51 protein-coding genes (2 of these 51 running past the window's edge) are annotated in these 57,671 nt (G+C 56.0%); 48 read left to right on the forward strand and 3 right to left on the reverse strand.

Annotated features, from left to right (window positions below; all coding sequences use genetic code 11):
• The 14 genes from QZ177_RS00535 to rsmI form a co-directional block, all read left to right on the forward strand.
• On the forward strand, window positions 1–434 hold the final stretch of the coding sequence (locus QZ177_RS00535) for a translocation/assembly module TamB domain-containing protein (RefSeq protein WP_294175064.1). The gene continues 3,901 nt to the left of window position 1, outside the view; the window shows 434 of its 4,335 coding nt (coding positions 3,902–4,335); its start codon lies beyond the left edge, outside the window; its stop codon occupies window positions 432–434.
• Window positions 435–451: 17 nt separating this feature from the next.
• Window positions 452–1,078: a sigma-70 family RNA polymerase sigma factor gene (locus tag QZ177_RS00540; RefSeq protein WP_294175065.1), complete on the forward strand. Its 627-nt coding sequence runs from the start codon at window positions 452–454 to the stop codon at window positions 1,076–1,078.
• An 18-nt stretch (window positions 1,079–1,096) separates the two neighbouring features.
• Entirely contained in the window at window positions 1,097–1,675 is a 579-nt protein-coding gene (locus QZ177_RS00545; RefSeq protein ID WP_294175067.1) for a hypothetical protein, read from the forward strand.
• Between the two features lie 113 nt (window positions 1,676–1,788).
• On the forward strand, window positions 1,789–3,711 hold the full coding sequence (locus tag QZ177_RS00550; protein ID WP_294175068.1) for a BamA/TamA family outer membrane protein: 1,923 nt from the start codon (window positions 1,789–1,791) through the stop codon (window positions 3,709–3,711).
• Window positions 3,711–5,012 carry a hypothetical protein gene (locus QZ177_RS00555; protein ID WP_294175069.1) on the forward strand — a complete coding sequence of 434 codons (1,302 nt, stop codon included), beginning with the start codon at window positions 3,711–3,713 and terminating at the stop codon, window positions 5,010–5,012. Before QZ177_RS00550 ends, QZ177_RS00555 begins: the two co-directional genes overlap by 1 nt.
• Window positions 5,013–5,132: 120 nt before the next feature.
• Window positions 5,133–5,594, forward strand: coding sequence for an OmpH family outer membrane protein (locus QZ177_RS00560; RefSeq protein ID WP_006191103.1), 462 nt, complete (start codon window positions 5,133–5,135; stop codon window positions 5,592–5,594).
• A gap of 95 nt (window positions 5,595–5,689) precedes the next feature.
• A complete protein-coding gene (locus QZ177_RS00565; protein WP_294175073.1) occupies window positions 5,690–6,742 on the forward strand; it encodes a hypothetical protein in 1,053 nt (350 codons plus the stop codon).
• A 16-nt stretch (window positions 6,743–6,758) separates the two neighbouring features.
• Complete coding sequence (locus QZ177_RS00570) at window positions 6,759–7,202, forward strand: OmpH family outer membrane protein (protein WP_294175076.1); 444 nt, start codon at window positions 6,759–6,761, stop codon at window positions 7,200–7,202.
• A 20-nt stretch (window positions 7,203–7,222) separates the two neighbouring features.
• A complete protein-coding gene (gene lpxD, locus QZ177_RS00575; protein WP_294175077.1) occupies window positions 7,223–8,245 on the forward strand; it encodes a UDP-3-O-(3-hydroxymyristoyl)glucosamine N-acyltransferase in 1,023 nt (340 codons plus the stop codon).
• Window positions 8,242–9,108 (forward strand): lysophospholipid acyltransferase family protein, encoded by an 867-nt coding sequence (locus QZ177_RS00580; RefSeq protein ID WP_294175078.1) that lies wholly within the window; start codon window positions 8,242–8,244, stop codon window positions 9,106–9,108. Before lpxD ends, QZ177_RS00580 begins: the two co-directional genes overlap by 4 nt.
• Window positions 9,109–9,191: 83 nt before the next feature.
• Window positions 9,192–9,644: a YaaR family protein gene (locus QZ177_RS00585; protein WP_294175080.1), complete on the forward strand. Its 453-nt coding sequence runs from the start codon at window positions 9,192–9,194 to the stop codon at window positions 9,642–9,644.
• Window positions 9,644–10,654: a DNA polymerase III subunit delta' gene (holB, locus tag QZ177_RS00590; protein WP_294175201.1), complete on the forward strand. Its 1,011-nt coding sequence runs from the start codon at window positions 9,644–9,646 to the stop codon at window positions 10,652–10,654. Before QZ177_RS00585 ends, holB begins: the two co-directional genes overlap by 1 nt.
• A 48-nt stretch (window positions 10,655–10,702) precedes the next feature.
• Window positions 10,703–11,527 carry a stage 0 sporulation family protein gene (locus QZ177_RS00595; RefSeq protein WP_265070990.1) on the forward strand — a complete coding sequence of 275 codons (825 nt, stop codon included), beginning with the start codon at window positions 10,703–10,705 and terminating at the stop codon, window positions 11,525–11,527.
• Window position 11,528: 1 nt separating this feature from the next.
• The gene (gene rsmI, locus QZ177_RS00600; protein WP_265070991.1) at window positions 11,529–12,413 is read left to right on the forward strand and encodes a 16S rRNA (cytidine(1402)-2'-O)-methyltransferase; all 885 of its coding nucleotides are present in this window, start codon (window positions 11,529–11,531) and stop codon (window positions 12,411–12,413) included.
• 58 nt (window positions 12,414–12,471) lie between these two features.
• Here rsmI and QZ177_RS00605 read toward each other — a convergent pair whose 3' ends face one another.
• Window positions 12,472–12,726: an AbrB/MazE/SpoVT family DNA-binding domain-containing protein gene (locus QZ177_RS00605; protein WP_009645428.1), complete on the reverse strand. Its 255-nt coding sequence runs from the start codon at window positions 12,724–12,726 to the stop codon at window positions 12,472–12,474.
• Window positions 12,727–13,303: 577 nt separating this feature from the next.
• On the opposite strand from QZ177_RS00605, the gene metG reads away from it, so the two are divergent.
• From metG to QZ177_RS00620, 3 genes are all read left to right on the forward strand, one after another.
• The gene (gene metG, locus QZ177_RS00610) at window positions 13,304–15,268 is read left to right on the forward strand and encodes a methionine--tRNA ligase (protein ID WP_294175081.1); all 1,965 of its coding nucleotides are present in this window, start codon (window positions 13,304–13,306) and stop codon (window positions 15,266–15,268) included.
• Entirely contained in the window at window positions 15,268–16,038 is a 771-nt protein-coding gene (locus QZ177_RS00615; protein WP_294175203.1) for a TatD family hydrolase, read from the forward strand. The genes metG and QZ177_RS00615 overlap by 1 nt, the downstream gene beginning before the upstream one ends.
• Before the next feature lie 182 nt (window positions 16,039–16,220).
• Window positions 16,221–16,982 carry a 3D domain-containing protein gene (locus QZ177_RS00620; protein WP_294175083.1) on the forward strand — a complete coding sequence of 254 codons (762 nt, stop codon included), beginning with the start codon at window positions 16,221–16,223 and terminating at the stop codon, window positions 16,980–16,982.
• 91 nt (window positions 16,983–17,073) lie between these two features.
• Here QZ177_RS00620 and QZ177_RS00625 read toward each other — a convergent pair whose 3' ends face one another.
• Window positions 17,074–17,490, reverse strand: coding sequence for a hypothetical protein (locus QZ177_RS00625; RefSeq protein ID WP_294175084.1), 417 nt, complete (start codon window positions 17,488–17,490; stop codon window positions 17,074–17,076).
• Window positions 17,491–17,714: 224 nt separating this feature from the next.
• Between QZ177_RS00625 and QZ177_RS00630 the strand changes: the two genes are divergently transcribed.
• From QZ177_RS00630 to QZ177_RS00725, 20 genes are all read left to right on the forward strand, one after another.
• Complete coding sequence (locus QZ177_RS00630) at window positions 17,715–19,061, forward strand: amino acid permease (RefSeq protein ID WP_294175085.1); 1,347 nt, start codon at window positions 17,715–17,717, stop codon at window positions 19,059–19,061.
• A gap of 61 nt (window positions 19,062–19,122) precedes the next feature.
• On the forward strand, window positions 19,123–20,979 hold the full coding sequence (locus QZ177_RS00635) for a glycosyltransferase (protein WP_294175086.1): 1,857 nt from the start codon (window positions 19,123–19,125) through the stop codon (window positions 20,977–20,979).
• Between the two features lie 91 nt (window positions 20,980–21,070).
• Complete coding sequence (locus QZ177_RS00640; RefSeq protein ID WP_294175087.1) at window positions 21,071–22,951, forward strand: glycosyltransferase; 1,881 nt, start codon at window positions 21,071–21,073, stop codon at window positions 22,949–22,951.
• A gap of 210 nt (window positions 22,952–23,161) precedes the next feature.
• Window positions 23,162–26,125 (forward strand): glycosyltransferase, encoded by a 2,964-nt coding sequence (locus tag QZ177_RS00645; protein ID WP_294175088.1) that lies wholly within the window; start codon window positions 23,162–23,164, stop codon window positions 26,123–26,125.
• Window positions 26,126–26,250: 125 nt separating this feature from the next.
• Entirely contained in the window at window positions 26,251–27,024 is a 774-nt protein-coding gene (rfbF, locus tag QZ177_RS00650) for a glucose-1-phosphate cytidylyltransferase (protein WP_294175090.1), read from the forward strand.
• Between the two features lie 35 nt (window positions 27,025–27,059).
• Window positions 27,060–29,204, forward strand: a complete 2,145-nt coding sequence (locus QZ177_RS00655) for a glycosyltransferase (protein ID WP_294175092.1) — start codon at window positions 27,060–27,062, stop codon at window positions 29,202–29,204.
• Between the two features lie 17 nt (window positions 29,205–29,221).
• Window positions 29,222–31,354 (forward strand): glycosyltransferase, encoded by a 2,133-nt coding sequence (locus QZ177_RS00660; RefSeq protein ID WP_294175094.1) that lies wholly within the window; start codon window positions 29,222–29,224, stop codon window positions 31,352–31,354.
• Window positions 31,355–31,538: 184 nt separating this feature from the next.
• Window positions 31,539–34,517 (forward strand): glycosyltransferase, encoded by a 2,979-nt coding sequence (locus tag QZ177_RS00665; protein ID WP_294175097.1) that lies wholly within the window; start codon window positions 31,539–31,541, stop codon window positions 34,515–34,517.
• Window positions 34,518–34,774: 257 nt separating this feature from the next.
• A complete protein-coding gene (locus tag QZ177_RS00670; RefSeq protein WP_294175100.1) occupies window positions 34,775–35,734 on the forward strand; it encodes an FkbM family methyltransferase in 960 nt (319 codons plus the stop codon).
• 98 nt (window positions 35,735–35,832) lie between these two features.
• Entirely contained in the window at window positions 35,833–36,852 is a 1,020-nt protein-coding gene (locus QZ177_RS00675) for an FkbM family methyltransferase (RefSeq protein ID WP_294175102.1), read from the forward strand.
• A gap of 113 nt (window positions 36,853–36,965) precedes the next feature.
• Entirely contained in the window at window positions 36,966–38,582 is a 1,617-nt protein-coding gene (locus QZ177_RS00680; RefSeq protein WP_294175105.1) for an aldolase catalytic domain-containing protein, read from the forward strand.
• On the forward strand, window positions 38,558–39,322 hold the full coding sequence (locus QZ177_RS00685) for a glucose 1-dehydrogenase (RefSeq protein ID WP_294175107.1): 765 nt from the start codon (window positions 38,558–38,560) through the stop codon (window positions 39,320–39,322). The genes QZ177_RS00680 and QZ177_RS00685 overlap by 25 nt, the downstream gene beginning before the upstream one ends.
• 12 nt (window positions 39,323–39,334) lie before the next feature.
• Complete coding sequence (locus tag QZ177_RS00690; protein ID WP_294175109.1) at window positions 39,335–41,149, forward strand: thiamine pyrophosphate-binding protein; 1,815 nt, start codon at window positions 39,335–39,337, stop codon at window positions 41,147–41,149.
• Window positions 41,146–41,622 carry a VOC family protein gene (locus QZ177_RS00695; RefSeq protein WP_294175111.1) on the forward strand — a complete coding sequence of 159 codons (477 nt, stop codon included), beginning with the start codon at window positions 41,146–41,148 and terminating at the stop codon, window positions 41,620–41,622. The genes QZ177_RS00690 and QZ177_RS00695 overlap by 4 nt, the downstream gene beginning before the upstream one ends.
• Window positions 41,623–41,665: 43 nt before the next feature.
• Window positions 41,666–42,739, forward strand: coding sequence for an AroB-related putative sugar phosphate phospholyase (cyclizing) (locus tag QZ177_RS00700; RefSeq protein WP_294175113.1), 1,074 nt, complete (start codon window positions 41,666–41,668; stop codon window positions 42,737–42,739).
• Window positions 42,729–43,814, forward strand: coding sequence for a radical SAM/SPASM domain-containing protein (locus tag QZ177_RS00705; RefSeq protein WP_294175115.1), 1,086 nt, complete (start codon window positions 42,729–42,731; stop codon window positions 43,812–43,814). The genes QZ177_RS00700 and QZ177_RS00705 overlap by 11 nt, the downstream gene beginning before the upstream one ends.
• Window positions 43,789–44,901 carry an NAD-dependent epimerase/dehydratase family protein gene (locus tag QZ177_RS00710; protein WP_294175117.1) on the forward strand — a complete coding sequence of 371 codons (1,113 nt, stop codon included), beginning with the start codon at window positions 43,789–43,791 and terminating at the stop codon, window positions 44,899–44,901. Before QZ177_RS00705 ends, QZ177_RS00710 begins: the two co-directional genes overlap by 26 nt.
• Before the next feature lie 29 nt (window positions 44,902–44,930).
• Window positions 44,931–45,080 carry a six-cysteine ranthipeptide SCIFF gene (gene scfA, locus QZ177_RS00715; protein ID WP_006193459.1) on the forward strand — a complete coding sequence of 50 codons (150 nt, stop codon included), beginning with the start codon at window positions 44,931–44,933 and terminating at the stop codon, window positions 45,078–45,080.
• A 65-nt stretch (window positions 45,081–45,145) separates the two neighbouring features.
• Window positions 45,146–46,549, forward strand: a complete 1,404-nt coding sequence (gene scfB, locus QZ177_RS00720; RefSeq protein WP_294175122.1) for a thioether cross-link-forming SCIFF peptide maturase — start codon at window positions 45,146–45,148, stop codon at window positions 46,547–46,549.
• Window positions 46,550–46,646: 97 nt separating this feature from the next.
• Window positions 46,647–48,491: a glycosyltransferase family 2 protein gene (locus QZ177_RS00725; protein ID WP_294175123.1), complete on the forward strand. Its 1,845-nt coding sequence runs from the start codon at window positions 46,647–46,649 to the stop codon at window positions 48,489–48,491.
• A 234-nt stretch (window positions 48,492–48,725) separates the two neighbouring features.
• Here the strand turns inward: QZ177_RS00725 and QZ177_RS00730 are convergent, their stop codons facing one another.
• Window positions 48,726–49,274: an NADH peroxidase gene (locus QZ177_RS00730; RefSeq protein WP_006193450.1), complete on the reverse strand. Its 549-nt coding sequence runs from the start codon at window positions 49,272–49,274 to the stop codon at window positions 48,726–48,728.
• Window positions 49,275–49,579: 305 nt separating this feature from the next.
• On the opposite strand from QZ177_RS00730, the gene tsaE reads away from it, so the two are divergent.
• The 11 genes from tsaE to QZ177_RS00785 form a co-directional block, all read left to right on the forward strand.
• A complete protein-coding gene (gene tsaE, locus QZ177_RS00735) occupies window positions 49,580–50,179 on the forward strand; it encodes a tRNA (adenosine(37)-N6)-threonylcarbamoyltransferase complex ATPase subunit type 1 TsaE (protein ID WP_294175124.1) in 600 nt (199 codons plus the stop codon).
• Window positions 50,160–50,885: a tRNA (adenosine(37)-N6)-threonylcarbamoyltransferase complex dimerization subunit type 1 TsaB gene (tsaB, locus tag QZ177_RS00740; RefSeq protein WP_294175125.1), complete on the forward strand. Its 726-nt coding sequence runs from the start codon at window positions 50,160–50,162 to the stop codon at window positions 50,883–50,885. The genes tsaE and tsaB overlap by 20 nt, the downstream gene beginning before the upstream one ends.
• Window positions 50,879–51,376 (forward strand): ribosomal protein S18-alanine N-acetyltransferase, encoded by a 498-nt coding sequence (gene rimI / locus QZ177_RS00745; protein ID WP_294175127.1) that lies wholly within the window; start codon window positions 50,879–50,881, stop codon window positions 51,374–51,376. The genes tsaB and rimI overlap by 7 nt, the downstream gene beginning before the upstream one ends.
• Entirely contained in the window at window positions 51,369–52,400 is a 1,032-nt protein-coding gene (gene tsaD / locus QZ177_RS00750; protein WP_294175129.1) for a tRNA (adenosine(37)-N6)-threonylcarbamoyltransferase complex transferase subunit TsaD, read from the forward strand. Before rimI ends, tsaD begins: the two co-directional genes overlap by 8 nt.
• A 231-nt stretch (window positions 52,401–52,631) precedes the next feature.
• Entirely contained in the window at window positions 52,632–52,919 is a 288-nt protein-coding gene (locus tag QZ177_RS00755; protein ID WP_264918494.1) for a zinc-ribbon domain containing protein, read from the forward strand.
• Between the two features lie 158 nt (window positions 52,920–53,077).
• Window positions 53,078–53,623 (forward strand): flavodoxin family protein, encoded by a 546-nt coding sequence (locus QZ177_RS00760; protein ID WP_294175134.1) that lies wholly within the window; start codon window positions 53,078–53,080, stop codon window positions 53,621–53,623.
• Between the two features lie 99 nt (window positions 53,624–53,722).
• Window positions 53,723–54,838, forward strand: coding sequence for a 2-aminoethylphosphonate aminotransferase (locus tag QZ177_RS00765; RefSeq protein WP_294175135.1), 1,116 nt, complete (start codon window positions 53,723–53,725; stop codon window positions 54,836–54,838).
• Between the two features lie 36 nt (window positions 54,839–54,874).
• Entirely contained in the window at window positions 54,875–55,603 is a 729-nt protein-coding gene (locus QZ177_RS00770) for a class I SAM-dependent methyltransferase (protein ID WP_294175136.1), read from the forward strand.
• A gap of 23 nt (window positions 55,604–55,626) precedes the next feature.
• On the forward strand, window positions 55,627–56,745 hold the full coding sequence (gene aepY, locus QZ177_RS00775; protein ID WP_294175205.1) for a phosphonopyruvate decarboxylase: 1,119 nt from the start codon (window positions 55,627–55,629) through the stop codon (window positions 56,743–56,745).
• 148 nt (window positions 56,746–56,893) lie between these two features.
• Window positions 56,894–57,103, forward strand: a complete 210-nt coding sequence (locus tag QZ177_RS00780; RefSeq protein ID WP_037367891.1) for a 50S ribosomal protein L9 — start codon at window positions 56,894–56,896, stop codon at window positions 57,101–57,103.
• A gap of 113 nt (window positions 57,104–57,216) precedes the next feature.
• Window positions 57,217–57,671, forward strand: partial view of an HMA2 domain-containing protein gene (locus tag QZ177_RS00785; RefSeq protein WP_009645489.1) — the 5' portion only. 70 nt of this gene lie beyond the right edge of the window; 455 of the gene's 525 nt are visible here — the first part of the coding sequence; it begins with the start codon at window positions 57,217–57,219; its stop codon lies off the right edge, out of view.

Genomic DNA, 57,671 nt, shown 5'->3' on the forward strand with positions numbered 1-57,671 from the left:
ACCTCAGTTCGATGCCCGAGATGAGTGAGACGGAGATCGTAAGTCTCCTGACCTTTCAGACGCCCGATTTGAAAAGTTCCCAGGCGCTCACATCGCTTTTGACCTTCGGCCTTTCCATGACGGTTCTCGGCGAATTCGAGACGAACGTGAAGAATGCGCTCGGCCTCGATGAATTCCGCATCGCGGGCGAGGACGTGACGACGACGGATAAGGACGTCATGAAGCCGGGTGAGGTGGCGCACGGACTCGAATACATGCTGGAAGTGGGCAAGTACATCAACGACAGGGTCATGCTGCGCTACAAGCAAGGCATCGGCAACAAGGTGCGCGAATTCGGTGTGCGCTACGACTTCAATGACCGCATGAGCATCTATTGGAATCGCGACGAGGACGCGAAATCTGTCGTTGGCATCGAAGCGCGCATCAAATTCTAAGCGCGAGGAGGATTGTCATGAGACTTGAGGAATATTTGCAGGAACTCGAAAAGGTCGAACTCCTTGCGCCCGAGGAAGAAAAGTCCTTGTGGCAGGCCTTCAAGGAGCGCGGCGAGAGGGAGGCGAGGCAGCGCCTGATCGAGTCGTACCAGCCGCTCGTGTTCAAGACGGCGCTGCCGTGGCGCACGAGCGAGAGCATTATGGACATCATACAGGAAGGAACAGTTGGACTCATCGAGGCGGTGGAAAATTTCGACTGGAAGCGCGGCGTTGCCTTCAGTCTCTTCGCCGTCCATCGCATACGCGGCAGGATGCTGAATTTCCTGCAGAAAGAAGGCAGACGCGATGTCACCTGCATGGATGCGCCTCGCGCCGACGGCAAGGTGCCTTGGGAACTTCTGCCCGACACGACGCCTTCCGTCGCTGAGCAAGCGGAACTGGGTTTCATGACGCGGGAGCTTCATCGGGCGCTCGCACGGCTGCCGCAGAAGGAGCGCGTCGTCCTCGAAAGCGTGTACCTGAAGAGCGAAACGATTCCGAAGATCGCCGATGTGCTCGACGTCAGCGCTTCGCACATCTACCGCTTGCAGAAGAATGGCATACGCCGCGTGCGCGGCATGCTCTCGCGCCTCATGCGCTTCTAGGGGAGGAGGGAGAGGAAGATGGCGGAGGAAAGAGAAAGGATCTGTGCGCACGTCAAGGCGGCGAAGGACTGGCTGGGGCGTGCAGAGTCCTCATTGGAGAAGGAAGAGGATGTCCGAGGCGGACTCAATCTCATGCTGGCGGAGGCGGAACTGCAGCGTGCGAGAGAGACGCGCAAAGGGAAGCGCTTCGCACGTTTCGTAGCGCCGGCGCTCGCCGTGCTCCTCGCCTTGGGCGGCATCACCCTGCAGAGGAGTGCAGAACCGACGGCGGCACCTGCCGAGAAAAGTCCTGCGCCGACCGTCGGACAGGGGACGATGATTCACGAGGAGAAGGGAAGTGAGACTCTCGCCGAACGAATGGGATCTGCGGCGAATCTTTCGGAATCTCGTGAGATCGAGCTGCCCGTCATGCCTGTTCGGGTGCAGGAAAGCCCGATTGTACAGGCACAAGAACAGGCGCAGTCTACCGAGCCGCCGGAGCCGCAGCCTGCCTTGGAGCAGCAGATGGAGAAGCCGAAGCAGACCTCTGCCGCTTCGCCGCCGACCGAAGACATGCAGGAGCTCATGGTCGCTGCAGGGCGTGTGCTGCGCGAATGATTCTTATGTTTCCTATAATTCGATGAGTCTGTTGTTAAGTCTTTGCGTCCCCCTTGACCTCGTGGGCATTCATGGTACAATAAAGAGGATGTGAAGCATAGGAGGTTGAAAACTTGGATATGAAGAGAACGCGAATCCTCGCCGGGGCCGTCGCACTGGCTGCGGGCTTTGCCGGCTTTTCCGCAGATGCCTCTGCGGCCGTCGCCGTCGTGGGTACGATGCAAGGCGATCAGGAGATGAAGAACGCCGCTGCAGACGCCGAAGAAATCCGGCGCGTGGATGCGCAGACTGCTGCTGAAAGCGCTGCCGCTAAGACGCAGCTGAAGGATGCGCGTGTCGAGGCGTGGGAGGCTAAGCGCCCCGAGGAGCGCAAGATTGACGAGGAGGCGAAGATCGCTGATGGTAAAACCATCGTCGACATCGTTATCGACGGCGCGGGCAAGGATACGATGGCGACGGCGCGCGCTGCCCTCGTGCAGCGCGTAGGTGATGTGTATGATGCGAAGAAGGCGCAGGGCGATCGCTCCGCCATCTTCGATACGGGCTATTTTTACGACCTCTACCCGTCGTGGGAATATGTGCCTGAGGGCGTCGTTCTTACGTATCATGTCCTGGAAAACCCCGTGCTTCATTCCGTGAAGATCGAGGGAAATACGGTTGAGACGACGGCAGATCTCGAAAAGCTCGTCACGCTTGAGCCGGGCAAGGTGCTGAACAGCCGCGAACTGCAAAAGAACGTCTCTGCCGTGCAGGAAAAGTACAGGGCAGACGGCTTCATCCTCACCAAGATCGAAGACATGAATATTGATGCTGCGGGAGACCTCACGCTCAAGATCAATGAGGGAAAGCTCGAAGGATTCGCTGTCAAGGGCAATACGAAGACGAAGGATCGCGTCATCCTGCGCGAGATGCGCCTGAAGATCGGTGAGCCGTTCGACGTGAAGAAGGCTCGCCGCAGCATGCAGCGCATCTACAACCTCGGCTTCTTCGAGGACGTGAACATGAAGCTCAATCCCGGGAAGGAGTCGGGATCCGTCGTCCTTGAAGCGGACGTCGTCGAAAAGCGCACGGGTAACTTTGGCATTGGTGCCGGCTACAGTTCATCGGACGGCCTCGTCGGCATGATCAATGTTGGCGATACGAATTTCCGCGGCACGGGCGATGCCGTGAGTCTTCTCTACGAGATGAGCGGCGATGATACGGACGCGCACGGCTTCGTCTTCTCCTATCGCCGTCCTTGGCTTGATAGCAAGGAGACAGCGGCTTCTCTGCGTATCTACAACCGCACCTACGAGTATGACGATTATGATACGGACGGTAACTTGGAGGAAGAGTACATGCGCAGGTACGCGGGCGGCGAGATCACCTTGAGCCGTCCCGTCAACGAATATGCGACGAACTTCATCACGCTGCGCAATCGCAAGGACAGCTATGAAAATCATAAGAGCAGCGGAAATCAGGGCGATCGCAGCACGCCGGCATGGAAGGCGTGGCGCGATGCGAACTTCGGCACGACGCGCAGCGTCACGCTGTCGCGCGTGAACGATACACGCGACAACATCTACAATCCGACATCTGGCGGACGCATGAGCCTTGAAGCAGAGTTTGCGGGCTTCGGCGGCGATTTCAACTACCAGAAGTTCACGGCAGAGGACAAGCGCTTCTTCAAGGTCGGCCGAGCGCAGACCGTCGCTGTACGCGGACAGATCGGCTACGCGCACGGCTCGATTTCCGAATCGAACCTCTACAAAATCGGCGGACAGGACTCCCTGCGCGGTTATCGTGACGACCAGTTCCGCGGCACGCATCTACTGCTCGCGACGGTTGAGTACCGTTTCCCCATCGTGAAGAAGGTGCAGGGCGCCGTCTTCACCGACTGGGGAAATGCTTGGAGCGATGATCGCTGGCCGAATAGGATCAAGGGTAGCGTCGGCATGGGGCTGCAGCTTGAGACGCCGATCGGCCCGATTCGCCTCGACTACGGACGTGGCTCGGACGGCGGGCGCGTGCACTTCAGCGTCGGCGGTTCCTTCTGATGCTTGGGCGAAGGGCAAGGGCGCAGATGCTCCTCGCGCTCTTCGCCTTCGTGTTCCTTTGGATGGGTGGTGGACACGCCTTTGCTTCGGGCACGGTCACGGCGGTTCATGCCGAAGTTGTAGCGGACGGCGAGGCCTTGCCACCCACGGTCAAGGTGCGCATGGAAAAGAGCGTCGCCGCCATTTCCTCACAAATCATCGAGGGAAAACCGCTTTCTTCGTATGAAGGGCGCAGGGCGGCGGACGAGGCGACAATCCGTGAGGTATTCGACAAGGTACTCGTCGGCTATTCTGTAACGGACGTCGCCATTGAGCCTGGCGAGGAGACGTACGTCCGTGTGACTCTTGCTCCTTGGGCGAATCGCGTTGAGGCGGTCGAGGTCGAAGTTGTGGTCGATGGTGTCTCGCCTGTCATAGGGAAGATGGCGAAAGAAGATCTCGCAGGTGTCGAGACGGTGTTTCGACAAAGCCTCGAAGGGCTTCCAGTGGCCGCTGTCGACTGGACGAACGGCGTCCTGAAGGAGAGTCTGAACGCCTACATGGCGGAGCATCTGCCCGAGTTTCGCGCCGACTTCGATGTCGAGACGGCAGGGCACACGCACGTCACGCTGACGGTTTATCCGAAGATGCCTGTCGTGCGCACGATTGATCTCGCCATGCGTTCGGATACGATCGCGAACTTCGCTCTGCTGGAAAAGCGCAGCGTTCTGCAGGCGAAGGCGAACGAGATGCTCGGTGTTCCCGTTGCATTCGTGGCTCGTCACGAGAAGGAATTTGCGCGGGGCATGGAAGAAGTTCTCGACACATCAGGCGAGTTCCGCACGCTCGGTTTAAAGACGCATGCGACGATTGCAGCAGGTGAGCAGACCTCGGTTATGAGTCGCAGCGATACTTCGCGATACCGCCTGCGCCTCGAAGGATGGAGCGATATTGGCAGACCTTCTGCCGACGGCAATGACATAACGTTTCGCGCCCATGCCGGAGCGATGTTGTCGGCAGCGGATGAAATCTTCGTGCAGGCCGATGTATTGCCGCAGAATTTTGACTGGGGCTGGGAAGCGGCCTACGAGAGACGCGTCTTTCCTGGAATCTTCGCAAGCCTTCGCTACGATATGCGCGAACATGCGTGGACGACGGGGGTGCGCACAGACCCCCTGCCGCGCGTTGAAGTGCGCTGGGAGTACCGCCGCGCCGATCATACGGGTGAGGCTGGAATCAGCTATCGTCTGCACGATTTTCTGCGTGCCGAGCTCGTGTGGGACTCTTCAGGTAACTGGTTGCGCCTGATTGGCGATTTTTAAGGGCGTCCGCGCCCTCTTGGGCTTGAATCCCCCAAAAGAGTTTGCTATAATGTTTATCGTTGGGTATTTGAGGAAGGATCGCGATGCAGCGTTCTTCAAAAGGGAAAAGGAGACAAAGAAATGGTAAAACTTCAAAAGACGCAGGTCAAGATCTTTTGCGTGGCGCTTGCGCTCGTATTCATTGGCTCAGTCGTGGCTCTCGGCCTTTCGCAGCTCGGCACGAGCACAGCGTCTGCAGCATCTTCGTCCGTCGGCGTCGTCGATTACCGCAAGGTGATGATGAGTCATCCGGATTACGCTTCGGCTTCGAACGAGATGCAGAAGGCGATGCAGGAAGCGCAGATGCGCTTCGAGGCGGACAACGCAAACAAGAGCGATGAGGAGAAGGCAAAGGCGATGCAGCAGGCACAGATGGAGCTGCAGCAGAAGGAACAGGATCTCATCTCGGGCATCCAGAAGAAGATCGACGATGCCGTCAAGCAGGTCGCTGAAGCCAAGGGGCTTTCCGTCGTCATCGACAAGAGCGCTGTCGTCTATGGCGGTCAGGACATCACGGACGATGTCATGAAGAAGTTCAAATAAGAAAATACGGATATGCGCGCGCGAGCGCATGATGTACCGGGCGGGCTTCCTGCCCGGTACTTTTAAATGCAGGGGCTTTTCGGGAGGTGGATGAGATGCCGCAGGAAAAGGCGCAGGGCGGCGGCTTTTGGAAAAAGCGCCGGAAGGAAATTTGCGGTGCTCTTGCTGTCCTGTTCTTGGCGGCTCTTGGCGGCGCGTTCTTTTTCTTTCGAGATGCGCCGCCGCCCGCCGCTCCAACGAAGCAGGAAGAGGGCGGGATCGGCGTCGTCGATGTGGCGCGAGCTGAGAAGGCGCATGAGGCGTATGTGCAGCTGGCGGATCTTGAAGCGCAGTATGCATCGCTCGCCGCCGACATTGATCGACTGAGTCGTGCGCGCCGCGCCTTGAAGCCGCCTGCGCTTGCAGATGAGCCGTTCCAGCTTGCAGCGAAAGAGAAGAATCTGCAGCAGCAGCGTCTCGCGGCGGAAGAGCAGGCGCGTGAGCGCCGCAAGGCGCTCGCTGCCTGGGAGGAAGACACGAAGGACGCCTTTCTCAAGGAAAAGAAGGCGCTAGAAGACGCCTATCAGAATCGCATCGTCAACATCGAGATGAAGATTGACAACCGAGAGGCGATGTTCCTTTCGGAGGCTGATGTAAAAAGCCTGCTCGACGAACTCAAGGCTTTGCGCGAGGAGCGTGGCGAGCGCATACGGGCGCTCTTTGCCGCCCACGACGAGGAGAAGCGGAAGTATCTTGACGCGCTCATCGCGCGCGACGCAAAGAGTGCAAAGTCTACCGCAGCAAGCACACAGGAAGAAGCCGCACGCCAAAAGGCAGAAGCGGAAAGGCGCAACAGCGAGGCGCTCCTGCAGGCAATGCAGGGAGTCGAGATCGATGAGATCCTGCGCCGCAAGAAAGCGGCGCTCGCGGCGAAGGGCGAGGAAGTACGCATCATTCGCGAGCACATTCGCAAGGATATTGAGAGCAAGACGGCGAAGCTCGCGCTCCTTCATCATCTTTCTCTCGTCGTTGCGAAGGAAACGGATGAAGCTGCAGATCTGCGGCGAGAAGAGACAGACGCTCCCTCGCTTCGCTTTCCTGTCGTCGCTCCTGCCGCACTCGATCTGACAGAAGAATTGATTGCCGAGCTTGCGCCCGGAAATACTTAGAAAGAAGTGGAAAATCATGAAGCAGAACAAGAAGCGCATGGCGATGCTCGCAGGTGCCTTTGCCATCATGACGCTCGCCGCAGGCTGCGGCAAGACAGAGATCGGCTATGTCGATCCAAGCCGCATCGAGAAGGAAGCGCCGGCCATCATGAATATTGATGCCGAGATGAAGTCAAAAGTGGAAGAAGTGCAGAAGCAGGCGCAAGAGGATTTGAAGGAGAAGCAGGCGCAGGGTGCGCCGCCCGAGGAGATGCAGAAGGCGCAGCAGCAGGCGATGGGCAAGATTCAGCAGACGAGCAGCATTTACGACCAGCAGAAGACGATCAAACTGCAGACGGCCGTCGGCGAGATTGCACGCACGAAGAAGTTGGATGCTGTTCTCTTCAACGTGGATGAGCAGAAGCTCGTCCATCTCGGCGGCACGGACATCACGGACGATGTGATCAAAGCGCTTCAGTGAGACTGGGAGAGGACATGACGATGAAAAAGACGTTGGGGGAAATTGCTCGCTTCCTGGAAGGACGGCTTGCAGGCGATGAAAACATCGTCGTCACGGGCGCGACGAACATCGAGGCGGCGGGCAGGACGGAGATCACCTTTGCCGCCCCGCCCCATATCGAGGAGGCCAAGGCGTCGCAGGCGGCCGCCGTCCTCCTGCCCGAAGATGTGCAGGGCTTTCCTCTGCCCGCCATCCATGTGAAGGAGCCGCGTGCCGCCTTTGCGAAGCTTTTGGAGCTTTTCACGCCTCCGCTGCAGATTCCCGCGGGCGTCAGTCCGCAGGCTTTCGTGGCGAAGACCGCCGAGGTAGAAGAGGGTGCCTCGATTCTTCCCTTTGCCGTCGTCGATGAGCACGCGAAGATCGCTGCGGGTGCCGTCATTTACCCGCACGTCTACGTCGGGCAGTACGCTGAAATCGGCGAGAAGAGCGTCCTCTACGCGAGCGTCACGGTGCGCGAGCGCTGCCGCGTCGGCAAGCGCTGCGTGCTCCATGCGAACTCGGTCGTCGGCTCCGACGGCTTCGGCTTCACGACGTCGGGCGGCGTTCATACGAAGGTGCCTCAGGTCGGCAACGTCGTCCTCGAAGATGATGTCGAGATTGGCTCGCATGTCGGCATCGACCGCGCTACGACGGGATCGACCGTCATTGGACGCGGCACAAAGATCGACAATCTCGTCCATATCGGGCATAACTGTAAGATCGGCGAGGGGAATCTCATCGTCGCGCAGACAGGCATCTCCGGCTCGACGACGACAGGGCCGAATGTGACCTTCGGCGGACAGGTCGGCACGGTCGGACACATCCACATCGGCGGACATTCCGTCTATGCAGCGCGTTCGGGCATCATCGGCGACATGCCCGAAGGCGTGTTCTGTGCCGGATTCCCCGTGCAGAGCCATCAGGAATGGCTGCGCATGCAGGCGGCTATGAAGCGTCTGCCCGATCTCGTCAAGAAGGTCAAACAGCTGGAAAAGGCACTCAAAGAGAGGGAAGCAAAGGCATGACGTACTACCTCGTGCGCTTTTTGAGCCGCGTCGTCTGTCTTCTGCCCGGGCATTTCTGCGATCGTCTGGGACGCGCTCTGGCGCTCGCCCTCTGGCCTTTTTTGCCCGTGCGCAGAAAGAAGCTCGCGGCCTCGCAGGTAGCCATGTGCCTGGGGACGGATGAGCGGGAGTCAGAGCGCATCGCCAAGGAGAGTGCCGTGCGTTTCGGCCCCATGCTCTTCGAGGTTTTGCGCTTTCCCGTCATCGTGCGCCATATGGCAGACTACGTCGAGATCGAGGGAAGAGAGCATCTCGAAGGAGTCCTCGCCCAAGGCAAGGGCGCGGTCATCGCCACGGGACATGCGGGCAACTGGGAACTTATGGGCGGTGCGCTATCACAGGCGGGATTTCCGCTCATCGGCGTCGCCATGCGCCAGAGGGATGCGGCGATGGATCGCTTCATCAACGAGTATCGGCGGCTCGTCGGTATGCACATCATCTATAAAAACGACGTGCGCGAGATGTTTCGAATGATGAAGGAAGGCTGGGTTGTCGGACTTCTTGCCGATCAGGATACGAATCGGCATGACGGCATCGTGCTCGATTTCTTTGGCAAGCCGACGAACTGCGTACCTGGACCCGCCGCGATGGCTCGTTCGGCAGGGATCGGTGTCATCCCCGGATACATCACGCGCAAGGAGGACGGCACGCATAAGATCATCCTTTATGCGCCCGTCGAGGTACCTCACACGAAGGATAAGCGCGCTGACATCCGCACGGCAGAGCAGGCGGTCAACCGCGTCTTGGAGCAGCATATCCGCGAGCATCCCGAGGAATGGTTTTGGCTGCACGATCGCTGGAAGTCGATGCGTGAGGAGTTTTAGGGCTTCTGCTTGCGCGAAAATGAAAAAACCTTTATAATTCAAGGAGAGTCAAAAATTGCAGGCGGAAGGTGGCTTGTGAATTTATGAAGATAGATGCCTTAAGCTCGCAGCGATCTGCGCTGCAGACACTTGAGCGTGATATCGCTGTACATGAACCCTCACGCAGCGATGCGGATTTTGGAACGGAACTCGCCGATCAGCATGCGGCGTTTTCTGATCGCCAGCTGCAGGAAATCTTGAAGAAGATTGACGAGCAGGGCGCACGCCTTACGAATACGCCGACGTACGATGAGCTCAAGGCGTATCGCGATCTCGTCAAGGATTTCGTCGACGAGGCGGTCGGGCGCATGTATCAGCTTCATGTGCAGGCAGGTTGGGATCGCATGGGACGGCAGAAGGTCTACACGACGGTGCGCAAGATCGATCGGAAGCTCGAAGAGCTTGCGGAAAAAATCCGCACGGGTCAGACGGACGCCTTGGACATCGCGGCGAGTCACGATGCGATTCGTGGAATGCTCGTCGACCTCTATATGTGATGGAGGAGGCGCTTTCCTGGAAGGACGTCCTCGAGCACGAAGGGAATATCCATAGGCTGCGGACCATGCTGCGTGACGGTCGCCTGCCTCATGCGCTCCTCTTTTCGGGGATCTCCGGCGTGGGCAAGAAGAAGGTTGCGCGCCTCTTGGCCGCAGCTTTGCTGTGTGGCAGGGAGAATGCGCCTTGCGGCGAGTGTCCGTCGTGCCGTGCTTTTCTCGCAGGTACGCATTCCGATTACGTTGAGGCGGCGCCTGAAAGCCGCGGCAAGGGCGTGCGCGTCCTGCGCATCGACGCCGTGCGCGAGATTGAGAAGAAGATCGCGCGAAAGCCACTGCTCTCGGGACGCTTCGTCGTCCTTGTGGACGATGTCGACGCGATGAACGAGGCAGCGGCGAACAGCCTTTTGAAGACTTTGGAAGAGCCGCAGGGCGCGGTCTTCTTCCTGCTCGTGACAGCAAAGCGCACAGCGCTTCTGCCGACGATCCTCTCGCGCGTGCGCGACATGTACTTCGGTGCGCTCTCTCCCAAGGTAATTGAAGATGCACTCCTCGCGCGCGGCGTGGAAAACCGGAAGGCACATTCTCTCGCCATGGCGGCGGACGGCAGCCTTGGTCACGCACTGCTCCTGCTCGAAGGGGGTGGGTTGCAGCTCATGGAGGATGCGGCAGAGACGCTCTTTTCGCTTTCTGCGCTCGATATGTTCAGCCTTTGGGCGAAGGCAGAAGAACTTGGCAAATTGCCGCGCGATCGTGCCGAGGAGTGGCTGCTCGCGCTCTCTCACCTTCTTCGTGACATGCTCGCGCTCCTTTCGGGGCGTGGTACGCTCTACCATGAGGAAAAGCGCGGGGCTTTGGCTCATGCGCTCGCGGATTTTCCCGAGACGCGCATCTTCGCTTGTCTCGCTCTCGTGCGCGAGGCGCTCGGGAGGCTTCGGAGCAACGCAAGCGTGCAGCTCCTCTTTGAAGGGCTGCTGATGCGCCTGCGGGATGCACGGGAGTCGGAAAGGTGACGCTGGGCGCGAAAGAACGCGCTTTCAATAGATGAAGGAGGCAAGGGGTTGCAGACGATTGTGGGTGTCCGCTTCAAGAAAGCGGGCAAGATCTATTATTTCAGCCCGGGAAAATACGAACTCGTACTCGGCGACGATGTCATCGTTGAGACGGTGCGTGGCATGGAGTGCGGTCGCGTCGTCCTGGGGGTGCGAGAGGTGGAGGAAAACGGCTCTCAAGTCTTGAAGACCGTACAGCGCAAGGCGACGGAGCAGGATCTTCGCAAGGTCGAGGAAAACCATCGCAAGGAAAAAGAGGCGTTCAAGGTTTGTGAGAAGAAGATCAAGCTGCATGGTCTGCCGATGAAACTCGTCGATGTCGAGTGCACGTTCGACTTGAATAAGATCATCTTCTACTTCACGGCGGACGGGCGCATTGACTTTCGCGAGCTCGTCAAAGATCTGGCCTCCGTGTTCCGCACGCGCATCGAGCTCAGACAGATCGGTGTGCGCGACGAGGCGAAGCTCATGGGCGGCATGGGCTGCTGCGGCAGGCCTTTGTGCTGCTCGATGTTCCTCGGCGACTTCGAGCCGGTGTCCATCCGCATGGCGAAGGAGCAGAACCTCTCTTTGAATCCGACGAAGATCTCGGGCATCTGCGGCAGGCTCATGTGCTGCCTCAAATATGAGTGCTCGGATTACAAAAAGAGCTGCCCCAAGCGCCGTCCGAAGCCGCCGAAGCAGGGAAGCCGCGTCGCGTCGGCGGAAGGAGAGGGAAAGGTCATCTCCATCAATGCGCAGCGACGCACGGCGACGATCCTGCTCGACTCGCACAAGACACTCGTGACAGCGTGGGAGGACGTCATTGCCGTAGAAAAGGGAGACAAGGCGTAAGATGGAGCGCACGGAAGGGGCGCAGGGATCGCCGCCAAAGGAAGCTCGGCATGCAAAGGGCACGCTCTACCTCGCGGCGACGCCCATCGGCAATCTTGAGGACATGACGCTGCGTGCCGTGCGGATTCTCAAGGAAGTGCCGTTGATTGCGGCCGAAGATACGCGCCACACGCGCAAGCTTCTCGCACGTTACGACATCCACACGCGCCTCCTTAGCTACCATGAGCACAACAAGTTTGAGAAGGGACCGCGCCTCGTGGAATTCCTGCTCGCAGGAAACGATCTCGTCTGTGTCAGTGATGCGGGGCTTCCCGGCATCGCTGATCCCGGTAGCCACCTCGCTGCTCTGGCCATAGACGCAGGAGTCACCGTATCGCCCCTGCCCGGTGCGAACGCCGCACTCTCGGCACTCATCTGTTCGGGGCTGGACACGCGGCGCTTCACCTTTGTGGGCTTTTTGCCGCGCACGACGGCGAAGCGCGGCGATCTTCTCACCGAAGTCGCCGCGCGAAGGGAAACGCTCATCTTCTACGAAGCGCCGCACCATCTGAAGGATACGCTCAAGGCGCTCGTTGCTGTTTTCGGCGGAGCGCGGCCTGCGGCAGCTGCGCGTGAGCTTACGAAGCGCTACGAAGAGTTTCGGCGCGGCACGCTCGCCGATTTGCTCGCGCACTACAGCGCAGAAGAGCCGCGCGGCGAGTTTGTCCTCATCGTCGCGGGTACGGCAGATGGAGAGGTACAGGAGGCGACACCGCAGGAGACGCCGCAGGAACTCGTCGCACGCTTTATGCGAGAGGGCAGGTCGAAAAAGGAAGCCATGCGCGAAGCAGCGAAGCGACTGAACTTAAGTCGTCGCGACGTTTATCAGACCTTGCTGGAAGAATGAAAAAGCCCGCCCACTCCCTTTGCGGGAATGGGCGGGTTTCTGGATGTTTGCGCAAAATCTATACGGCTTCCTTCTGCAGATCTCTCGCGCACTTTTTGCAGACGTTGCGCCCCTTGAAGAGCGACACGTCGTCTACACTGCCGCAGAAGATGCACGTGCAGGTCGGTTCGTACTTTCGCAGCACGATGCGATCCTCATCGGTGTAGATCTCCAAGGCATCGCGCTCTGCGATGCCGAGCGTGCGGCGCAGCTCGATCGGTATGACGACACGACCGAGTTCGTCGACTTTTCTGACGATTCCTGTGGCTTTCATAGCTATCTCCTCCTTAGAAGCAGGCCAGCCAACTGCGGGGAAATAGTCATTCAACGTGCAAAAGCAGGGTTGAGTGATTATTACATGTTTACAAGAAGCCTCGAGAAGTCAAGCCGAAGGCGCAGACTGATCGGTTAGACTTCTGTAAAGCGTGAGAACATATGTACAACGTGCCTCTTTGATGATGCCATGCAGGAAACGGGAGAAAAAGCAATGCATGCCGCTTCGTGCGACGGCTGAATATATGTCCTGAAAGTTTACAACATTTACATGAAGAAACATTTTTTGACTAAAAATGTATACTTTTTCCTTTGCTTACAGTATAGCATTTCCAAGGAAATGTTTCAAGTGAAATAATTAAGAAGAAATAATAAATCTATACAAGAAGGACATTGTGCTTTTGATGAAGGACATGGCGAGAGAGAAAGTATTTTGCTGCCAAATCTTCAAGCAATGATTGAAATGATCGGCACTTTCTCGATGTGCGGAACTTGAAAATCTTGCATAGGAGGACAAATTTATTCTATAATAGTGAGGATATATAAATGCGGCATCATGCCGTTGAGGAGGCTTTTTGATGACAAGGAAATCATTCTACATAACGACGCCGATCTACTACCCGAGCGCGAAGCTGCATATTGGACACGCGTACTGCACGACGATTGCCGACGCTGTCGCACGTTTCAAGCGGCTGACCGATCACGATGTGTTCTTTCTCACGGGAAGCGACGAGCACGGGCAGAAGATCCAGCAGAAGGCAGAGGAGGAGGGCGTGACGCCCCTTGCCTACGTCGACAAGATCGTTGCGGGATTTCAGGGGCTTTGGCAGAAGCTCCACATCTCGAACGACGATTTCATCCGCACGACTGAGGAGCGCCACCAGCGCGTTGTGCAGGAGGTCTTCCGCCGCATCTACGAGAAGGGTGACATCTACAAGGGCAAGTACAAGGGGCTTTACTGCACGCCGTGCGAGAGCTATTGGACGGAGCGTCAGCTCATAGATGGCAAGTGCCCCGACTGCGGGCGCGAGGTGGCGGAGGTCGAAGAGGACGCCTACTTCTTCAAGATGTCGCACTATGCCGACCGCGTCCTCGCGTACATTGAGGAACATCCCGACTTCATACAGCCCGTCTCGAGGCGCAACGAGATGATCAACTTCATCAAGCAGGGGCTTGAAGATCTGTGCATCTCGCGCACGTCGTTCGACTGGGGCATCCCCGTGCCGATCGCACCCGATCATGTCATCTACGTCTGGTTCGACGCCCTGACGAATTACCTGACGCCGATCGGCTTCTTGGACGATCCCGAGAAATTTGAGAAGTATTGGCCGGCCGACATCCATCTCGTCGGCAAGGAGATCGTGCGCTTCCATTCGATCATCTGGCCGTGCATCCTCATGGCGCTCGATCTGCCGCTGCCGAAGATGGTATACGGCCACGGCTGGCTGATCGTAGACGGCGACAAGATGTCGAAGTCGAAAGGCAACGTCGTCGATCCCGTGCAGCTCATCGATGAGTTTGGCGCCGACGCCATCCGCTACTTCCTGCTGCGCGAGATCAACCTCGGACAGGACGGCAACTTCTCGCGCGACGCTCTCATTACGCGCATCAACGCTGACCTTGCGAATGACCTTGGCAACCTCCTGCACCGCACGCTGAACATGATCGGCAAGTTCCAGGACGGTGTCGTGGAAGAGGCGCAGGGAGAGAGCGCGATTGACCGCGCCTTCCTTGCGGACGCGGAAAGTGCAATCGCCGCCTACGAGCGCGAGATGGAAGAGATGAAGCTGCAGAGCGCCATCAAGACGACGTGGGCGTTCATCAGCCGTGCGAACAAGTACATCGACGAGACGATGCCGTGGGCGCTCGCCAAGGATGCTGCGAAAAAGCAGGAACTGACGAATACGCTTTACAATCTCGCCGAGAGCCTGCGTCGCATCAGCGTGCTCATCGAGCCGTTCATGCCGGAGACGGCGGCGAAGATCTGGCATCAGCTCGGCCTTGAGGGAGACTTCTCTCGCGTGCGCTTTGTTGACGTGCGCACGTGGGGCGGCTTCCTAGCGGGAACGCATGTGGGAAGCCCCAAGCAGCTTTTCCCGCGCATCGAGGTCGAGGCAGAGGAAAAGCCTACGATGCAGGGGAGGAAAGGCTCTGCCGCAAAGTCCCAGGGGGCGCAGAAAAACCAGGGGAAGGCGGAAAAGACGAACGTTGCTGCGCCTGCGGACGGCGTCATCACGATCGACGATTTCAACCGCGTCGATCTGCGCGTCGCTGAGATTCGGAAGGCGGAGCGCGTGCCCGATACGGCGAAGCTTATGCGCCTTACCGTGAGCCTCGGCACGGAGGAGCGCGAGGTCGTTTCGGGCATCGCCGAGTTCTATGCGGCAGACGAGCTTGTTGGCAGGAAGGTCGTCCTCGTCGCGAACTTGAAGCCCGCGAAGATTCGTGGTATTCGCTCGCACGGCATGATCCTGTGCACGGCGGACGAGAGCGGACTGCGCCTCGTCGAGCCTGCCGCATCCGCAGGGAGCAAGGTGAAGTGATGGAGCTTATCGATTCTCATGCGCATCTCGACGGCGAGAAGTTCGCGGACGACTGCGCCGCCGTCGTTGAGCGTGCACTGGCAGCCGGCGTCGTGAAGATCATCACGATGGGCGACAGCCTCGAGTCCTCGGCGCGGAGCGTCGCGCTCACGGAGGAGTTCGAGTCCGTCTATGCGGCGGTCGGCATCCATCCCGAGGAGGCGCAACCGATGACGGCGGCGACGGACGACCAGCTTGCCGCTTGGGCGGCGCAGGAAAAGGTCGTCGCCATCGGCGAGATCGGGCTCGACTATTATTGGGAGAAGGACGAGGAAAAGCGTGCGCTGCAGCGTGCGATCTTTGTGCGCCAGCTCGATCTCGCGCGTCAGCTCAGGCTGCCCGTCTGCATCCACGACCGCGAGGCGCACGGCGACATGATGAAGATTCTCAAGACGGAGGGCAGAGGGCTTCGCGGCGTGCTGCACTGCTACTCGGGAAGCTGGGAGATGGCGGCGGAACTCTTGAAGGGCGACTGGTACTTCGGCATCGACGGGCCTTTGACGTACAAGAACGCCGCGAAGCTGCCCGAAATCGTGCAGCGCCTGCCGGCGGAGCGCATTCTCGTTGAGACAGATTCCCCCTACCTTTCTCCCATGCCGTTTCGCGGCAAACGCAACGAGCCTGCCCATGTACTCTACGTCGCCAAGAAGGCGGCGGAACTGCGCGGCGAGAGCCTTGAAGCCTTCGCGCGGGCGACGCGCGAGAATACGCGCGATCTGTACGGGATTTGAGAGAAAATTTAATTTAATATGACACAAAGAAAGAAGTGGTGAAAGCCTGTCGTAAAAGGGCTTTCACCACTTCTCTTTTCCCTAAATATGGTGGTTAATTCTGTCAAAGTGGGGCATATCTTGACAAAGGGGGAAAAAGGTGCTAGAATAAGCCTGTCGTTAGATTTCTAAGGGGGGATTGAATGACTTTAAGGAAACTAGCACTTTGCATGGTGTTGATCCTCGGAGTCGTATTCACGACAGGTTTTACGGACGCGATGCGCAATGTCAGCATCGACGTCGATGGCAAGACTTTGGAGGTAAGCACCCGATACTCGAGCCCGGAGCTGATCTTGCATCAGGCAGGCGTCGAGATTAGGCACAAGGATGAGTTTCAGTTAAAGAAATCGGACAAAGAAGAAAAAATTATTGTGCAACGTGCCGTGCCGGTCGTCATTGAGTTCGAGGGCGACAGGCAGAAGGTTTATACGACTCGCAGCAATGTGGGCGAGGTACTCAAGGACTACGGATACGTCGGCGACCGCTTCTCGGCGGAGCTGGACGGGGCAACACGACTTGAAAAAAATCTCAACATCAAGATACACGATTTGGTCGCAGAAAAAGAAAGAGAAGAAGAAGCAAGACGTGCCCAGTCTGTAGAAACATCGCGCGGCGCTATGCGCTATGTGCGTGAGTACGATATGGAAGCGACGGCTTACCTGCCGACCGACGGCGGCGGCAGTGGCATCACGGCTTCTGGTATGCTCGCAGAGCGGGGCGTCGTAGCTGTGGATACGGACGTGATTCCCTTGGGAACGCGCCTCTACATCCCGGGCTACGGTGTGGCCATCGCAGGGGATACGGGCGGCGCCATCAATGGCGAGCGCATCGACCTGTGTATGGAATCCTACGGTGAGGCGATGGAATTCGGCCGCCGTTGGGTCAAGGTTTATGTCTTGGAATAACGACATAAAAAGAGGACTGTACGCGAAAGCGGCAGTCCTCTTTTCGTATGTGTATTATCTGCGAAAATGTATGACGTGCGCCTTCGCGCGGTCAGGTCTTTTCGATATACGGCTCTTCGTGGAAGGCTTCGGCATGCTGTATGAGGCCCTTGAGGCGTTCGATGTTCTTCTTGTGCAGCACGATGGCGAACTCGATGCGCGTCCTCTCCTCGTCCGTGAAGTCGCCCGTTTCGTGTGATTCCTCGATGCGCTTCAAGCGTTCTTCGACATCGGCAAGCTCGTCGACGAGGAGCTTTCGGTCGTGCATGGCAAGCCCGTAGACGGAGCGCAGCCCCTGGCGCACCTCGTGCGCATAGCCCGCCTCGTGTGTGACGGCTTCCAGCTCCTTGGCGATCTCATAGATGATGTCATAGGGACTGGCGGCGCCGTTGATCATGCCGAGCATCTTCATCTTGATGTTCTCAAAGAGCGTGTAGTCGATATTCTCGTGGTGGATTTCTTCTGCCATAGTTGCATCTCCTTCCTCACTTCGGACTTCCCTAGTATAGCATCATTCCGTTTTTGTTTACAGAGTAGGATGCACAGTCTATAATAAAAAGAGTAATTTTCTATAAAAGTCCAAGAAGTCAAGCCGAAGGCGCAGACGGATTGGGTAACTTTTGTTGAGAGCGGCGCACTTTTGTCCACAAAGTGGACGTTTGTGCGTGTAATTTTTTGAGGTGATATGATACCATGCAGAAACAAAAAGAAATGCGGCGCGGTCTGCAGAATCGCCATTTGCAGATGATTGCGCTCGGCGGCGCCATCGGCACGGGGCTTTTCTACGGCTCGGCGTCGACCATCAAGTTTGCGGGGCCTTCCGTCATGCTCGCCTATCTGACGGGCGGCGTCGTCATCTTTCTCATCATGCGCATGCTCGGCGAAATGGCGGTTGAAGAGCCGGTGTCCGGCTCTTTCAGTCACTACGCCGCGAAGTATTGGGGTGCTTTCCCGGGCTTCCTCTCGGGCTGGAATTACTGGTTCAACTACGTCATCGTCAGCATGGCGGAGCTTTCCGTCATCGGCATCTACATGAACTACTGGCTGCCCGATCTGCCGCAGTGGCTCTCAGCGCTCGTCACGCTCGTCGTCATCACGGCACTGAATCTCGCGGCTGTCAAGGCTTACGGCGAGATGGAATTCTGGCTTGCCATCGTCAAGGTCGCCGCCATCGTCTCGATGATCGTCCTCGGGCTGTACCTCGTCTTTTCACGCCCTGAGACGTTCCCGATGAACTTCTCCAACCTCTGGGTGCATGACGGCTTCTTTCCGAACGGCGTATGGGGCATGATGCTCTCAATCACCGTCGTCATGTTTTCTTTCGGCGGCATCGAGCTGATCGGCATCACGGCGGGAGAAGCCGCCGACCCGGATCGTTCGATTCCGCGCGCCATCAATCAGGTCATCTGGCGCATCCTCATCTTTTACGTCGGCGCGATGGCGGTGCTCATGGCGCTTTGGCCGTGGGACGAGGTAGGCATGGAGGCAAGCCCCTTCGTGCAGATCTTCTCGAACGTCGGCATCCCTGCCGCCGCGCACATCCTGAACTTCGTCGTCCTGACCGCTGCGGTATCCGTCTACAACTCGGCGATCTACAGCAACTCGCGCATGCTCTACGGACTCGCTGCGGGCGGCGATGCGCCGAAAATTCTCGCGAGTCTGTCGCGTCAGGGCGTGCCCGTCGTCGGCATCCTCATCTCCTCGGGCGTGACGCTTCTCGCCGTACTCCTCAACTACCTGTTCCCCGGGCAGGTATTCATGCTCTTTCTCTCCATCGCCATGGCGTCCGTCATCATCAGCTGGGGCACGATCGTCATCACGCATTTGAAATTCCGTCGCCTCTATGCGAGAGAAGGACGCAGGGCGAAGTTCCGTGCCCCCTTCTTTCCCGTTGTCAACTACATCTGCCTAGCGTTCCTCGTCATGATGTACGCTCTCATGACGCAGATACCCGACATGCAGTTCGCCGTCCTCGTCCTGCCCGTCTGGCTCTTCGTGCTGTGGCTCGGCTATCGCAGGAAGAAGCGCGGTATTTCCTAGAAAAAATTGGTTTTTATCGCGTGTTTATGATATGATGAGAGAAAATGCTGAGGAGAGAACTATGTGCGGAAAGATGAATGCTCGTGAGATGGTGCCGGCAGAATTGCCGTCGCATTTGCAGCAGCCGATGACGGAAGGCGTGGATGATCCGGCAGAGAGCCATGGGGGGCGGCAAATCGCCGTCCTCGTGCGCCAGACGCAGGAGGCGCACTATGCGCTTTGCGTGGCATCCCTGCAGGCGGCGAGGCTTCCTGCCGGCTACGCGTTGGAGATCTTCCCTCTGACGGCAGCGCAGCCCTATGCGAAGCAGGTGAATGAAATCCTTTCGCGCACGACTGCGAAGGTCAAGATCTTCATCAACGATGACGTCTGCCTGACCTCGCCCTTGGCAATCGAGCAGATGCTGGAAATCTTCCGCGAGGAAGACGTCGGCATGGCCGGCTTCCTGGGCAGCCGTTCGCTTCCCGTGAGCGGCAACCTCTTGGAGGCGCCAGATGTATGGGGCGCCGTCCGTATGCCGATGAAGGGAAGCCTTGAGGAAATCCGCTTCGGCAAGGCAGCCACTCACGAATTCACGACGGGCGTGCGATTCCTCTGCCCGTCCTTTTTTGCGACGCAGGTTGATATTCCTTGGAATGAAGACTATGAGAAGCAGTATTATGCCGTCCTTGCGCATTGCCGTGCTATGGAGGAGGGCGGACAGAAGATGGTCGTGCCGCTGCCGCGCGAGATTTGGTGCGCCTATCAGATGGAAAATATATCGTTTGACTCTGCCGAGGGAGATCGTCGGCGCTACTTTGCAGCCTATCATTCCAGACTGGATGATGTGCTGTCATCTGGGGCGCGATTGGCTCTCTATGCGTGCAGCAAGGATGCACAAGTCGAAGGCTGGCAGAGTTTTTCTCATCCTGGGGGAATCGCCGTCGGCGCTCGGACGAGGATACATGAGACGGCGCTTTGCCGGCTGCTCTCGGACAACTTCGTGGGCGAGCCGCGCATCTCTGTCGGCGACGACTGTGCGATTGACGCTTACAGCACTCTGACGGCACACAATCGCATCGTTCTTGAAAACCTTGTGACTGTGGGTGCGAACGTTCAGATTAAGGACTACACTCGCGCAGAAGAGGATCTTGGCCTTGCCGCCGAGGATCGCGAGCTTCTCGGGCATGCATGTGGCATCCGGATTGGCTGTGCGACAGAGATCGGAGCGAACGTCGTCATCGAGGGTGCTGTGCAGATCGGCTGCGGCGCCCGCGTTCGTGCGGGAAGCGTCGTGAAGTGCGACGTTCCCGCCTACTGCATCGCCGAGGGCAATCCCGCGCGTATCGTCAAGGCCTTTTCATCGCGCGCGGGGAAATGGCTTGCGACACCCGATGAAGAGGTGCTCATGGGCCTCTTGGAAGAGCGGAAAAAGACGGATCCGCTCCTTACCTATGCTTTCATTACATATAATCGCAGCCGGTATCTGAGGAAGTCGCTCAGGAGTGTGCTGCAGCAGGTCGGAAATGATCCGCTTGTCGAGGTTCTCGTCTCGGACAACGCCTCGACGGATGAGACGCGAAGCCTTGTAGAGGAACAACAAAAAAGGTTCAAGAACCTGCGCTATCACTGCAACGAGACGAATGTTGGTGCAGAGGGAAACATTCATTGCGCCATGCGGGCGAGCCGTGGTGAATATGTGATTGTAGCGGGTGACGATGACTACATCCTCGATGGCGTCCTGCGTTCTGTGCTTTCCGCCATCGTCAAGCACCGTGGCGTCGCGCTGTTTTGCTTGAAAAAGGAGGCCGTGCCACGCTGGGTACGGCGAGGCACGGGAATATTGGAATATATCTCGTATGTAGGCTTCTTGATGACATGGATCAGCGGCATCATTACGGTGAGGAGCCTTATTACGAAGAAGTCGTGGCGAAGATGAAGGAGATATTACAGGAAGCGGGAGATGCAGGAGATCAAGCGGATGCAGAAAAGAAAGATGCGGTGAACCAAAAGTGATAGAGAGACTCAGTATGACAGATTTCGCTCTTGTGGAGCAAAATATCTTCGAGGATGAGAAGAAGACGAAAAGGCTTGCTACATTGGGACGGCGTTCGTACCTGGTGGATGGCAGCATGGAATACGGCAACTACGACTGTCACATTTTGATCGGTAAATACTGTGCTTTGGGACATCGGATCGTTTTTGAGATGGGACTCAATCATGACTATCATTGTGTCACGACGTATCCTTTTGAAGATGTGCTGCAAATCGATGAGGAGACTTTGAATCATGCCAAGGAGGTCAATCACAATCAGATTATCATCGGCAACGACGTTTGGATCGGCTGTGATGTGACGTTGATGGGCGGCGTGCGTATCGGTAACGGTGCTGTCATCGGGGCGAGAGCTGTTGTGGCGAAGGATGTGCCTCCGTATGCCGTCGTCGTGGGAAATCCGGCGCGCGTCATCAAGTATCGATTTTCAAAAGAAATCATTGAAAAGCTGCAGAAGATCAAGTGGTGGAACTGGCCCGAGGAAAAAATTTTGTCCGTACTTCCGGAACTGAAGGATGTGCGGCGCTTTGTCGATACATTTAGCGAAGACGTGAAAGAAGATGACGAGGATGCGGAACTGACGGCTTCAATGAAGGAACTGCAGTCGCAAGGCTATACGATCTGCTATTGTATCGCTGACTTTGATGTGCAGGATCGGGTTTGGCAAAGGGTGTTTGAAAATTATCTGAAAGCATATCGTTCGGCAGACAAGACAGCTTTGCTGTTTGGCATACGGCAAGAATCGGAAACGGCAGATGCCTTATCGTACATGCAGGAGCAATTGGCGGCGATGGGAGAGGCGGCGCCGCTTGTTTTGACGCATCCTATGGGAACGAAGCTTTCCGTTCCCGTGCTGCGACAGGCGGATTGTCTCGTTACGACGAAGTCGGATATTTCTTCCGAGGCTGTCGATTATGCGAGCGACGCAGGGCTTCGAATCGTCTATGGCTTAGATGAGAGGGATATGGTCTTCCCGCCTAAAATTCGTTTGACGATCGCCTTCATCACCTACAACCGCAGACAGTACCTTGCGGAGTCCCTGCCGCGCGTATTGGCGCAGGTCGGAGATGATGCGGCGGTCGAGGTCCTCATTTCAGACAACGCTTCGACCGATGATACGCGAGCCTTCGTCGAAGAGTGGCAGGCGCGTTACAAGAATCTTCGCTATCACTGCAACGAGAAGAATGTCGCTGCGGAAGGAAACATCCATCGAGCCATGCAGGCGAGTCGCGGCGAATATGTTCTCATCGCGGGCGATGACGATTATTTCTGTGACGGCGCGCTTCATATTTTGCTCGATACGATCGAAAAGAATCGTGGAGACGCCCTCTTCTATATGGCGCAAAATCCTGCGCCGCTGCATGTGTATCGCGGAGCGGGCGCTCTCGACTACATCGCGAAGCTCGGTCATGCCATGACGTGGCTGACGGCCATTACCATGAGACGCGACCTCTACCTGGGCATAAAAGAGCCGCAAAAGTATGATGATACGCGTATGCCGCAGGTCTACCTCCAACTGGAAATACTCAAACAGAAGGCAGAGTTCACGATTATCGAGGGGCATTTTTTTGCCGATGGAACGGGGAATCACGATCCTGCCGGCTACAACTTCGCCGAGGTTTTCATCAAAAACTATCTCGACATCCTGGCGGCGTGCGTCGAGATTCCACCGAAGCAGATGACGCTGGAAAAGAAACGGCTGATGGAGCAGATGATTTTTCCTTGGTGCGAGAAGATCAAGAGGGAAAAACTTGATCTTTCTCTGGAAGGAATCTTCGACATCGTGCGCGATTACTACGGGAATGAATCGTACTATGCACAGGTCGTTTCGATACTCAAAGACAACATATTGAAATGATCCGAACATGTGATTCACGGAATTGAATGCTTCCCGTACATCGTTTTCCAGCAGTGTATGGATGGCGTTGCGCGGGAGTTCCGTGCTTGAGAAAACGGGGCAGAAGGAAAAGGCGTCGCAGAAGAATCTCCGGATCAATGCTCTGCCGCCGCAGCAGTCATTTGGATGGCGGCATGGAATCAGTGAGAGATTTGTTTAGGAGAGAGAAGAATGAGCCATAAGACGAGCATCATTATTCTGAGTTACAACACATTGGACCTTCTGCAGCTCTGCATCAAGAGCATACGCGAATATACCGAGGAGGGAACGTACGAAATCGTTGTCGTCGAGAATGGTTCGAAGGACGGATCGGCCGAGTGGCTCAAGGAGCAGGATGATATCAAAGGTGTTTACAACGAGAAGAATCAAGGTTTCCCCAAGGGGTGCAATCAGGGACTCGAGATTGCGACGGGGACGGATTTGCTGCTTCTTAAGAGCGATACCGTCGTCACGAAGAACTGGTTGAAGAATTTGCGCTGCGCCCTTTACAGCAGCCCAAAGGTCGGTGCTGTGAGCTGCGTTACGAACTGCTGCTCCAACGGCCAACAGATTGAGACAAGCTATAAAAGCATAGAGGATATGCAGGCGTTCGCCGCAGACTACAATAAGTCGAATTCCATGCTTTGGGAGAAAAAAACAACGCTTGTGGGCTTCTGCTATCTCTTCAAGAGAGAAATTTTCCATAAGATAGGCTTCCTCGATGAACAGTTCAGCCCTGGTAACTTCGAGGATGATGATTACTCTTTGCGTATCTTGCAGCAGGGCTATGATCTGCTCGTCTGCCGCGATACTTTCATCCATCATTTTGGTCATGCGAGTTTTTCCAAAGGATACGACGATCAAGATGAGGCGGAAAAAGCCAGATGCTTTCAAGCTTTGAATGAACGAAACGCAGCCTTGTTTTTGAAAAAGTGGCATGTATCTGAGATGTATAAGGTTATGGATGTGGAAGAGCTTCGCCGCTGCCTGCAGAATCAAGAAGGTGCAGGGGAATCGGTTTATGAGTACCGTCCGTCAAAAGGAAAGAAGATCGCCGTAATCATCCGCAAAAGTCACGCGGGACGCTATGAAGTTTGCATGGAAGCCCTAAAAAATGTGAAGTGGCCGCAAGGATATGATGTGCAGGCGTTCACTCTGGATGCGGCAAAGCCCTATGCAGCGCAGATCAACGAAATTTTGACGGAAACGGATGCCAAGTACAAAGTCTACATCAATGACGAGATGTGTGTCGTTCATCCGCAAGTGATCGAGGAGATGCTGGCGATTTTCCAAGATGAAAGCATCGGTATGGTTGGCATTCTCGGCAGTCAATCATTGCCCGTGAGCGGCAATCTCATGGATTCGCCGTATAAGCGCGGCACCGTCTATGTGCCATCGGAAGACGACTTCTCTGCACTGCGTTTTGGAGATGCGATGGGCGAAGCTGCGGACGTTCGCGGCCTCCTGCCGTCTTTCTTTGCGACGCAGCGGGACGTTCCTTGGGACGAAGCCTACGAAAAGCAGTATTACGCTGTGCTGGATCATTGCCGCGCGATGGAGGACGCCGGTGTGCGCGTCGTCGTTCCCTTGCCCGAAAACATCTGGTGTGCCTGCCAGATGAAAAGTATTTCCTTTGATGCTGATGAAGTCGATCAGAAAAAGTTTTTGGGAAAATACCATACATACCTCGACGGCACAGAGCCGAAGGAAATCAGCATGCTCTATGCATGCGGCGAAGGAAGCGAGGTCTGCTCATGGCAGGATTTTTCCCATCCCGAAGGAATTGCCGTCGGCAAGGAGACGCATATCCACAAGACGGCTTTGTGCCGTCTTGCCATGTCCAACTTCGCGGGAAAGCCGCGCATCATCATCGGTGATTGTTGTGAGATCGGAGCTCGCAGCACGCTCGCGGCGGCGCAGTGCATCGAGATTGAAAACGCTGTGAGCGTGGCGGAGAATGTCCATATCAAGGATTTTGCGTACGATGACAGCGGCATCGGACTATCGCTCAAAGACTGCGAGATCATCGCAAAAGAGAGAGGCGTCCATATTGAGCGCGGCGTGCGCATTGAGGAGAACGTATTGATCAAGGGCGCTGTGCGCATCGGGCGCGGCAGCGTCGTGCGCGCGGGAAGCTGTGTGCAGCAGGATATCCCTGCTTACTGTATCGTCGAAGGGAGCCCCGCGCGCGTCACTTTCGCTTTTTCGCCGAAATCAGGCAAGTGGTTGCCGACAGCGGGGACGAAGATGCTGAAGAGGCTGCTCGCAGAAAGAGAAAAGACGCCGCCGCTTCTCACCGTTTCCTTCATCACCTACAATCGCAGCAAATACTTGAGGCGGTCGCTGCCATGCGTATTGAACCAGCTCGGCAACGACCCGCTGGCGGAAATCCTCGTCTCGGACAATGCCTCGACGGATGATACGCATCTCTTTGTCGAAGAGATGCAGAAGACGTACAGGAATCTTCGCTACCACTGCAACGAGAAGAATATCGGCACAGAGGCGAACCTTCATCGGGCGATTTTGGAAAGCAAGGGCGAGTACGTGCTCGTCGCAGGGGATGACGATTACTTTGTCGACGGTTCTTTGCTGATGCTCCTGAGTAGCATCGTCCGCTATCGTGAGAGCGCTCTCTTTTATCTGGGACAAGGCGATGGCCCTCTGCGCATATATAAGGATGCGGGGTGCTTGGCCTATATCGCAAGGGTGAGCTATCAGATGACATGGGACACTGCGATCGTCATGCGCCGCGAGCTGTACGCACGGATTCCGGAGCCGCACAAGTATGATGCCACACGTCTGCCGCAAGTCTATCTGCAGTTGGAAATGCTGAAGCAAAAGCCGGAATTCACCATACTTCATGGGAATTTCTTCCTGGAGGAAACAGGGAACTGCCAGCCGGACGGCTACGATTTCGCTGAGATATTCATCAAGAATTATTTCGACATCCTGCAGGATGTTGTCGATCTGCCGCCCGATCGGCTTTCCAATGATAAGAAATGGGTCATGGAGCGGCTGATCATCCCCCGTTGCAGGAAGATCAGAGAAAAGCATATAAATTTGTCCTTGGAGGGTATTCTTCCGCTCATCCGAGAGTACTACGGCAAAGAGCCGTACTACGCGCAGCTCGTCGAATTGTTCAAGAGCATGTTGTAGGAACAGAAGCGTTGAGCGATAATCGTGCATTGACGATAAATATACGGCGGAGTATGCTACTAGATGTCAGCGGCAGGTAGTAATGAGATTTTCGGCGATATGCGATCAACAAAGGAGATGAAGATTTGAAAACAGTGCTTTTGGCGGGCGGATTCGGTACGCGAATCACCGAGGAGTCGGAAAGACGACCCAAGCCCATGGTGGAGATCGGCGGCATGCCGATCCTCTGGCACATCATGAAGGGATACAGCTATTTTGGCTTCAACGATTTCATTATATGCGCGGGCTACAAACAGCATATGATCAAGGAATGGTTCGCTGACTACTTCCTGCATACGTCCGACATCACGTTCGATTTCACGCAGGAAAACCGCATGATCGTGCACAACCAGCATACGGAGCCGTGGAAGGTTACGATCGTCGATACGGGACTCGATACCTTGACGGGCGGGCGCATCCGCCGCATTCGCAAGTATGTGGGGGATGAGACGTTCATGATGACATACGGCGACGGCGTGGCGGATGTCGATATCGGTGAACTTGTGCGCTTTCACAAGGCGCACGGCAAGGCAGCGACCTTGACGGCGATCATGCAAAAACAGCAGAAGGGCATCCTGGACATCGGCTTTGATAATTCCGTGCATGCCTTTCGTGAGAAGGCTATGGAGGACAGCGCGCCGATCAACGCGGGCTACATGGTGCTTGAGCCTTCCGTTTTTGGATTGATCGAGGATGATTCTACGGTGTTCGAACAGAGGCCGTTGGAGGAGTTGGCGAAGAAAAGCGAGCTTAAATGCTACCTGCACAGCGGTTTCTGGCAGTGCATGGATACGCTGCGCGAAAAGATTTTGCTCGAGCGCTTGTGGCAAAGCGGCAAAGCGCCTTGGAAGCTCTGGTGACTTTCAGTGATGGATGTTTGCAGGAAGGGAATGATATGAAAAAAGAAAAGAAAGTTGCATTTTTCGTACGTAAGTCGGATGAGGCGCTTTACCGCACCTGTTTGGAATCGCTGCAGGCGCTTCATCTGCCTGTGGGATATGAGGCGGAACTTTTTACGTTGACAGCGGGAAAGCCGTATGCTGTGCAGGCGAACAAAGCATTGGCTCTTTCCGATGCCAAATACAAGATCTATATCAATGATGATATGTGTCTTGTTCAGCCCCGGTTCTTTGGAGAATTGCTGGCAATCTTCAAGAACGCCGCCGTCGGTATGATTGGAGCATGGGGCAGTCAGTCCTTGCCTGTGGACGGCAATGTGCTGTCTTCTGTCTATAAGCGCGGCGCTGTCTATGTGCCGGCGGAAGATGGCTTCTCCGAGCTGCGCTTTGGAGAAGCGACGGGAAAGGCCGCAGACGTTCGCTGCATTCTGCCGTCCTTCTTTGCGACACAATGGGACATCTCTTGGGATGAATCTTATGAAAAGCAGTATTACGCTCTGCTGGCACATTGCCGCGCCTTTGAGGAAGAGGGGGGCAGGATTGTCGTTCCTCTGACTAAGAATATCTGGTGCGCCTATCAAGTGAAGGACATCTCCTTCGATGGATCTGAAGCTGATCGGAAAAAGTTTTTTACGAGGTATCATTCCTATATCGACGGCACGGAGCCGAAGGGAATCAGCACACTCTATGCGTGCGGCGAGGGAAGCGAGATTCCTTCATGGAAGGAATTTTCCCATCCCGAGGGGATCGCTGTCGGCAGGGAGACGCACATCCACAAGACGGCTATGTGCCGCCTTGTTATGCCCAATTTTGCGGGAAAGCCCCGCATCATCGTTGGCGATCGTTGTGAGATTGGATCTGGCAGTACCCTTGCGGCGGTGAACCGCATCGTGCTGGAAAACACTGTGCGTGTAGCGGAGAATGTCCATATCAAGGATTATGTGTATGATGACAGAGATATAGGACTTTCGTTCAAAGATCGTGCAATCATCGCGGCAGAGAGCGGAATCCAGATCGAGCGCGGTGTGCGCATCGAAGAGAACGTGCTGATCAGGGGCGCTGTGCACATCGGCCGCGGCAGCATCGTGCGAGCGGGAAGCACGGTAGAATCGGACATTCCTGCCTATTGCATCGCCGAAGGGAGCCCTGCGCGCGTTGTCGCAGCCTTTTCTCCGAAGGCTGGGAAGTGGCTGCCTACAGCGGGGGAAAAGGCTCTGGAAAGGGTACGCGCAGAACGGGAGAAGACGCCGCCGCTTCTTACCGTTGCCTTCATTACCTATAACCGCAGTGAATATTTGAAGAAGTCCCTGCGATGTGTTCTGCAGCAGCTTGGAAACGACGAGCTGGTGGAAGTCCTCGTTTCGGACAATGTCTCGACGGATGACACAAAGGCGTTTGTCCAAAAGATGCAGAAAACGTACAAAAATTTGCGCTACCACTGTAACGAGGAGAATATCGGTGCGGAGGGGAATATCCATCGAGCGATTCAAGAAAGCAGGGGCGAGTATGTACTCGTTGCGGGCGATGATGATTACTTTGCCGACGGCGCACTGCTTTTCCTGCTCAGCAACATTGTCCGATATAGGGGATCGGCGCTCTTCTTTTTGGGAAACAACTTCGATTCCTACGAAGTGCAGCGAGGTTCGGGCTGCGCGGAATATATCGCAAGTGTGGGCTTCTTCGTGACGTGGATCAGCGGTATCGTCCTGCAGCGTACCTTGTACGATCTCATAGAGAATCCGCAAAAATACGATGATACGCATATACCGCAAGTATATCTGCAAATAGAGATATTGAAGCGAAATCCGAAGTTTGTTGTATTGTATGGAACCTTCATCCTCAAAGCGTCGGGGGATCGAGCTCCGGCCGGCGTGAACTTCGCCGAGGTGTTCATCAAGCATTACCTTGATATGCTGCAGTTTGAGGCAAAAATCCCGCAGGAATTGCTGTCTGCGGAAAAAAAGCGCTTGATGGAGAACCATGTGTATCCGTGGCTCGCTAGAATAAGGGGAGAGCACATAGATGTCTCCCTCGACGGATTTTTTGATATTGTTGAGGCGTATTATAAGGATGAGCCGTACTATGAAGATGTTCTTGCGACGTTAAATGGAATCGTGCAGATCACCGGCAGTGAAATGTAGTTTTGGGGGCAGACCATATGAGGGAAAAGAAACTTGCGTTCTTCGTACGCAAGTCGGATGAAGTGTGCTATAGCGCCTGCTTGGAATCGCTGCAGGCGCTTCATCTGCCCGCAGGATATGAGGCGGAACTTTTCACGTTGGCAGCGGAAAGTCCGTATGCTACGCAGGCGAACAAAGCGTTGACGCTTTCGGATGCCAAGTACAAGATCTATATCAACGATGATGTGCGTCTTGTCCGATCGCAGTTGATCGAGGAATTGCTGACAGTTTTCAAGGATGCTTCCATCGGTATGGTCGGAGTGTTGGGAAGTCAGTCCTTGCCTCGCGATGGCAATGTGCTGGAATCGGACTACAAGCGGGGCGTTGTCTATGTGCCGACGGGACGAGAACTATCCGAGATGCGATTCGGAGAAGTTTCGGAAGAAGAGACAGCGGATGTCCGCTTCGTTCTGCCCTCATTCTTTGCGACGCAGATGGATTTGCCGTGGGATGAAGAGTATGAAACACAATATTATGCCTTGCTGGCACAGTGCCGAAGCTTTGAGGAAATCGGAAGTCGGATTGTGACGTCCTTGGCAAAGGAGGCTTGGTGCGCCTATCAGTCACGAGATATCTCCTTCGATGCCGAAGAAGCGGATCACGCGAAATTTTTTGCAAGATATCATCCTTATCTGGATCTTGCGGAGACGGAGGGAACGCAGGCTGTTTTGTATGCGTGCGGCGAGGGAACGACGCTTCCATCTTGGCGAGATTTTTCCCATCCTGAGGGCATTGTTGTCGGACGCGATACACATGTGCATCGGACGGCGAGCTGCGGCTTTGCCCTGTCGAATTTTGCCGGTCGCCCCAAGCTCCTTCTTGGTGATCATTGTACAATTGGTGCCGGCAGCACGATCACGGCGCTCTATGGCATCCGGTTGGAAAACAATGTGACGGTGGCGGAGAACGTCCACATCAAGGACTATGCTTACGATGAGACGGTGATTGGCCTTTCCCTTGAAGCGCAGATGGATTCGAGCGAGGGAGGCGGCATTCGGATTGAAAGCGGCGTGCGGATCGAGGAAGGGGTTCGGATCGAGGGCGCCGTGCAGATCGGACGCGGCAGTTTCATACGGGCGGGCAGCACCGTGTGTGGGAATATCCCTGCTTATTGCATAGCAGCGGGGAGCCCTGCACGCGTCGTCAAAGCATTTTCTTTGAAAGAACGGAAATGGCTTCCTTTGGCGAATGAACAGGTATTGGCACGACTGCTTGCAGAACGCAAGGTAGCAGCGCCGCTTCTGACGTTTGCCATCATTACGTACAACCGCTGTGAATACTTGCGGAAATCTCTGGACTGTGTTTTACGACAGATGGGAAATGATGATCTGGCGGAAATCCTTGTTTCGGACAATGCATCGACAGATGATACGAAAGATTTTGTCGAAGAGATGCAAAAGACGTACAGGAATCTGCGTTACCATCGCAACGAAATGAATGTCGGTGCGGAAGCAAATATTCACGTGGCTATCGGAAAGAGCCGCGGCGAGTATGTGCTTGTTGCAGGAGATGACGATTATTTCATCGATGGGTCTTTGCTTGCCGTGCTCGGAAGGCTTCTCCAACACCGAGGGAGAGCGATCTTTCATCTGAGAAGGGCGCATGAGCCGTATCGCGTGCATACAGGAAGCGGAATCGCGGAGTACGTTCATATGGTTGGCCATCATATGACGTGGATTACGAGCACCATCATGCGGCGAGACATTTATGCGCGGATCAAAGAGCCGCAAAAGCATGATGCTACGCGCATCCCTCAGGTATACCTGCAAATGGAGATGCTGAAGCAGGAGCCGGACTTCGCTGTCATTGCGGCACCTTTCATGCGTTTGGGGTCAGGTGAGCATACGACGTCAGGGTTCAACTTTGTCGAAGTGTTCATCAAGAATTATTTTGATCTGCTCAAAACAGCGGGGGAGATTCCGCCGACGGTTCTGTCAGAAGAAAAAAAGAGGCTGATGGAAGAATGCATATATTTTCAATGCGAAAGAATCAAGGCGCAGCAGCTGCAGATTTCCTTGGATGGACTTTTTGATATCGTTCGAGAGTATTATGGCAGCGAATCGTTCTATCCGCAAGTTGCTGCAAATCTCAGACGTATCCTGCAGAAATAAAAGGTCTGTTTTATATGGAGTTATGTGCTGCCGCTGCAACAGCCTTGCAGATAGGGTGTGCTTTTGGAACAAGAAACAGATGCAGAGCGAACGACGGCCTTGAGGGGAATCGCTGCAGGGCTGCAGGAATGTACCTTGGGCATCGGCATGTGTTTGGAAGAAGATTCGGCGGGGAGGAGAAAACATGTGTCATAAGACGAGCATCATTATTTTGAGTTACAATACGTTGGAGATGCTGCAGCTTTGCATCGCGAGTATACGTGAGTATACGGAAGCCGGAACATATGAGATCATTGTCGTCGAAAATGCCTCAAAGGACGGCTCGGCCGAGTGGCTCAAAGAGCAGGGGGATCTTCGATGCATCTACAACGAGGAGAATCAGGGCTTCCCCAGGGGCTGCAATCAAGGCTTGAAAATTGCGGAAGGAACGGAGATCCTGCTCCTCAATAGCGACACCATCGTCACGAAGGACTGGCTGTCGAATCTGCGCCGTGCGCTTTACAGTGATCCTGTGGTCGGCGCTGTGAGCTGTGTCACGAATTATTGCTCCAATAATCAGCAGATTGAGGTTTCTTACCGGGGCATGGAGGAAATGCAGGCATTTGCTGCGGACTACAACAAATCGAATCCTGCATCTTGGGAGAAGAAGACGACACTTGTGGGATTTTGCTATCTCTTCAAGCGGGAAGTGTTCGACAAGGTAGGGTTTCTTGATGAACAGTTCAGCCCCGGCAACTTCGAGGATGACGACTACTCTCTGCGCATCTTGCAGCAGGGATGGGATCTTCTCCTCTGCCATGACACATTTATTCATCATTTCGGGCATGCAAGTTTCTCGAAAGGATATGGCGACCAAGAGGCGGCGGAAAAAGCTCGGCGCTCCAATGCATTGATTGAACGAAATGCGGCTTTGTTCCTGAAAAAATGGCATGTGCCTGAGAGGTATAAGTTCATGGCGGCGGAGGAGGTTCGCCGTTTGCTGCAGAGCCGTGCAGGGGCAGACGAGACGGTGCATAAACGTTGCCTGCCGAGTGAAAAGAAGATCGCGGTGCTCCTGCGGGACAGCCATACAGGGCAGCACGAAGTTTGCCTCGAGGCTCTCAAGAATGTGAAGTGGCCCGACGGCTATGAAGTGGAAGTATTTACAATCGATGCTCAAAAGCCCTATGCGGCACAGGTCAACGAAGTCTTGGCGGACACCGATGCCAAGGTTAAAATCTATATCAATGACGATCTTTTCCTCGTCCATGCGCAGGCGATCGAAGAGCTGCTGAAGATTTTCCAAGACGAGAGCATTGGCATGGTCAGTTTCCTTGGCAGTGCGTCGCTCCCCGTGAGCGGCAGTCTTATGGATTCTCCCTATAAATACGGCGCTGTCTATGTGCCGACAGAAGAAGATTTTTCCGAGATGCGCTTCGGCACGGCAGTGCAAGCAGCGGCTGATGTCCGTTATATCCTGCCGTCCTTCTTTGCGACACAATGGGATATCCCTTGGGATGAATCTTATGAAAAGCAGTATTATGCCGTGCTGGCATATTGTCGAGCATTTGAGGAAGAAGGGCACAGGATTGTCGTTCCCTTGCCTGAGAACATTTGGTGCGCCTATCAGGTGAAAAATATTTCCTTTGATGCATCGGAAGCTGATCAGAAAAAGTTTTTCACCCGTTACTATACATATCTCGACGGTACGGAGTCGAAGGAAAGCAGCACGCTTTATGCGTGCGGCGAAGGGAGCAAAATTCCTTCATGGCAGGAATTTTCTTTTCCAGAAGGAATCGCTGTCGGCAGAGAGACGCACATCTGCAAGACGGCGCTCTGCCGACTCGTCCGGCCCAATTTCGCAGGAAAGCCGCGCATCATCGTCGGCGATTATTGTGAGATCGGTATCGGCAGCACGCTTGCGGCGGTAAATTGCATCGAATTGGAAAATGCCGTAAGTGTGGCGGAGAATGTACATATCAAAGATTACGTCCTCGATGAAAGCAGTGTCGGAATATCCACTGCTGATCGTGAGCTCCTCACGGAGAAAGGCGGCATTCATGTCGAGCGCGGCGTGCGCATCGAGGAGAACGTTCTCATCAGGGGGGCCGTGCGCATAGGCCGCGGCAGTATCGTGCGTGCAGGAAGCTGCGTGCAGCAGGATATTCCCGCTTACTGCATCGCTGAGGGAAGCCCTGCGCATATCGTCAAAGCCTTTTCACCGCGAGCGGGGAAGTGGCTGCCCGTCACAGGTGACAAGGCACTGAGAAGGCTGCTATTGGAAAGAGAAAAAACGCCGCCCCTGCTGACATACGCTTTCATCACCTATAATCGCAGTCGGTATTTGAAAAGGTCGCTTCGATGCGTGCTGCAGCAACTTGGCAACGACGAACTCGTGGAAATTCTTGTTTCAGACAATGCTTCGACGGATGATACACGGGCATTTGTCCAAGAGATGCAAAAGACGTACGGGAATCTGCGCTACCGCTGCAACGAGAAAAATATCGGTACGGAAGCGAATATTCATACTGCCATACGGGAGAGTCGAGGCGAATATGTGCTCGTCGCGGGTGATGACGATTATTTTGTCGACGGTGCTTTGCTCGTCCTGCTCACGAAGCTCGTACAGCATCGCGGAGCGGCGTTGTTTTATCTGAGACAAGGAGAAGATGCCCTTCGCGTATATGAAGGGCATGGTCCATTGGAATATCTCAGACAAGTGAGCTTCTTCATGACATGGATCACCGCCGTTGTTATGCGTCGCGATCTGTATGCTCGTATATCGGATCCACAGAAATATGATTATACACATATTCCTCAGGTATATGTGCAAATGGAGATATTGAAGCGAAGAGGGGATTTTGTCGTACTTCATGGAAACTTCTTTGCTGAAGGAACGGGAAACTGCCCGTTGGGTGGAACCAATCTTGGTGAGGTCTTTATTAAGAACTATTTTGATGTCTTGCAAGAGGTCGTGGATGTTCCCGCCGCCCAGCTTTCGCAGGAGAAAAAATGGGTCATGGATCGATTGATCATTCCCCGGTGCAGAAAGGTCAAAGAAGAGCAGATCCATCTGTCGTTGGACAGGCTGCTTGATATCGTTCGCGACTATTATGGCGAGGAGCCGTACTATGAAGAGATCTGCAAGAGACTTGAAGATGTCCTGAAGGAACGGCAGAGTTGAGTGCGGAAGCGGCGATGCTGCAGGTGATGCCGGCTGAGAAATGGCGTTTGATAAGAGAAGAGATTCTTCCTGCATATGAAAAAATCTGACCGAAGGATCAAGCTTTATCTTTCCGAAAAAAATTCGATATCATTGAGGAGTATTATACGAAAGAGCTGTATGATCCACAGATTGTCGAGAGGCTTTGGAAAATATCACAGGATGTCTTCGAATGAGACTGTCGGTGCGCATTTCAAGAAAGAAGGATGACGGATACGATGAAACTGGAAAAGCTCTATGATTTATACGAAGCGGGGAAGGTGTCAAAGCGCCTGTATTGGGAATTGGCGCGCGAGCGACTCGTGCCTTTGCTTGAGGTGCAGAAGATTATCAAGAAGAATCCTTATTGCAAAAGTGTCGAGATCAGAGAGGACGGCATCGTACTCAAGACACAGGACATCGAACTCTTCTTTGATATGGAACAGAATATTTGCCGGGCGGAAACCATTTTGATCGGTACGGAGGGCGAGGAGATTTCCCTTATGAGCCGCTTCGTTCCGGCAGGTGCGACGATCTTCGATATCGGCGCGAATGTTGGGCGCGTGAGTCTTGGCTTGGCGAAGGCGCATGAGGACTCGACGATTTACGCTTTCGAACCTGTGGAAGATACCTTCCATGGCTTGGAGAAGAATCTTCGACTGAATGGCGAAGAGGCGCATATCAAGGCGTACCACATGGGGTTCTACAGCGAGAGCGGTGACCTGAAATTCTTTGTACCTGCGGCGAACGAGGCGGCATCTCTGCGTCCTGTTACCGATACGTACTATTTCAAAGAAGGTGATCAGAGCCAGGGTGAGCGCAAGGAACGTCTGGATGAGATCATTTGCCCCGTCGATACGCTCGATCACTTCGTGGCAGCGAACGGTATTGCGCGTCTCGATTTCATCAAGTGCGATACCGAGGGCGCGGAGAAGATGGTCTTTGCAGGCGGTGCGCGTGTGTTCAGTGAGCTACAACCTGTTGTCTATACAGAGATGCTCAGAAAGCATGCGGCGCGTTTCGATTATCACCCGAACGAGATCATCGAGATGTTCAAAGGCTGGGGGTATAACTGCTATACGTCCGATGGCGAACGGCTGCTTCCTTTCGAGAAGATGGATGAGTCGACGCAGGAGACGAACTTCTTCTTCCTGCACGAGGAGAAGCATCGGGAGCTTTTGAAGCAGTATGGCAGTTGAGGATTTGTGTTTAAAGGCGTGCTTCATTTGCCGGCGCAGACCGCAGGGAAGATTTTTGCATGGTTCAGGCGCATCTTTGATAACTTGAGGTGAAGCTTATGGTGGAGTACGTGATCTATGCCGACGTGCCGGAGAGAAACCAGCACGTCAGAGATTTTATTTCTCGTTCCGGTGGAGAGTATCTTGGCTGCATTGATCGAAATCCGGCAAAATGGGATTCAGACAAGAAGATGTATGCCCCTTCTTTTATCGCAAAGCATCCGCGGGCGAAAATTGTCATCACGAGTTTTGATATCGAACGGATTGCTCAATATATCCGTCAGCAAGGCTGGATGAATGAGATCCTTGTCTATCCGTATTGGCGGACGCCGTTTTTTGTTGATGCAGAGCACGAGCCGAGATGTTGGGGCGAGGCGAATCGAGAGCGGCTGCTGCAGATTTATGACAAAAGGGATTCCTGTAATTTGGCCTATATCGAGGAACTTGTTCGGCAGAGGGTTGAGGAGTTTGCGCCGATTCGTTTGCAGGATGTATGGGATTACCTTCCGTACGAGCGTTATTTTGTGGATGATGCTCTGATCTCCCGGGAAGACGATGTGACTTTTGTGGATTGCGGTGCTTATGACGGCGATACGATTGCTGATTTTCAACGGAATTTTGGCAAGCGTTTGAAAAAAGTATATGCTTTTGAGCCGAATCCTCAAACGTACAGCTCCCTGCAGCAAAATCTGAGAAGCATGGGATTGTGCGAGCTGTCGGAGACTTTCTGTTGCGGGGTTTCTGATCAGTCGGGAAGTGTACGGTTCACGCAGAATAAGACGATGAGCTTCATCGACCCGAACGGGACGATAGAGATCGCCATTCGCACTCTTGATGATTGTGTAGGAGAAGTGACGGGGAGTCTTTATATCAAGATGGATATCGAAGGCTTTGAGATTCCGGCGCTTCGGGGAGCGGCACGCCTTATTGAAAAATATCATCCGTACATGGCGATTTGTACCTATCATAAATGGGATGATTATATAGAAATCCCTGAAGCCATAAAGGAAATCCGTGATGACTATGAATTTTATCTTCGCGGAGGAATGCATTCCATATGCCATGCTGTGCCTAGATGAGGGCAGGTGATATTTACAGAGGCACGGCGTCTTGGAGTATGCGAATATATGTCGCGATGAAAGATACGTTGATTTGAGGACTCTGCTTCACTGAAAGGATGGGAGGGATTGTTTTGGGAGAGCGGCTGCTGCTGGATTGTACGCTGCGTGACGGCGGCTATGTAAACAATTGGGAGTTTGGCTACGATCAGATTGTAGAAATCTTTGAGCGTCTCGTAAGTTCGGGCGTGGAGTTCATTGAGGTGGGCTTCCTCGATGAAAAGAGCAGCTTCGACCGCGGGCGTACGGTCTTGCCCGACACGGCTTCCGTCAGCCGCATGTTCGAAGGAGTTTCCAAGGGGAACTCGCTCGTTCTCGGCATGATCGACTACGGCGCCTGCAGTATTGAGCGTTTGGAGCCATGCGAAGAGACGTTCCTCGACGGCATCCGCGTGATCTTCAAGGAATCTAAGATGGAAGCTGCCTTGAAGTTCTGCGCTGAGGTCAAGAAGCTCGGCTACAAGGTCTTTGCACAGATGGTTTCCGTCACGACGTATACGGATGAGAAGCTCGCCGAGTATGCGAAGCTTGTCAACGAGGTCATGCCCTATGCGACGTCGATGGTCGACACCTACGGACTGCTCGACGAGGAGCATTTGTGCCATATATACGGCATTCTGGACGCGAATCTCGACCCGCAGATTCGTGTCGGTTACCACGCGCACAACAATTTCCAACTCGGCTATGCGAATGCGAAACACTTTCTCTCGCTCGATTCGAAGCGCGGTCTCTTGGCGGACGGAACGCTCTATGGCATGGGAAAGAGCGCGGGCAATGCGCCGCTGGAACTTCTGCTGATGTTCCGCAACGACAAGCAGGGGGCAGGCTACCATGTGACGCAGGCGCTTGAAGCCATCGACAACGTCATCATGGAGATCTATCAGAGGCAGTATTGGGGCTACAATCTCTTCTACTACATCGCGTCCTCGATGCACTGTCATCCGAACTATGTGAGTCGTCTCATGAACAAGCGCACGCTGTCGGTCAAGCAGATCCGCGACATTTTGAAAACCCTTGAGCCAGCGAAGAGCCTGCTCTACGACGAGGCGTACATCGAAAGGCTCTATCGCGAGTATCAGAGCATTGAGTGCGACGATCAGGAGACTCTTCGCATCCTGAAAGAGAAGCTAGGGCGGCGTCCGCTGTTGCTCCTTGGTCCTGCGCGCAGCATGATGAAGGAACGTGTGAAGGTGAAGCGGTTTATCGAGGAGAAAAAGCCGCGCGTCATCGCCGTGAACTACGCGCCGCCGACCATCGAGGTCGATGCCATCTTCATGGCGAAATCGAAGCGCTACATGCAGCTTTTTAGCGATCTGCAGCACAACGTCAATCGAGCGAAGCCGATCGTCGCGACATCGAACATGACGAAGTCGGAGGGATCTTTCCCCTATGTGCTCAACTACGGTTCGCTCATTGACAGGGATGCTGAAATCATCGATAATGCTCTCGTCATGATCTTGAAGGCGGTTCTTCGCATGGGCGTTCCTGCGGTGACGCTCGCAGGATTCGACGGCTACTCGAAGCGCAGCCGCAATTACTTCGACGAGAACAAGGAGTACCGCGTCGACGGCAGCCGCGCCGAATATCTGAACAAGTACATCGGCGGCTTCCTGCGCAGCATCAGCGACAAGATTGAGCTGGAATTCCTCACGAAGACGCGCTACGAATGGCAGGGAAAGGACGGCGAGTGATGGGGCGGCTCGCGGGAAAGACCGCGCTCATCACGGGCGCGACCTCGGGCATCGGCCATGCGTCGGCGCGGCTCTTTGCCTCTGAGGGAGCGCACGTCGTCGCCGTGGGAAGAGATGCGGAGCGCGGCGAGACGCTTGCCGCTGAGATTGAGAAGAAACATGCGGGGCGCGTACGCTTCGTCCGTGCAGACGTGACGGACGCCGACGATGTGGCGCGGCTTCTTGCTGTTGTGCAGGAAGAGTTCGGACGGCTCGACATCCTCTTCAACAATGCGGGCATCTTCGTGACGCGGGCGATCGACGAGATCGACGATGTGGCGTGGGAGCGTGTCTTTCGCACGAATACGAAGGCGGCGATGGATATGACGGCAGCATTTTTGCCGCTCCTGCAAAGGGCAAAGGGTGCGATCCTGAACACGGCTTCGATTGGCGGCCTTCCCTACCATATCGCGGGCAGCAAGACGTACCTCTACGCTTCGTCGAAGGCGGCGCTGATCCAGTTCACGAAGCTCTGTGCGCTGAACTTCGCGCCTGACGTGCGCGTGAACTGTCTCGCTCCCGGCATCACGGACACGCCGATCTATACGAATCGCGACTTCTCGCGCTTTTCGGGCATACCGATGGGGCGCGTCGCCGACGCTCTCGAAGTGGCGCGTGCGGCGCTCTTCCTCGTCTCGGATGAGGCTTCTTACATCACAGGCGCGGTGCTGCCCGTGGACGGCGGTGCGTCGCTGAAGTAGCGGAGGTGCTTCATGAAGGTCAAAGTATCAGACTATATCGCGGATTTTCTTGTCAAAAAAGGCATCACGCACGTATTCACCGTCGTTGGCGGCGGCGCTATGCACCTCAACGATTCTCTCGGGCACCACGAGAAGATTACGTCGATATACTGCCATCATGAGCAGGCGGCGGCAATGGCGGCGGAAGCCTATGCGCGTGTCCATGGGCGCATGGCGGCGCTCTGTGTGACGAGCGGGCCGGGTGCGATCAATGCCCTGAACGGCGTTGCGGGCGCTTATCAGGATTCGATTCCGCTGCTCGTGCTCTCGGGGCAGATGAAATCCTCTCTGACGGTGCGGGCGAGCGGTCTGCCGCTTCGCACGCTAGGCGGACAGGAGTTCGACATCGTGTCAGCACTTGATAATATGACGAAGTACGCGGAGATGATCACCGAGCCGCAGAAGATTCCCTTCGCGCTCGGAAAAGCGTATCACTTGGCGAAGAGCGGCCGTCCCGGCCCTTCTTGGCTCGATTTGCCGCTCGACATACAGGGGAGCTTCATTGACGACGATCTGCCGGGATTCAAGACTCATGCGCAGGAGGAATATGCAGACGTCGAGAAGGCCGCGCATCATGTGCTGGAAAAGCTTAGAAGCGCCGAACGTCCCGTGCTCTACGCGGGCAACGGCATCCGCCTCGCGGGTGCGGCGCCGCTCGTCGAGGAACTGGCGCAGCGCCTGTCAATGCCTGTCGTCACATGCTGGGATAGCATCGACCTCATCGCGACCGAGCATCCGTACTACTGCGGCAGGGGCGGTACGATGGGCGACCGCGCGGGCAACTTCGCTGTGCAGAACAGCGACCTTCTGCTCTCGATCGGCAGCCGCTTGAGCATCTACCAGGTCGGCTACGACGTGCGTCTTTGGGCGCGTGCGGCATATACGATCGTCAACGACATCGACCCCGCAGAGCTCCAAAAGCCGACGATCCGCGTCGACTATCCCGTGTGTGCCGATGCGGCGGACTTCATGCGTGCACTTCTCTCAGCGGCGAAGGAGGACGAGCCGAAGGAAAACGGGGCATGGCTCGCGCAGTGCCGCAGGTGGAAGAGCGAGTACCCCGTCGTGCGGCCCGAGCAGAAGGAAGCGGCGGGCAAGACGAACGTCTATGCTTTCATGGATGCTTTGAGTCGCGCGCTGCCCGAGGGCAGCATCACGGTCGTCACCAACGGATCTGCGAGCGTCGTCGGCAGCCAGTCGTACTTCATCAAGGAGGGCAGCCGCTTCCTCATGAACTGCGGCATCTCGTCGATGGGCTACGGCCTGCCCGCTGCCGTCGGCGCAGCCGTCGCGAGCGGCGAGAGCGTCGTCTGCCTTGAGGGCGACGGCAGCATCATGATGAACCTGCAGGAATTGCAGACCGTCGTCACGAACCGGCTGCCTGTCAAACTCTTCGTCATCAACAACAACGGCTATCATCAGATTCGTCAGACGCAGAAGAACGTCTTCGGCAATGCGCTCGTCGGCGTCGGCCCCGAGAGCGGCGATCTCGGCTTTCCGTCGTTTGAGCGAATCGCGCAGGCGTTCGAGATGCCCTACATCAAGATTTCTTCCAACGCGGAGCTGCACGAAAAGATCGCGCAGGCGCTCAGAGAACCGGGCTATGTGCTCACGGAAGTATTCGTGACGGAAGAGCAGAAGTTCGAGCCGAAGTCCGCGACGAAGCGGCTGCCCGACGGGCGGCTCACGAGTCCCCCGCTGGAAGATCTCGCGCCGTTTTTGCCGCGCGAGGAGCTGGCACGCAATATGTACATCCCGCTCATCGAGCCGGACGGAGGAAAAGCATGATCAACCTGCGCCATACAGGCATCTACGTCAGGGACTTGGCGCGCATGGCGTCGTTTTACCGCGAGGTCTTCTACATGCACGCGATATGCGAAAACGTCGAGCAGGGGGACGCGCTGCTTGCCGACCTCTTCCAGGCGGCGGGTGCGAAGGTTCGGATCACGAAGCTCATCACGGAGCAGGGAAAGGCGAGCGGCGTCGGCGATATGCTGGAGCTTCTGGAAGTCATCGTCCCCGAAGGGCGGGAAAAGAAGACGAACTTGCCGATCGAGGCGGGGCTGCACATCGCCTTCGGCGTGCGCGATATGGAAGCGACTCGCATGGCGATTGCCGCGCATGGCGGCGCATGCGCGACGCGCGTGCACGATATGGGAAACGGTAACCTTTGCTGCTTCTGCCGCGATCCCGAGGGGAATTGGCTGGAGCTGATCGCGCGGCGAGATGCGCAGGAGGAAGGCTTGAGTCCCAGCAGATGAGGGGGATTCGTCTGCAGCGAGACATGGGAAAGGAGAAGGCGGCATGAAGATCAAGTCGGCGTTCAAGGAATACCGCGTGGATTTTTGCAGGGATTTGTCCCTGCTGCAGGATTTGGCGGCGGCGAAGGACACGTTTTTTGTGCTCGACCGTACGGTTTACGAGATTTATAAAGACCGCCTGCCAGATTTGCCGAAGGAGCGATTCTTCCTGCTTGAAGCTGTCGAGGAGAAGAAGGATATGGCGGCAATGCTCGCAATCTGTGAGCGCATGACGGAGATGAGCGCTAAGCGCAATTCGCATCTCGTGTCCTTGGGCGGCGGCATCACGCAGGACGTCACGGGTTTTGTCGCCACGGCGCTCTATCGCGGCATTCGCTGGACGTTCTTCCCGACGACGCTCCTCGCTGCCTGCGACAGCTGCATCGGCGGCAAGTCGTCACTGAACTACAAGGGCTTCAAGAACCTTCTCGGCTCCTTCTATCCGCCCGACGAGATCTTCATCTATCCCGAGTTTTTCCGGAGTCTCAGCCCGCGGGACTACTGCAGCGGCTTGGGCGAGGTCGTGAAGTTCAACGTCATCGCGGGCGCGGCGGGCATCGACGGCATGGAGCGTGATATGGAGGCGATTCTGGCGCACGATTACGAGAAGCTGCTGCAGTATGTGAGGACGTCGCTCGACTTCAAGCGCGGCTTCATCGAGGAGGACGAGTTTGATCGCGGCAAGAGGGTTCTGCTCAATTACGCGCACACCTTCGGACACGCCTTCGAGAGTGTCAGCTCCTATGAGATTCCGCACGGATCTGCCGTTGCGCTCGGTATGATTACGGCGAATGCGGTATCGGTCAAGCGCGGCTTCATCGAAGAAGCGTATGCGGCGCGCATCGCGGCGCTCTGTATGAAGATCCTCGCGCACATTCCCTGGCGCGAGGAGTGGTTCGCGCCTGCAGACATCATCGCCGCCATTCACAAGGATAAGAAGCAGACGAGCGAGAGAATCACGGCAGTGCTTTTGAACAAAGCGCATGAGCTTAGTGTCTATCGCGATGTTGAGGAAGAAGAAATCCGGCAGGCGCTTGCGTGTCTGCTGCAATATTGGAGGAATCATCGTGGAAAATGAAGTTGTGCCTTTTTCCGAGGCGTATCAGAAGAATCGCCTGACACTGCGCGAGGTCGTGCCGCTCGCGGTACCTCTGTGCGTGTGCATCGAGCCGACGAACATCTGCAACTTCAAGTGCCTGATGTGTTGGCAGAGCACACAGGAATATACGAAGCACGGCGGTCCCTTCGGCAATATGACAGATGAGCTTTTTGACAAGCTCCTGCAGGATATGAAGGACTTCTGCCGCCATCAAGGGAAGAAGATCAAGCTCATCAAGCTCTACTCGACGGGTGAGCCGCTTCTTCACAAGGGTGTCTGCCGCATGGTGAAGAAGATCAAGGAAGCCGATGTCTGTCACGAGATGGAGATCACGACGAATGCGTCTCTTCTGACGAAGGAAGTGGCGGAGGAACTCGTCGATCTCGGACTCGACTACCTGCGCGCTTCCATCTACTCCGTGCGCACGGATGGGCAGGCGCGCATCACGCAGTCGCGCGTCACGCCGCACGAGATTCGCGAGAACATCGCCTACTTGAAGAAGTACCGCGACGAGAAGGGAGCGAAGAAGCCCTTCATCTGTGCGAAGATCATGGACACGCACGGCGAGGAAAACGACGAGTTTTATCGCATGTACGAGGATGTGTCCGACGAGCAGCTGATTGACACACCGTGGATTTTGCCGAAGCTTGAGGAAAATGCCCTCGACCGACTCTACGGCAGCGAGGAAAAGGGCGAGGAAGCGCAGGCGGCGTACTTGGAGCAGGCGCTTTACAAGGAGCGCAAGGTCTGCCGCTATCCATTCACGCACATGACGGTGCGCAGCAACGGTGACGTCGTCGTCTGCTGTACGGACTGGTCGCGCGACACCTTGGTCGGCAGCATCTGTGACAATACGCTGGAAGAGATCTGGAACTCGAAGAAGCTCTACGATTTTCGCTGTATGCAGCTGAAGACGAAGGGGGCGCACCATGCGCTCTGCGCAACGTGCGAAATTCCGCTGAAGGATACGAGCGAGGACAATCTCGACGATTTCCCTGTGGAGAAGCTCCATTATTGGAGGGAAGGCGATGGAAAGAAGAACGTTTCTAAATAGCCCGGTGCTCAAAGAGGACATGCAGGACATCTACGCGCGTGGACTGGATTGGCAAAAGCTCAGGGGCAAGACCGTACTGCTCACGGGTGCGACGGGAATGCTTGCGTCCTACGTCGCGTTCTTCCTCGTCTATCTGAACGAGGAACACGCGATGGGGATGCGGCTGCTCTTCCATGTGCGAAGCGAGGAAAAAGCGCGCGCACGCTTCGGCGAATACGCGGATGCGCCATATATCTCGTTCGTGCAGCAAGATCTCAGAGAACCGTGGCAGATCGAAGGGGCGGTCGACTTCATCATCCACGCTGCAAGCCTCGCGAATCCTGCGTACTACAAGACGATGCCCGTCGAGGTTGCCGAGCCGAACGTGCTCGGCACATACCATCTGCTGCGCTTGGCAAGGGAGAAGGGGACGCAGTCCTTCCTCTTTTTCAGCAGCGGCGACGTCTACGGCAAGATGCAAGAGGGCGCGGGTGAGATTCACGAGGCGGATGTCGGTGCGGCAGATCCGCTCGATCTTTTGAGCTGCTACGGCGGCAGCAAGCGCATGGGCGAGACGTGGTGCCGGCTCTTCTCCGTCGAGTATGGCGTGAATGCGAAGATCGCACGCATCGCGCACACCTACGCGCCGACGATGGACATCAAGAGCGATCCGCGCGTCTTCTCCTCCTTCATGAAGTGCGTTGCGGCGGGCACGGACATCGTCATGCACAGCGACGGCAGCGCCTGCCGCCCCTTCTGCTACATCGCCGATGCTGTTTCGGCGTTCTTTCTCATCCTCTTCGAGGGCGCGGCGGGTGAGGCGTACAATGTGTCGAACGACAGGGCGTTCTTGAGCATCCGCGAGCTTGCGGAAATCCTCGTGAAATTGCGCCCCGAACTGGGCTTGAAGGTCATCTTGAAGGAGCGGCCGAAGGGCGCGGCGTATCTGGAAAACAATTTTAACAAGGCGAACCGTCCCAGTGCCGACAAACTTCGAGAACTCGGCTGGCAATGCCGCTTTGACGCGGCGGCGGGATTCGCACGCGTCTGGCGATACCTGCGCGATGTGCAAACATCTTGCCAAGCGAGCGGAAAAAGGGTAGAATAAGAGAAAGACGGCAAGAAGGGGGTCATACGATGAAACACATCAAGACGGTCAACAAGCCGACGATGCAGAAGACGCTGAAGACGGGCGGCTGCGGCGAATGCCAGGCGTCGTGCCAGTCGGCATGCAAGACGTCCTGCACGGTGGGCAATCAGGTCTGTGAGAGCAGGAAGCAAGCGTGAAAAAAAGACCTCTTCCGTAAGGAAGAGGTCTTTTCTTCACGCTTCGCCATATATCTGGAGGAATTATGAAAGAGAGAATACACAAGTTCAAGCAGGCGGACAGCTTCATCCTGCTTGATGTCAACAGCGGCGCCGTCCATGTCGTCGATGAGATGATCTACGACATCATGGACGTCTTCGACGGTGCGAACGATCGGGCGGTCGTCGATGCGCTCGGTGCGAAGTACCCGAGGGCGGAACTTTCCGAAGCGCTCGAAGAGCTGCACGAACTCATGGCGCTCGGTGAGCTTTTCGCGCCCGATATCGACGTGCCGCCGACGTTTTCTCAGAAGGGACTCGTGAAGTCGCTGTGCCTGATGGTCGCGCAGGACTGCAACCTGCGCTGCAAATACTGCTTCGGCGACGGCGGTAACTACGGCATGGAGCGTGCCGTCATGACGCCCGAGGTCGGATGTCGTGCCGTCGATTTTCTCATCGAGGGTTCAGGGCCGCGCAAGCATTGCGAGATTGACTTCTTCGGCGGCGAGCCGCTCCTCAACATGAAGACGATCAAGAAGGTGACGGAGCATATAAGAAAGTGCGAGAAGGAGACGGGCAAGATCTTCAAGCTCACGCTGACGACGAACGGCATGCTGCTGAACGATGCGAACATCGCGTGGCTCAATGAGAATGATTTCTCGCTCGTGTTGTCGCTCGACGGGCGCAGGGAGACGAACGACGCCATGCGTCCCGACGTCGGCGGACACGGCACTTATGACCGCATCGTGGAGAACTTCCGAAGGTGTCTTGCGAGCCGCGCAGGCGGCGACTGGGACTATCGCGGCGTCTATACCTATCTTCGCGGTACCTACACGAAGCGCAATCTCGACTTCACTGAGGACGTGCTCTCGATGCACGATGCGGGATTCAATATTCTCTCGGTAGAGCCTGTCGTCTTGAAGGACAGCCCGCTCGCTCTCATGGAAGAAGATTTGCCGCGCATCCGCGAGGAGTACGACCGCCTCGCCGCCGCCTACATGGAGCGGCATCGCGCGGGCAGGGGATTCTTCTTCTTCCACTTCAACATGGACTTGTCGAACGGCCCTTGCGTCGCCAAGCGCCTCTCGGGCTGCGGCGCGGGTCACGAATACTTCGCCGTCGCGGAAAACGGCGACCTCTACCCGTGTCATCAATTCGTCGGCAGAAAGCGCTACAAGCTCGGCAGCATCTACGAAGGAGTGACGGACGAAGAACTGCCGCCGTACTTTCGCGAGTCGCACGTCCTCAACAAGGAGAAGTGCGCCGACTGCTGGGCACGCTTCTTCTGCAGCGGCGGCTGTCATGCCAACGCCGACCTATTCCACGGCGATATAAGAAAGCCTTACGAGGTCGGCTGCGAGATCCAGAAAAAACGCCTCGAATGTGCGCTCTACGTGCAGGCGCTGCTGGCACTGGAGAAGGAAGAGCAGGTGCAGGCGGCTGCTCTGTAGGATGATTTCACTGACAGATGAAGGGGAATCTGCCTGCACAAGCGCCCGCGCTGCACGTGTTTGTGTCCTCGTACATGAAAATGGAGGTGAGATAACTTTGAATCGAATTGTCGTTGTGTCCATGGTGCGCAATGAAGAGGACATCATTGAGAGTTTCGTGCGTTGGCATTGTGCGATTGCAGATGCTGTGATCGTGCTCGATCATAGAAGTACGGATCGTACAAAGGAAATCTTGTGCGCACTGCGCGATGAGGGTCTGCCTCTTATCCTTACAGAGGCGGAGGATATGGCGTATAGGCAGTGGGAATATACGACGGAGCTTGTGGTTCGTGCGTTCCGCGAGTTTTCCGCGGATGTCGTATGCCCGCTGGATGCGGATGAGTTTTTACTGGCTGATACCGAGGATGTCTTTCAGAGTCGCCGCATTCTGCAAAATTTGGAGCTTGGAGTTTATTATCACTTGGCATGGATTGATCATTTCCTTACGCGCCCCGAGGAAGATCGGGACATGTTCCTTCTCGCACGCGACCATGTGCGAGAACGGAGTCCCAGAATGGAAAGCAAGGTTTTGTTGACTCGCAAAGACGAGGATATTCCCCTTTGGCTGGAGGGAAGGATGTCCATTGCGCAGGGAAATCATTTCGTGGCGATTCGTGAAAACGGCAGGTCAGTATCTTGTCCGATGCGCGAAGTAGCAGGACTATACCTTGCACATTTCCCAGAACGCAGCATAGAGCAGATCCTATCCAAAAACATTGTTGGCTGGCTCACGAATGTAGCAAAGTTTTCCGGCGGAACTGTTATGGCAATCCATTGGCGTCTTATTTTTCAAGCATACCTCGCGCATGAACGGTTCGAAATGTCAACGGCAAGCGATCCCTTACCGAGTCGGCAGGACGCTTTTCGAGGACGTGTCCCGCTTCGTTTCACACGGGAGGAAGTTCCCGAGCATAAGCTGCTGCGCAACATCATGCTGACGGCGGAAGGAATCGCAGAGGCCAATGCGCAGAAGGAAGCCGTTCTCCGTATGGTGGAAAGAGATGGTCGAAAGTGTGTAGAACCGCCCGTGGTCAGTGTGCTTATTCCTTTTTATGCCGACATACAGGCGCTTCGCCTTTCCCTTCGCGATCTTGCTTTGCAAAAATATCCTTTTTATGAATGCATCCTCCTGTGCTTTTCTCCCGTGGAAAAGGAGCGCCTCCGCATTCTTGCCGAAGAGGAGGGGATATCGCATCCTATTATTCTGACAGAGGCTGAGGTTCAGCATTTGCCGCAGCATGTCCGCGGCACCTATGTGCAGTATTTCCTGCCGGACGTTTCCCACAATAGCGCCTGCTTGCAGCAGATGGTGACCTCGCTTGCACTGAACGATGATATTTCTTTTGTGATGGCGGATGCTGAAGTATCGGAGGGAGATGCTCCTGGACCGCCCGTTTATCTGGACTTTGCCACGTATGGACTGCCGTTTTATGTTTTTGAAAGTGACGACCTGCGAAAGACAATTCTCAAACAGGGGAAATTTCCTAAAGGCGGCATGTCCGAAGCGCTCTTTCGACGTGAGACGATGGAATCTTGCAATTATCTTCTAAGAGAACTGCAAGATATGAGTCTGCAAAGGCTTTCTCTATGGCTCTCAATCTTTGAGAAAACAAGCCGCGTCGGCTTCTTTAAGAAAGCGCTCGTTCAGGTTCGGCAAAGGCTCAGTTCAGAGGAAAAACTCCTTTGCCACATGGAATGGCTATTGTTGCTTGAGCAGGAGATTCAAACGAGAAAACGGGGGATTTCTTCAGAAGAACTGAAAGTTGCCGTTACGCTTGCCATAGATGGCAACCGCGATGGAATCCTCGCCGTCCGGTCTGGCGTAAGTTCTGGACTTTATGAAGCGTGCAGCAGACTTCGGTCAGAACTGGCGCAGCAGGTATGCTGCTTGGAACGAAGTTGATGCAGCAGCCATGAAACAACCCATAGAAAAAGCGACCCTTGGGGAAAGGGTCGCTTTTTGGGAGTGGTCGGGGATTGGGGAAATCCCCTCTGGATAGTGGTTATGGGGTTTGAGAAGGTTTTAGAAAGCACGGATGAATCGAGAGCGTCGATGGGACGGACTCATCGTTAGCCGTGATTTCTTTATGGGGAAGTTCTCGGGGCGGTTCAAGATCCCCGCCCCGAGAGAAAGTCATTACTTATTGCCGAAGTAGCGGTCGAAGAGACCCTTGAAGCCGCGGCCGTGACGCGCCTCGTCCTTGCACATCTCGTGCACGGTGTCGTGGATGGCGTCGAGGTTCAGCTGCTTCGCGAGCGTGGCGAGCTCCTTCTTGCCTGCGCAGGCGCCGTGCTCGGCGTCGACACGCATCTTGAGGTTCTCCTTCGTGCTGTTCGTCAGAACCTCGCCGAGAAGCTCCGCGAACTTCGCTGCATGCTCAGCTTCCTCGAAAGCGTAGCGCTTGAAGGCCTCGGCGATCTCGGGATAGCCTTCGCGATCTGCCTGGCGGCTCATCGCGAGGTACATGCCGACTTCGGAACACTCGCCCGTGAAGTTCATGCGCAGGCCTTCGATGACCTTTTCATCCGCTCCCTTGGCGGCGCCGACATGATGCTCATCCGCATACTGCATGTCACCCGTCTGCTCGACGAACTTGGAAGCGGGAGCATGACAGATCGGACACTCTGCCGGAGCCTGGTCGCCCTCGTGAACATAACCGCAAACCGTGCAAACAAACTTTTTCATTTTACATTACCTCCCAAAATATCGTGGATGTTTTTCTTTTTCTTGGTAGTGGCTCGCGATTCACCGTGCGGGGTGTTTCCCTCATGTGCTTGTCGCTTGCTGTGCCCTTATTATAGGCGAAGTGTCCCAAGAAGGAAATATCGAAAAAATGCTAAATAACAAAGATATAGCTATATATCATGAAATATCTCCATATATCTCGCGTTTTTATACTTTTTCAAAATAAATACTAGTGGATAATTATTATTGATAAGAAGTATCGCTATACTTGCGCGAAGCGTTTCAAAAAACGGCGGGCTTGTGGTATGATAGGCAGAGAAACGACGGAGGGCTTCGGCAAAAAGCCCAGCGCGATGGCTGAGGGAAGCGGCGCTCTCCTATGGAAAGGTGTTGCAGCAATGTTTACGGTGGAAACGGCTTCCCCCGAAGAGACGGCGGCGCTCGCCGAGCACATCGGGGCGCTTTGCCCGGCGGGAACGGTCTTCGCGCTCGCGGGCGATCTCGGCGCGGGAAAGACGCTCTTCGTGCAGGGATTGGCGCGTGGTTTGGGATTTTCGGGCGAGGTCACGAGTCCGACGTTCAACTTGATGAACGTATATGAAGGGAAGATGCGCCTTACGCATTTCGACGTCTATCGCCTGGAGCGTGCCGAGGAGCTTTATGACATCGGCTTCTACGAGTATGCGGACGATTCCGAGGGCGTCGTCGTCGTCGAGTGGTTCGACAAGTTCCGCGAGGAGATGCCCGCAGACTATGTGCGCGTGACGATCGAGCGCGTGGCGTCTTCGTCGGGGGAGGTCGATTCGGCGGCGGCGGATCGCCGTCGGCTGCGTTTTTCTCTTGTGGGAGTGCAGCTCAAGGAATTTTTTGAGGAGATGAAGGACGTTGTCGATTCTGGCGATTGATACGGCAAGCTCGGTGTCGAGCGTCGCCGTGGCGAGCGAGGGGAAACTGCAGGCGGAAGTGACGGTCGAGGCGGGGCGCACGCATTCGGAGACGCTTCTTTCGCATATCGAGGGGGCGCTCTCCTTTGCGGGCGTCGAGCGCTCGGCGCTCACAGGCGTCGCCGTGAGCATCGGCCCCGGCTCTTTCACGGGGCTTCGCATCGGCCTGGCGACGGCGAAGGCGATCGCTTACGGCCTGGGCATCCCGCTCGTCGGCGTCTCGACCTTGGCATCGCTCGCGCTCGCCTTCCCCGTGCCGGACGTTCATACGCTCGCCCTGATGGACGCGCAGAAGGGAAACGCCTATGCAGGTCTCTACGAGTGGCGTGACGGGAGTCTGCACGAGGTGCGTCCCGTGCGCGTCGCGCCGCTTGCCGAGGCAATCGCCGAGGCGGCGGACAGGGGAAAGCCTGTATTGCTGACGGGCGAACTCGCCGTGAAGAAGCGGGCGCGTCTCGGAAATTTGCCCGACAATGTCACGCTCGCGCCCGCGCATCTTCTGACGGCGCGCGCCTCGCACGTTGCATGGCTCGGTATCGCGCGGCTTGCGGCGGGCGAGTGCGATGATCCCATGACGCTGGAGCCGTTCTACATTCGGCGCTCGGAGGCGGAGGTGCTTTGGGAGAAGCGCCATGGCAAAGAAAAGACGGAGGGGGCGCCATGCTGACCTTTCGCAAGATGCTGCCCGCTGACGCCGCCGCCGTCGAGAAGGTGGAGCTGGCGTGCTTTTCCATGCCCTGGTCGCGCGAGTCTTTCTGGGAGGAGGCGGCGCAGGAAGCGGCTTACTACCTGCTGGCGCTCGATGACGAGGAAGTCATCGGCTACGTCGGCGTCTGGCTGCTCGGCGAGGAGGGCCACATCACGAACGTCGCCGTCGCGCCCGAGATGCGCCGGCGCGGCGTCGGCGCTGCGCTGCTCGCAGAACTCATGCGGATTGTTTTGGAGCGCAGCGTGCGCAGCATGACGCTTGAAGTGCGCCCGTCGAACGAGGCGGCGCTCGCGCTCTACAGGAAGTTCGGCTTTCGGAGTGTCGGCAGGCGGCCGCACTACTATACGGACAACGCAGAGGATGCGGAAATCCTCTGGAATACGGACATCGAAGCGACGCTCGCCGCGCTCGGAGAAGCGCGGGGGAAAGGAGATGAGGCGCATGGATAAGGACATCTTGACGCTCGCCATCGAGACGAGCTGCGACGAGACGTCCGCCGCCGTGCTGCGCGGCGGACGCGAAATCTTGTCGAACATCATCGCGACGCAGATCCCCGTGCATCAAAAGTACGGCGGTGTCGTGCCCGAGATCGCGTCGCGCTGTCATATTGTGAACATCGTGCCCGTCATCGACGAGGCTCTCAAGGAGGCGGGGGTCGCCAAGGGGGAGATCGGTCAAGTTGCCGTCACCTACGGGCCGGGGCTTGTCGGCGCGCTGCTCGTCGGCGTCGCCGCCGCCAAGGGGCTTTCCTTCTCGCTCGGCGTGCCGCTCATCGGCGTCAATCATCTCGAAGGCCATATCTTTGCGAATTTCTTGAGTTCGCCGGAGCTTGCGCCGCCGTTTGTGGCACTCGTCGCTTCGGGAGGGCACACGGCGCTCGTCCACGTCAAGGATTACAACCATTTCACCTTGCTCGGGCAGACGCGCGACGATGCGGCGGGCGAGGCATTTGACAAGGTGGCTCGCGTGCTCGGGCTGCCGTATCCGGGCGGTCCCGAGATCGACCGCCTCGCGAAAGAGGGCGACGCTTCGGCCATCGACTTTCCGCGCGCCTTGGAAGAAGAGGGCAACTACGAGTTCAGTTTCAGCGGCTTGAAGTCCGCCGTCTTAAACTATCTGAACTCGATGAAGCTCAAGAAGATCGAGGTCAATGTCGCCGACGTCGCAGCGTCGTTTCAGAACGCCGTCATCGAGACGCTCGTCGAGAAGTCGCTGGCGGCTCTGCGTGAGACGGGGCTGAGGACGCTGGTTTTGGCGGGCGGCGTCGCGGCGAACAGCTCGCTCGAAGGGCGGCTTCGCCAGGCGGCAGCGGAGAGCGGCGTTGAGTTCCATTATCCGGGGCTTCGGCTCTGCACGGACAATGCGGCGATGATCGGCTGCCGCGCCTACTATCAGGCTCTGGCGGGCGGCTTCTCAGACGCTCATCTGAACGCCGTGCCGGGGCTTTCGCTGCGCGATGTGGGCGGGGCGTGAAGCATGTTTCCGATGCTCGCTGCACGATGGACGAAAGACGAGGCAAGAGAGATGATTCCTAGCATTTCGCTTGGTCATCCTCCAAGAAATGGCAAAATAATTTCAGTTGCGCTTTTTGTTTGAATCTGCTAGAATGGGTAGGCAAGCGCAGGTTTGGACATGCCAAACCGTCGGTGCGTGCAGCGTCCGAGAGGGACGTTTTCACATAATTATCAGCAAGGGAGATATTTCATGGAGTTCCAGGACAGGACATTGGTTTGCAAGGATTGTGGCAAGGAGTTCACGTTCACCGCAGGTGAGCAGGAGTTCTACAAGGAGAAGGGGTTTGAGAATGATCCGGTTCGCTGCCGCGACTGCCGCGGAAAGAGACGCCGCAGCCATGATGGCGACAGCGGTGAGCGCACGATGTTCCAGGTGACATGCGCTGCCTGCGGCAAGGAGACGGAAGTTCCGTTCGAGCCGAAGGATGACCGCCCGGTCTACTGCCGCGATTGCTTCGCTGCCAGAAGGGGCAGGTAAGCCGAAGCTTTGCACGCCTTTGTCCGATGGAAGCCTGCGGGATGGTTTCCTTATCTCGGATAAGACGCAAACTTTCGTAGCATACGGTACAGTCTCCTCTTGTTTTATATGCTAAGATGGTAAGGATGGCATATAAGATGAGAGGAGACTGTTTTTTTATGAAAGAATGGTGCGTGATTTATTCGTCGCTTACGGGAAATACGAAGCTCGTCGCCGAAGCGATGGCGGAGGAAGCAGACGCCGACATCTTCTCTGTGGCAGAAGCGCCGGAAGACCTCTCGGGATACGAGGCCGTGGCGCTCGGCTACTGGCTGCGGCTCGGTGCGCCCGATCCGAAGATGCTCGCGCTCCTGCCAAAGATCGAGGGAAAGGACGTCGTGTTTTTCCAGACGCACGGCACAGATCCAGGCAGCGAGCATGCCGTCACGGCGTTCGCGCGTGCAGGATATGCGCTCGGCGCGGACTGCTATATCGCGGGCACATTCTCTTGCCAGGGCAAGATCAATCCGAAGATCGTCGAAAAGCGCAAGAAGGAAGCTGCCGCAGAGGATGACCCGCACGCGGGAAAGAAGGCGCAGGCGCGCTGGCAGAGAGCCGCGAGCCACCCCGATGCTGAGGATCTGCAAAGGGCGCGCGATTTCATGCGCGTGATGCTGGAGAAGCGGTTGAAGCGAAAGGCGCGGCTCGAAGCAGGCAAGATGTAATACGGATAAAGTGCAGGGGGAGTGTGTACATGGACGCTTCCCCTTTTCATGTTCTTGTGCTATACTTTCCTTAATGATTTCTTATGGAGGCGGTGGCTGATGGAGAGGAAGATCCTCTTGAATCCGGGTCCGGCGACGACGACGGATACGGTGAAGATGGCACAGGTCGTGCCCGATATTTGTCCACGCGAGGAAGAGTTCGGCGCCATCATGCGCGAGGTGGCGCAGGGGCTTTTGAAGATCGTTCATGCCGATGCGAAGGAGTTTTCGTGCGTGCTCTTCTGCGGCTCCGGTACGCTCAACATGGACGTGTGCCTGAATTCGCTTCTGCCTGCGCAAAAGAAGGTTCTCATCGTAAACAACGGTGCGTATTCGGCGCGTGCCGTCGATATATGCCGCGCCTACGGGCTAGCGCATATCGACCTGCGTTTTTCCGTCGAAGACGTGCCTGATCTCAAAGCGATCGAGCGTGCGCTCGCGGACGATCCCGACATCGCTCTCGTCTATACGACGCACCACGAGACGGGCACGGGCGTCCTGAATCCCGTTCGCGAGATCGGTGCGCTTGCGCATGCGCACGGCGCGGCGTTCGTCGTCGATACGACTTCGACGTATGCGATGCTGCCCTTTTCGATGGAGGAGGCGAACATCGACTTCTGCATGGCATCGGCGCAGAAGGGTATACAGGCGATGACGGGGCTTTCCTTTGTCATCGGCCGCACCTCACTCATCGAGACGTCGAAGGATTATCCCGTGCGCTCGTATTACTGCAACCTCTACCAGCAGTATGCGTACTTTGAAAAGACGGGACAGATGCAGTTCACGCCGCCCGTGCAGACGATCTATGCGGCAAAGCAGGCGCTCGCCGAATACTTCGCCGAGGGTGAGGCGGCGAAGGCGGCGCGCCATGCGCGGGTGGCGCAGGCGATTCATCGCGGGCTTGCAGCCCTGGGGCTGAAGGAGGCGATCCGCCCAGAGATTCAGTCGGGACTCGTCGTCTCCGTGCTTTATCCTGCGGATGAGCACTGGGATTTTGACCGCGTGCACGACTATTGCTATGCGCATGGCTTCACGATCTATCCGGGCAAGATGCAGGAGAAGGGGACGTTCCGCCTGTGCGCGCTCGGCGCGATCGATGAGACGGATATTGAGAAGTTTTTCCGCGTGCTGAGAGAAGCTCTTGTGGAATTGGGTATGGTTTTGCCGAAGGAATGAAACGGCAATGAATGGGACAGGAGAGACAGAAGAGAGATGAATCGCTGGCAGGAAATCTGGAATAAGAGAAGCGCACAGCTTGCAGGCATTGATCGCTCGGACAAGCGGGCGATGCTCTTGGAACTCAAGCGCATCGATGGCTATGATGTCGTGGAGGGCGGTATTCCATACGAGTCGTTTATGAAACAGCACGAAGAAACCCGGGCGGCACTCTGTCTGCCTGAGAAGGGGAGTATTTTCGAGGTCGGCTGTGGTGCAGGTGCGAACCTCTGGCTGTTTCAGCAGGATGGATATTCTGTCGGTGGCATGGACTATTCGGAACAGATGGTCTCTGTCTTGACAAATGTCTTCCATGGGAGGGGACTGCGGGAAGCCGTTTGTGCGGAAGCGAGGCACTTGCCGCAGGAGGAGAAGTATGATGCGGTGTTTTCAGGGGCCGTCTTTCACTACTTCCCCGATGAGTCGTATGCACAAGAGGTCATGGAGAGGATGGTCGGAAAATCGCGTGGCAGTATCGGCATCATCGAAGTGCATGATGCCAAGAAGAAGGACGAGTTCTTCGCTTTCCGTCGTCAGATTGATCCTGACTATGACGCGCATTATCAAGGGCTGGACAAACTCTTCTATGAGAAGAGTTTCTTTGAGGATTTTGCGGAGAAGCATGCTCTTCGGGTCTCGTTCGAGCCGGTGCAGGTGGAGGGCTATTGGAATGCGCCATTCCTCTATTCCGTGTTTTTTTCTCGCGAGGAAGTGCCGAAAGAATGAATGGCAGGCAAAAGGAGGTCGTCATGCAGGCGACGGAGTTTTTAAACATCTTGGGTGCAGATTTTTTCGTCGGCGTGCCCGACTCGCAGCTGCGCGCTCTTTGCGACGCCTTGATGGAGCGATACGGCAATCATGCGCCGCACGTCATCGCGGCGAACGAGGGGACGGCGGCGGGAATCGCGGCGGGACATTATCTTGCGACGGGGCGCTCGCCGCTCGTCTATTTGCAGAACAGCGGTGAGGGCAACATCGTCAATGCACTCGCGTCGCTGCTGCACGAGAAGGCGTACGCGATCCCGCTGATCTTCGTCATCGGCTGGCGCGGCGAGCCGGGCGTGAAGGACGAGCCGCAGCACGCCTATCAGGGCGAGGTGACGCTTCCGCTGCTCGAACTTCTGCAGGTCGAGCATTTCGTGCTCGCGAAGGAGACGCGAGGAGAAGACGTGCGCGCCGCTATGGAACGCTTCCGCTCGTCTTTGGAGGCAGGGCGCTCGGTGGCCTTCGTCGTTCGAAAGGGCGCGCTCGCGCACGATACGAAGGTTTCCTACAAAAACGGCTATGCGCTGCGCCGTGAGGAGGCGATTCGCACGATCCTCGACGCCGCAGACGAGAGCGATGTCTTCGTCTCGACGACAGGCAAGGCGAGCCGCGAGCTTTTCGAGCTTCGCGAGGAGCGCGGCGAGGGGCACGAGCGCGATTTTTTGACGATCGGCTCGATGGGGCACAGCTCGTCCATCGCGCTCGGCATTGCGCTCGAAAGGAAGGGGCGGCGCACGTGGTGCCTCGACGGCGACGGCGCCTTCCTCATGCACATGGGCGCGGCCGCTGTCATCGCTGCCGCAAAGCCATCGAACTTTTGCCACGTCGTCTTGAACAACGAGGCGCACGAGAGCGTCGGCGGCATGCCGACGGCGGCTTCCGCCATCGACTTTCCGGCGCTCGCGCGTGCGCTTGGCTACGCCGCCGCGCGGCGTGCAAAAGATGGCGAGGAACTTGCCGCCGCCTTGGAGGAGATGAAAGGGCAGGCAGGGCCGTGCCTTTTAGAGGTGCGATGCGCCGTCGGCTCGCGTGCCGACCTCGGCCGGCCGACGATCCCTCCAAAGGCCAACAAGCTAGCAATGATGCGTTTTCTCAGCCTTTAATTGATAGCAGATACTGTCCGGTATACCCTTGACAAATGGTAGGATAATCGGTATGATAGGAAAAGACGTTGACGCGAAGAAAGTGCCGAAGAAGCGGTCTTTCGAGTCGACACTTTTGAATTTTAGGAGGATGAATATTATGGGTACGATTTTCTCTAAGAGCGATTTCTGGATTGGTCTTGCTGTCGGTGCTGTCGCAGGCGTTTTTGGCTATCGCTTCATGCAGGAGCGCGAGCAGCAGATGATGGCGATCCAGCAGGGTGCTCCTGCAGCGCAGGTGCCGCTTGCTGAGCTTCAGCGCCAGAAGGAAGAGCTTGAGGACCTCATCGCTGCGCAGGAAGCCGGCGCGAACCAGTAAGGGAAACATAAGAGGGGCTGCGACAGGCAAATGCTCGTATCGTCATGGCATATTGCGTGCGCAGCCCCTTTCCTGTTTTGCTGTTGATAACGAATTGCATGAAGGAGGACGCTATGGCAAAGATTCCTTTAGGCTTACCGCTGGCAGCGGCTGCCGCAGGCACGGTCGTGACGCTCTTTGTTCCGGCGAAGCGTCTGCATATCGTCTGCGGCACGGCATGGGCGGCACTCTCGCTCGTTCACGCTTGGCAGTATCGCAAAAAGCTCGCGAAAGATCTTGCGATGCCGTTCGGCGCAAGTCTCAAGCAAAATGTGATGAAGAAGATTGACGAGGGGCTTCAGAAGCTTCCCCTGCCGCCGACGAAGCTCGGCGCACTGATCGGCTCGATGCGTCCCGCCGCCTATGCGCCGGGCAGGATGCGCCTCTACAGCCGTTCACTCGTGGGAAACGAGAAGCTTAGAGAGCAGATTCTTGCGTACTTCGCCGACTGTCCCGAGGTGGACAAGGTCGAGTGCAGTACGCTCACCGGCTCCGTGCTCATCACCTATGAGCCGGAATTTTTTGCTGA

It is taken from the genome of uncultured Selenomonas sp., assembly GCA_905372355.1.
In the GTDB taxonomy this organism is placed as follows: Bacteria; Bacillota; Negativicutes; order Selenomonadales; family Selenomonadaceae; genus Selenomonas.

Coding starts and splice junctions, on each gene's coding strand:
- QZ177_RS00540 (WP_294175065.1), top strand. CDS start 452: ATGAGACTTGAGGAATATTTGCAGGAACTCGAAAAGGTCGAACTCCTT.
- QZ177_RS00545 (WP_294175067.1), top strand. CDS start 1,097: ATGGCGGAGGAAAGAGAAAGGATCTGTGCGCACGTCAAGGCGGCGAAG.
- QZ177_RS00555 (WP_294175069.1), top strand. CDS start 3,711: ATGCTTGGGCGAAGGGCAAGGGCGCAGATGCTCCTCGCGCTCTTCGCC.
- QZ177_RS00560 (WP_006191103.1), top strand. CDS start 5,133: ATGGTAAAACTTCAAAAGACGCAGGTCAAGATCTTTTGCGTGGCGCTT.
- QZ177_RS00565 (WP_294175073.1), top strand. CDS start 5,690: ATGCCGCAGGAAAAGGCGCAGGGCGGCGGCTTTTGGAAAAAGCGCCGG.
- QZ177_RS00570 (WP_294175076.1), top strand. CDS start 6,759: ATGAAGCAGAACAAGAAGCGCATGGCGATGCTCGCAGGTGCCTTTGCC.
- lpxD (WP_294175077.1), top strand. CDS start 7,223: ATGAAAAAGACGTTGGGGGAAATTGCTCGCTTCCTGGAAGGACGGCTT.
- QZ177_RS00580 (WP_294175078.1), top strand. CDS start 8,242: ATGACGTACTACCTCGTGCGCTTTTTGAGCCGCGTCGTCTGTCTTCTG.
- QZ177_RS00585 (WP_294175080.1), top strand. CDS start 9,192: ATGAAGATAGATGCCTTAAGCTCGCAGCGATCTGCGCTGCAGACACTT.
- holB (WP_294175201.1), top strand. CDS start 9,644: ATGGAGGAGGCGCTTTCCTGGAAGGACGTCCTCGAGCACGAAGGGAAT.
- rsmI (WP_265070991.1), top strand. CDS start 11,529: ATGGAGCGCACGGAAGGGGCGCAGGGATCGCCGCCAAAGGAAGCTCGG.
- QZ177_RS00605 (WP_009645428.1), bottom strand. CDS start 12,726: ATGAAAGCCACAGGAATCGTCAGAAAAGTCGACGAACTCGGTCGTGTC.
- metG (WP_294175081.1), top strand. CDS start 13,304: ATGACAAGGAAATCATTCTACATAACGACGCCGATCTACTACCCGAGC.
- QZ177_RS00615 (WP_294175203.1), top strand. CDS start 15,268: ATGGAGCTTATCGATTCTCATGCGCATCTCGACGGCGAGAAGTTCGCG.
- QZ177_RS00620 (WP_294175083.1), top strand. CDS start 16,221: ATGACTTTAAGGAAACTAGCACTTTGCATGGTGTTGATCCTCGGAGTC.
- QZ177_RS00625 (WP_294175084.1), bottom strand. CDS start 17,490: ATGGCAGAAGAAATCCACCACGAGAATATCGACTACACGCTCTTTGAG.
- QZ177_RS00630 (WP_294175085.1), top strand. CDS start 17,715: ATGCAGAAACAAAAAGAAATGCGGCGCGGTCTGCAGAATCGCCATTTG.
- QZ177_RS00635 (WP_294175086.1), top strand. CDS start 19,123: ATGTGCGGAAAGATGAATGCTCGTGAGATGGTGCCGGCAGAATTGCCG.
- QZ177_RS00640 (WP_294175087.1), top strand. CDS start 21,071: ATGACAGATTTCGCTCTTGTGGAGCAAAATATCTTCGAGGATGAGAAG.
- QZ177_RS00645 (WP_294175088.1), top strand. CDS start 23,162: ATGAGCCATAAGACGAGCATCATTATTCTGAGTTACAACACATTGGAC.
- QZ177_RS00655 (WP_294175092.1), top strand. CDS start 27,060: ATGAAAAAAGAAAAGAAAGTTGCATTTTTCGTACGTAAGTCGGATGAG.
- QZ177_RS00660 (WP_294175094.1), top strand. CDS start 29,222: ATGAGGGAAAAGAAACTTGCGTTCTTCGTACGCAAGTCGGATGAAGTG.
- QZ177_RS00665 (WP_294175097.1), top strand. CDS start 31,539: ATGTGTCATAAGACGAGCATCATTATTTTGAGTTACAATACGTTGGAG.
- QZ177_RS00670 (WP_294175100.1), top strand. CDS start 34,775: ATGAAACTGGAAAAGCTCTATGATTTATACGAAGCGGGGAAGGTGTCA.
- QZ177_RS00675 (WP_294175102.1), top strand. CDS start 35,833: ATGGTGGAGTACGTGATCTATGCCGACGTGCCGGAGAGAAACCAGCAC.
- QZ177_RS00685 (WP_294175107.1), top strand. CDS start 38,558: ATGGCAGGGAAAGGACGGCGAGTGATGGGGCGGCTCGCGGGAAAGACC.
- QZ177_RS00690 (WP_294175109.1), top strand. CDS start 39,335: ATGAAGGTCAAAGTATCAGACTATATCGCGGATTTTCTTGTCAAAAAA.
- QZ177_RS00695 (WP_294175111.1), top strand. CDS start 41,146: ATGATCAACCTGCGCCATACAGGCATCTACGTCAGGGACTTGGCGCGC.
- QZ177_RS00700 (WP_294175113.1), top strand. CDS start 41,666: ATGAAGATCAAGTCGGCGTTCAAGGAATACCGCGTGGATTTTTGCAGG.
- QZ177_RS00710 (WP_294175117.1), top strand. CDS start 43,789: ATGGAAAGAAGAACGTTTCTAAATAGCCCGGTGCTCAAAGAGGACATG.
- scfA (WP_006193459.1), top strand. CDS start 44,931: ATGAAACACATCAAGACGGTCAACAAGCCGACGATGCAGAAGACGCTG.
- scfB (WP_294175122.1), top strand. CDS start 45,146: ATGAAAGAGAGAATACACAAGTTCAAGCAGGCGGACAGCTTCATCCTG.
- QZ177_RS00730 (WP_006193450.1), bottom strand. CDS start 49,274: ATGAAAAAGTTTGTTTGCACGGTTTGCGGTTATGTTCACGAGGGCGAC.
- tsaE (WP_294175124.1), top strand. CDS start 49,580: ATGATAGGCAGAGAAACGACGGAGGGCTTCGGCAAAAAGCCCAGCGCG.
- rimI (WP_294175127.1), top strand. CDS start 50,879: ATGCTGACCTTTCGCAAGATGCTGCCCGCTGACGCCGCCGCCGTCGAG.
- tsaD (WP_294175129.1), top strand. CDS start 51,369: ATGGATAAGGACATCTTGACGCTCGCCATCGAGACGAGCTGCGACGAG.
- QZ177_RS00755 (WP_264918494.1), top strand. CDS start 52,632: ATGGAGTTCCAGGACAGGACATTGGTTTGCAAGGATTGTGGCAAGGAG.
- QZ177_RS00760 (WP_294175134.1), top strand. CDS start 53,078: ATGAAAGAATGGTGCGTGATTTATTCGTCGCTTACGGGAAATACGAAG.
- QZ177_RS00765 (WP_294175135.1), top strand. CDS start 53,723: ATGGAGAGGAAGATCCTCTTGAATCCGGGTCCGGCGACGACGACGGAT.
- QZ177_RS00770 (WP_294175136.1), top strand. CDS start 54,875: ATGAATCGCTGGCAGGAAATCTGGAATAAGAGAAGCGCACAGCTTGCA.
- aepY (WP_294175205.1), top strand. CDS start 55,627: ATGCAGGCGACGGAGTTTTTAAACATCTTGGGTGCAGATTTTTTCGTC.